Below are 57,671 nucleotides of genomic sequence, written 5' to 3' on the forward strand. Positions count from 1 at the left end.
TCTTGTTAAAATAGCAATAAGCAGTTATAGGGAATCTATAGAGTATTCATTACATCTTGTAATTAATCATAAAGAAATAATTATGACAATTAAATTACTAAAGCTAATAGTACTAATTTATCAACAATAGGTGATATAATAACTGAATTACAAAACAAAATCTTTGATGATAAAAGATATATATCCAAAGATTAATTTAATAACTTATATTCTCATGAGTTACCTTTATTTACAGGAAATACAGAAAAAATGAAAATCATTTGTTAGATATAGAAGACATAGTTTTATTATGCAAAAGATCGTTCATTCATTGAATCTATATTTAATGTTCTAAAAAAGTCTATGAATCTTAGAGCATTCAAAGCACAAATTACCTATGAACCTCCTATTCTATATCATTCTTGTGTTAATACTTACAATATAAAACTAATATTTTTAATCTCTCTATTCCTAACTTCTATCTATTTTTATCCTTACCTCACACTGAGCTCACGATTAAATTGTAGCATAATAGATGGATTTTTTGAGCTATGCAACAGCAAGAAATCTTATTAGAGTTCTAATTCTTTATATGCAATTTCAACTACCTCATATGATTTTAATCCCCTTGGTGTTGTAACTTCTACAACATCACTTACTGATTTACCAATTAAAGCTTTTGCTATAGGAGAAGCAATTGAAACTCTTTTTTTGGTTATATCAGCTTCATATTCTCCGACAATATTATATGTAACTTCTTCTTCAGTTTCGTCATCGATTAAAGTAACGGTAGCACCAAACTTTATACTATCACCAGATAACTTTGAAATATCTATAATCTCTGCTCTAGCTGTTATATCTTCAAGCTGTTGAATACGCCCTTCTATAAATGCTTGTTTCTCACGTGCAGCTTCATATTCAGCATTTTCAGATAAATCGCCATGTTCTCGTGCCGTTGCAATATCTTCACTAACTTTTTTACGCTCCACATGTTTTAAATGTTTAAGCTCTTGTTCTAACTTTTCAAAACCTTTAGTGGTGATAGGAAATTTTGCCATCATAATTATATTGTATAAATTTAGTAGTTTCAGTATACTGTTTTCAATAATGATTTAGATCTTAGACTAAATAAAAAACTCAGTGCTAAGTATATTTGTAATAATTAAATTTGTCAAATAAGCCTTTTTTAATTATTTTCTACATATCTAAAAAGAAATTTAGTAATCTTATGAAAATTAAAGATTTTAACTTTGAAAAAAAGCGTAAAATTTTTCATCTATCAGCTATAATATTCCCACTATTTTATTTGTTTATTTCAAGAACCACCATTACATTATTCCTATTCATAATAACCACTATTACTTTATATTTAGACATATCGCGTCGTAGTAATGTACATGTTAACAAATTTGTAACTAAATTTTTTGCAAAAATTATACGACTTGAAGAAAATAACAACTCTTTTGTTTTAAGTGGTATTAGCTTTATGATGCTTGGTTTTTTCTTAACTGCTCTTCTTTTTCCTAAAAATTTAGTAATTTGTTCTTGGTTAATTTTAATTATTTCCGATTGCTTAGCAGCTCTTGTCGGAGTCAAAATAGGCAATAATTTAAGTAACGGTAAATCAATAGCAGGTTCTATTACCTTTTTAACTTCTGCAATTTTTATAAGTATATTAGTATATTTCTACTTAGGGTATAGCACAAGTTATATTATAATAATAATAAGCTGCATAGCGACTACAGCAGCTGAATTTTATTCAAAAGATTTAAGAATTAACGATAATTTATCTGTACCTCTTTCTTATTGTCTTTTTACTACTATTCTTTCTTATATAATATAAAATATGCAAGTTACACTGGAATTTTATGAGTTCTTAAGAAACCGTATTAAAATATCTGATATAGTGGGACAAAAAGTAGTTTTAACTAAAAAATCTGGTAATTATGTAGGTCTATGTCCTTTTCATCAAGAGAAGACTCCTTCTTTTACAGTTAATGATAGTAAGAGATTTTTTTATTGTTTTGGCTGTAAAGCAACCGGTGATGTTATAAAATTCATTTCCAATATTAGTGGCTTATCTTATAACGATTCTGCTATAAAACTTGCAACCGATTACAGTATAGAAATACCCAAATTAAATGAAAAACAAAAGCAATTTTATGCAGAATCCGACGAAATTCTAAATATTTTAGAACTTGCTAATAAATTTTTTAGAGCACAATTAACACCTGAAATATTAAATTACCTGCATGGAAGAAATATTACTGAAAAAACAATAAAAGAATTTTCAATAGGTTTTGCGCCTAGAAATAATAAACTTGAGAAATTTTTTCATGATAAGGGTATATCTAATGCAGAGCTTAGCAAAGCGGGCTTAATTGGTAAACGGCAAAATGGTGAAATATATAATTTATTTTATAACCGCATTACCATCCCAATTAAAAATATTTACAATAAAATTGTTGGATTTGGCGGTAGAGTATTAGGTGAAGAGTTACCTAAATATTTAAATTCACCTGAAACTATAATATTTCAGAAAAGTGAGGTTCTTTATGGTGAACATAAAGCCATAAGTACTGCATATAAAAAGAATTACTCAATTTTAGTAGAAGGTTATTTCGATGTTATTGCACTACATCAGGCCGGTTTTAGTGAAACGGTTGCAAGTCTTGGCACTAGCATTACCAGAAATCATTTACATAAATTATGGCGTGCAGGAGATGAAATTATATTATGTCTTGATGGAGATAATGCTGGAATAAAAGCTAGCATAAGAACTATTAACCTAACGTTACCACTTATTAATAGCGAAAAGAAAATTTCTTTTATTAGACTACCAAGTGGTCTAGATCCTGACGATGTAGTAAATAAAAATAGTGTAGAATTTTTTGCAAAACTTATAGATCAAAGAATAAGCTTATCACAAATGATTTGGCATATAGAATATAGTGGTAAGAGTTTTAAAACTGCAGAAGAAAAAGCAAATTTAGAAAAAAATTTACAAGATTATTGTACTAAAATAGTAGACAGTAATTTAAGAACTAGCTATTACAGATTTTTTAAAGATCAAATATGGCAAAATTTAGTCACAAAGCAGACAAAAGTCATAACTAAAAGCTCAAATTTAACTCCTATACCTTCAAGCCATGGATATTCAGAGCTTGAAATATTAGAACATGCTTTTTGTACCTTATTAGTTAAGTTTCCTAAGCTTCTTCAAGAAAAAGATATTAGAGATTTCATCCTAAACTTAAATTTTAATAATAAATTGCTTGAAGAATTTCGTAATTGGTATTTAAGCGAAATTATAGATAATAACGTAGAAAAAAGTGAAATTACTGCAATTGTGGAAAAAACTAGCTTTTTTAATATTTTTTTATTATTATCAAGGGCAGATAATTTATTTTTAGATGTCTCATTTAATAAAAACAATATTCAACTAGATTTACTATGGCAGTGGCTACATAAAAAATATTATCTGATCAATTTACAACAAGAATATGCTTCCACTATAAACAACATTGATAATCACAATTATGAAAAAGTTTTACTATATAAAAAAGAAATTCTGAAGATTGTAAATGAACTTCAGGTTTTAAACGAATCTTTTATTAATTACATTACAACTTAACATGAGTTTAAGTATAGCTTCAACTAGTAAGGTATTGACTAAGTTCCAAAGCAAGTTTGCTAAAGCAGATAAATGCATAAACATGCACTAATCTTGCAAAATTTGTTGTCAACACCTTACTAATTGAAGCTATAAAAGTCTTAAGTTTATAGTTAACTTAATTTATTCTATAGGTGTTTAATGAGTAATATAGATAACGATCTAGACAAAATAGATAGTTTAATTAGAAAAGCTAAATCTAAAAAGGTGCCAGTTACTTACGATGATATAAACAAAGCTCTTCCTCTGAACAAAAATCCTTCAATAAGACAACTAGAAGAAGCTATATTAAAATTTTCCGATGCGAGAGTAGATATTTTAGAATCTAACGAAGATGATGAAATTAAGCTTGATATCGGAATTGATGAAGAATTTAAGCTATCTACTAATATTGATAATGAATACGAAGATGAGGTGGAAGAAGAAAATATAGGGACTACTGATGATCCTGTAAGATTGTACCTTAAGGATATAGGAGGGGTTGATCTTTTAACTCGTGAAAATGAAGTAGAAATAGCAAAAAGAATTGAGGAAGGACGCAAAACAATGACTGCTTCGTTATGCAGAAGTCCTATTGCTATGCGTTGTTTTATAGTCTGGTATGAAGATTTAGTTAATGAAAAAATGTTATTACGTGATCTAATAGATTTAGAAGCTAACATGTTACATGACGAAGCTCCCGAAAATGATGAAGAACATAATAGCGATAATGAAGGAGAAGAGCATGAAGAAACTAACTTGTCGATGTCTAGAGTAGAGACACAAATATTACCTAATATTATAGAGCGTATGAAAAAGATTGCTTTTGTCTGTGAAGAATTACTAATTGAAGCTAAAAAATCCTATGAGAAGTCTTTTGAGCCAAAAGTCTTACAAAAAAGTAAAAAATATAATAATAATTTAGAGTTATTAATAAATGAAGTTTCAGAAATACATTTTAATTCTAAAAGAACAGAAGAAATTTTAACTAAAATGTATGAAATAAATCGTGATTTAATCAATAAAGAAACAGCTTTTTTAAAACTTGCTGGGGAATACGGAATAACTCGTAAAAATTTCCTTGATGAATATATAGGATCAGTTATCAATGCAGCATGGAAAGAAAAAATGCTAAAAAATAAAAAAATTGCTTGGAAAGAGTTAATTATTAAAGAATCCGACTATATAGATCAAATGATTAATGAATTATCAATTATAGAAACTAATACTGGTCTTTTAGTAAATGATTTTAAAAAGCTAGTAAATACTATACAAAAAAGCGAAAGGCAAACACTTCAAGCAAAAAAAGATATGATAGAGGCAAATTTACGTTTAGTTATATCTATCGCTAAAAAATATGCTAACAGAGGATTACAGTTTTTAGATTTAATTCAAGAAGGTAATATAGGTCTTATGAAAGCGGTGGATAAATTTGAATATCGTCGTGGCTATAAATTCTCTACCTATGCTACTTGGTGGATTAGACAAGCTATAACAAGAGCTATTGCTGACCAAGCAAGAACTATACGTATCCCTGTACACATGATTGAGACAATTAATAAAATACTGCGAACCTCAAGACAAATGCTTAATGAGCTAGGATATGAACCAACTGCAGCAGAAATTGCATCTAGACTTTCAATGCCACTTGATAAAGTACGGAAAGTTATGAAAATAGCTAAAGAACCTATCAGTCTTGAGAATCCTGTAGGGGATGATGACAACAGTTATTTAGGCGATTTTATTGAAGATAAGAATGCAGTAGCACCAATTGATGCAGCAATTCAGTCAAATTTACGAGAAGTAACAACTAGAGTACTTGCGACTCTTACTCCTCGTGAAGAAAGAGTGCTTAGAATGCGATTTGGTATAGGCATGAATACCGATCATACCTTAGAAGAAGTAGGACAACAATTTAAAGTAACTAGAGAACGAATAAGACAAATTGAGTCAAAAGCTCTAAGAAAATTACAGCATCCTATTAGATCCAAAAAGCTTAGTAGTTTTAGAAGTGGAGGGAAACGTAATGATGGCAATCCATCAGATTTATTGAAGGCATAAGAATGGTTTTGCTTACATAGAACAGGTCGTATACCGTAATCATTTTGTTATTATTTTATAGCTCATAAAACACAATCAATGTCATTTCTACAAAAATGGAGATCCAGTAAAAAATAAAAAACTTAGTTTTTTATGTTCTTATGCTATAAAATTTGTAGTTTTTCACACTACATTTTATTCTGATTTCCTGCTTCACGAGAATGACATATGAACCATGAAACAATACTGGATAGGCTGTAGTATGTATGGGATCATTGCAATAAGTATCATAACTAGAAATTTATGTATCGATATAAGATCACTATTGAGTATTTAGGTACAGATATTGCAGGTTGGCAAAGGCAAGCAGAAGTAATGTCAGTACAACAAATACTAGAAGAAGCAATTTATAAATTCTCTGGTGAACATATAGTATTGTTCGGATCAGGAAGAACAGATGCTGGTGTACATGCAATAGGTCAAGTAGCACATTTTGACCTTTTAAAGTATTTAGAACCTCATAAAATTATTAAAGCAATTAATTATTTTGTACGTCCCTATGCAGTAGTAGTATGGAATTGTGAATTAGTTGACCATAATTTTCATGCACGATTTTCAGCTATTGCACGTCACTACATGTATAAAATTATTAATCGGTCTTATCCTTCAGTTATTTATCTTAACCGCGCATGGTGGATTAGTTCACCTTTAGATATTCTAGCTATGCAAAATGGTGCATCTTACTTTATAGGTAAACATGATTTTACTTCATTTAGAGCTAGCTCATGCCAATCAAAATCACCAATAAAAACTTTAACAGCACTTAGTATTATAAAAGAAGATGAAGAAATAAGATTTTACTTCTCAGCACCATCATTTTTGCATCATATGGTACGTAACATTGTCAGTAGTTTAGTACTTGTTGGAAAAAATATCTGGCAGGCAGAACAAATTAAGGATGTGCTAGAAGCCAGAGATAGAAGAGCAGCTGGCCCTACTGCTCCTGCATCCGGACTCTATTTTATAGGAGCAGAGTATCAGTCACAGCATTCTTTACAAACTTAAATTATACTACTTTTCAAAGAGAATAAGTTTATATACCTCTAATAAATGAAAGCTCAGTAGACAAAATTTAATCCAGATTAAAGAGTGACCAGTCTCACAGTTCTTGCTAGAGTGTAGTTTGATTAATTGTAGATGATCAAAAGTGAGAAACAATGTAACAAATTTTTCAAATTAAATTAGTATACTATGACATCGTTAACAATCTATATAATTTTTGATGTATGTTAGTTAGTTTACTTATGTCATTTCCACCTGCTTGGGCAATAGTTGCCTTTCCTCCCCCTCCACTACCACCTAAAAATAAAGAGAGTTCTTTTGCAATATTACCAGCATTAAGTTTATCAATTAATTGTTTACTAACTGCAATTGTAATAGATAATTTACTACTATTATTAGCAATATATACTACTATTAAATCCTCTGTTTTTTTCGTTAATTTTTCAGCAGCCTGACGTAGTACTTTACTGTCTAAATTCTCTATATATCGATAAATCAACTTATAGCCTGCTATTTCTTCAGCTTCTGCAGTAATCTGTTCTATACTTAGATCTAAACTAGCTAAATGAACTTTTTCAAGCTCTTTCTCAAGTTCTTTATTCCGCTCTATAATATTATTAACTTTAGTAATAAACTCATTTTTATTGGTATTTAAAATATTTTCTACTGATTTAAGTAAATAATCTTTTTCTCTAATTAACTTGATTACAAATTCACCACAAACTGCTTCAATTCTACGAATACCTGCAGCAATAGCACATTCACTCGTAATTTTAAAGCAACCAATATCACCTGTGCGTCTGACATGCGTACCACCACATAATTCTAAAGAGTTATAACCTATCCTAACTACTCTTACTTCAGAATCATATTTCTCACCGAATAGTGCCATAGCGCCTTGCTTGACTGCATACTCAGTAGCCATTAATGTAGTATTTACTTCATGATTATCTCTAATAATTTCATTTACTTTATCTTCGATTAAAGTAATCTCATCAAGAGTGAGAGCTTTAAAGTGACTAATATCAAACCTTAAATAGGTTGGTGCAACCAAAGAACCTTTTTGTGTAATATGTTTGCCAAGTACCTCATGTAGTACTGCGTGTAATATATGTGTCGCTGAATGATGAATTCTCAGATTTTGCCTATATTTAATATTGATAATAAAATTAGCATTTTCACCTGTACTAACTTTGCCTTTCTTCAAAATACACTTATGAACTATAATAGTATTTAAATGTTTTAAAGTATCTACTACCTCTATTTCACAATCCTTTGCTTCAATTATTCCTACATCACCCACTTGCCCTCCTGATTCGCCATAAAAAGGAGTTTGGTTACTAATTAGTAGAAATTGCGTATCTGTTTCTTTTATATCAGAAACCAAATTATTATCTTTGATTAATGCAATTATTTTGCCTTCTGCTTTATTAAATGTATATCCTAAAAACTCTGTACCACCGTGCTGAGCTTTGATATCGAACCATAACTGATCAATTTTAGACTCTCCTGAGCCAAGCCAAGATTTGCGAGCACGCTCCTTCTGTACAAACATTTGCTGCTCAAAACCTTGATGATCAACAGTAATTCCATGACTTTTTAAAATATCTTCGGTTAAATCAAGAGGAAAGCCATAAGTATCATATAATTTAAATGCTACTTCTCCTGATAAATCATTACCTTTCTCTAGATTTTCTATCTCTTCGGAAAGAAGCTTTAGGCCACGTTCTAGGGTATTTTTAAATCTAATCTCTTCTTGCTCTAAAGTGTTACTTATAAAGTTTTCTGCTCTCTTAAGTTCTGGATAAACATTACCCATTAAATCGATAAGTTTTGGTAGCAATTTATACATTAATGGCTCTTTAGCACCAAGGATATGAGCATGTCTCATACTTCTACGCATAATACGGCGAAGTACATAACCACGCCCTTCATTTGAAGGTACTACACCATCAGCTATTAAAAATGCACTAGCTCTTAAATGATCAGCAATGACCCGATACGAGAATTTAGCTTCTGCCTCTACTTGTACTTTTACGATATTTTCAGTAAAATTAATTATTTCCTGAAATAAATCTATTTCATAATTATTGTTAACGTGCTGCAACACCGCAGTTATACGTTCGAGGCCTACTCCAGTATCAATAGATTTTTGTGGTAATTCTATTTTAGTATCCTTATCAATTTGTTCATATTGCATAAATACCATATTCCAAATCTCAATAAAACGATCACCATCTTCATCTTTAGTGCCTGGCAAACCGCCATATATATGCTCACCATGATCATAAAAAATCTCAGAACAAGGACCACAAGGACCAGTATCGCCCATTGACCAAAAATTATCATTTGTTTTGATCCTGATTATATGATCATCTTTAAAGCCTGCTATTTTCCCCCAATAAGAAGCTGCTTCATCATCAGTATGATAAACCGTTACATATAGCTTGTCTTTTGGTAATTCAAATTCTTTAGTCAACAAATCCCAAGCGTAATATATTGCCTGTTCTTTAAAATAGTCACCGAAAGAAAAATTACCTAGCATTTCAAAAAATGTATGATGTCTTGCAGTATAGCCTACATTTTCAAGATCGTTATGTTTCCCACCAGCTCTAAGAGATTTTTGACTAGTTACTGCCTTATTGTAAGCTTTTTTTTCTTGTCCGGTAAAAACATTCTTAAATTGCACCATCCCGGAATTGACAAACATTAAGCTTGGATCATTGTGCGGAATTAATGAGCTAGCTGGTACATGTGTATGATTATTTGCTTTAAAGTAAGTTATAAATTTACTTCTAACTTCTTCAGTGGTAAATTTAGTCATATAAATTATGATAGCTATTTAATATATTTAGTTAATGTTATAACTTCATAGGTATTTATGTATGATTTCGATGTTATACCATGGCTTCGACTATGGCACCTCAGAAAACAACTTAGTATTTTTCTTTATTAAATCATGGTATGGTAAGTTATTTTCTTAAATCATGTAAAAATCATAAAATAAATTTAAAGTTTCCTTATACTCAAACGTTTATATGCAGTATAGTAAAAAATATAATGAATTGTGATTAAAATAAATTTATTTATGCAAAATATTTTTAATTCAATCAAATTACATTTTGTTAATTTTGCTACAAAATTAAAAATATATTCTTTCAAAAGAAAAAATATTGTAGTTTTATTAGGTAATAAATGTGTTTTTCTTAGCGTTTTTTTCGGCAATAAATTATTAGATAAATTATCTATCCCTATTGAAGAACACATTGACCTAAATCCTTATAAAGAATTTTTTAATAAATTTCCAAAAAGTGATGTTTATTTTTTACTTGATAGTACTAAATGTAAAACACGGCATGATCAAATACCTATATTACAGTCAATAGTTAAACTTGATCCTATTAAGCAATTTATCAAAAGTTATTTTAATAAAGAAGACATTATAGCACATTGTGTTTACGAGGTTGTCACTAAACCAAACGAGATTTGGTCGACTTTAATTATGTCATGTCCTTTTGAAACACCTTTAAGCGATATAATTGCATGTACTATAGATAAAAGATCAATTAATTTAAAAGGGTTCTATTTTTTAACATTAGAGCTACAAGTTATTATAAATAAAATAGTGCAGAATGTAGAAAATAACAAATATACTGATTATTTTCAAATTTGTGCATTTACATCACACGCCAGTGGTATAAAATTCATTATCAAACATAAAAATAATATAATTACAATTAGAAATTTTGATTATCCATTTGATAAAACCGTATCATATGTTCAAGGTATTATAGAACAAGAAATTAATGATTGTTTTATATTATTTAAAAATTATATCAGTAATCTTAATACAAAAGTTTGCATAATTCTCATAGTAGATGAAGAGTTAAAATCCTTATTAGAGTCAACAAATTTTGAAAATCATCCTGTAATCTTTATACCTGTTGATAATATACTAAATGAACAAGGTCTAGAAAGAAAAAGACTTATAGATACAAATATTAGTAGGTTATTTCTAGAACATAAGAGTTTCCCTGCATATAATAATCATTTAAAATCAATAAAAAAACTAGCTACTATAAAAGATATAACATTTAAATTATATAGTGCATTACTTATAATATTAATATTAGTAGTCTGTATTATCAAATATAATACAAAGCAGAATTACAAAGATATAAAGTCTATCAATGAAAAATATTACGCAACAAATCAAGAATATGATAACATCAAATATAAGTATCCTTATATTAAAAATACTACTAATCTTGCTGATTTATACGTAATAGAAAAATTACTAGAAGCACCTGTACCATTACCATTTAATTTACTTAAAAGACTAATAGTCACTTTAAATCCTGCTTTTAAATTAGAAGAAATTAAATGGGAATTAACAAATATAGATAATATTTTACTAGTTTCCAAAAGACAGTTAATAATTAAGTTATTACTTAAATATAATACTAATAATGTATCAGTAGATGAGTCTATAAAAATGTTAGATGATCATATGCAAAATGTAAAAAATAAATTATCTCATCTACACATAAATTATGTTATATACAAAGACAAAATACTTGAGTTATCGGATAAAGTAACAATTCCTTTATCGATTAATATAATTGATAATAAAACCTAGGTTCTGCTAATAAGAATTGAGCCCTTTATTTCAAAAAAATCTTATAATTTGCAGTCAAAAAGAGCTAAAATAGATTATTTTAAATTTCAAGCGCAGAATCTAATAACCCAAGGTAAAAATAATGTTTGAAAAATATATTTTGTATTTAAAGAATCTTATATTCTTTCAATTTATTGTATATTTTTTCTTTATTTCATTAACTATTTGGATAATAAAAAATTTACAGCAAGAATATAAACAATCTATTTTTGATAAACAAGTTGCTCAAGAAAATCTAACGAAAGAAGTTCTAAAGCTTTATTCCGTCACTAATTCTAATTCTAAAGAAGAAATATTAGAATCTTATAAAAAATATGTAGATTTAAATGTGCCAAGTGGGATAAGTTGCTTAAATTATCAAAAACTAATTCCTAAAATAAAAAGCTTAAGTAATAAATATAACCTAATAGAGCCTATAGATGTATCTATAAGTTCAGTGTTTTTTAAAAATAATTTTCCAACAATTGAAGAAGAAAATGAGACGATTCATGTTAATAATTATAGCATAAATATAAAATATGCATGTACTGACTTTATGACTTTTTTAAAAATATTTAATGACATTTACTCTTATATGCCTCCTAATACTCTTATATCTTTTGTACGAGTACGTAATGAAGAAATATTAACACCTAAAAATATTTATAAACTTTCAATAGATCACTCTCCTAATCTTATTTATGCTAAATTAATACTATATATCAGAAAATTATCTTCAAAATAAGTTATTAAAATGAATAATGCAATAATACTTAATAATGTAAATACTAATTTATTTAAAAAGGATATTATTAATAATTTTGTCAATAACCTTACAGAATCTACCTGCTCTACTATTGCAAATATGCTTGCTATAGATTATACAGTAAGACTTAATTCTAAACCAGAAGCTGGAAAATATATTAACAAATGCATTTCAAGACTCAAGAATTATTTGGGTTTACGAGTTATTAACAATGATAATTTTTCTGTAGCATTAAAGTTATTTGCAATAATGATTACTCCTGAGGACAGGAACAATAAAAATAATATTTTAGAACAATCACAAGATATAATAGTTGAAAATCTTATAGAAATTTATCTCGGCGATAGAAAAATAGATGATACAGAAAAAGAAAAAATTAAAAATGTATTTAAAATACTTTTAAAAGAGAAAGATTTTAATAGAATAATCAATTATGCCGAATCTAATGCAAAATTATTTAGTACATTTGTAATGTATGCAATAAAGAAATATAATAATATTAATGAAGCAACTGCGTACATAAAGACAGAATTTAATAAGATATTAGGGATATCTTTAGAATTTACAAAAAGAAATAATATATTCAAACAAGCTACTGGTAAAATTGCCGGTGCTATTTGTGCTCTTGTTGTAGGAGCAATTAGTGTTGCAACTGCAGGAGCAGCTTTCTCTATCGTAGTTGTGCCAGCATCAATTTTTGCTGTCAGATATGCACCTGAGCTTGGTGAAAAAATTGGAGAACTAATTTTAAACAATGATAATACAATAAAACTAAAACAAAGCAATATAGATAAGTTCATGAAAACATTACAAAATAATAAAGAAAGTCTTTTATCTAAAGAAAGAACAAAAAAACTTAAACAAAATACTGCACTTTCTCCTTCTCGAGTAAATGCTAAATTAACTAAAAAAGTGGTTTACAAAAAACATAGATAACTCAAGTTATCTATAATTTAGAATAAAGCTATTTTTACTTAAGAACAAGGTATTACTTTTATTATCTTTTTTTAATCAATAAAAAAAGTAGTAATATCTGGCATGATCAGTAGTACCTTAGAATGTTAGATTATACGTTATGCACAATTTACTTATATTAAGCAAGCATTTTTCTTCTAATACAAAAATGCAGGATACTCTCCCTTTGCAGTATTTGCTACAAGCTTTATAGTACGCGTACTTGATTGTATTATAATGATGATTATATTTCCGAATATGTATATATTTCTAATAAGGTTGGGCTTTGTCCTGTACTAATATGAGGAATTCTATCCTATTTTTATATGCCTATGTTCAATAAATTTTATTTTAGCTTTTATCTCACAAACAGTATTCCCTGGGATTATCAGTACTTATATGAGACCTATTTTAACATTTGTAGTAGAGATATTTCCAACTAGCGTACGATTCGATTCTACCGATATCATGCTTTCATATAATCTTACTGCTGCTATGTTTGACCAGTACCTCACTGGATAATGATGATCTAGATTATCAGTGATAATTATGTCATTGCATATTATTTAATTGCGCTTGCTTTATTATCTTCTATAATTCTTAAATTCTATAAAGCAATATATAGTGAATTAATTATGAGCGAAGTTTTTGAAGTACCTGGCAATGAGAATAAAATTTTACTACATTGTTGTTGTGCTCCTTGTGTTGGTCCTCTAATGGAAAAAATGATTAATAGCAAAATTAAGTTTACACTCTTTTTCTATAACCCTAATATTCATCCTAAGAAGGAATATGAGCTTCGTAAAAATGAAAATATACGCTTTGCAGAAAAGCATAATGTAGACTTTATCGATGCGGATTATGATCCACAAAATTGGTTTAGACGTGCTAAAGGTATGGAGTTTGAACCTGAGCGAGGCAAACGTTGCAGTATGTGCTTTGATATGCGTTTCGAGCGCACAGCTTTATATGCTCATGAGAATGGATTTAAGGTCATTACCAGCTCACTTGGGATTTCTAGATGGAAGGACATGAATCAAATCAATGAATCAGGCGTTAAAGCAGCATCTCATTACGAAGGGATAACTTACTGGACTTATAATTGGCGTAAAGATGGCGGAGCAAGCCGAATGTATGAAATTGCTAAAGAAGAGCATTTTTATAAACAAGAATTTTGTGGTTGTATACCATCATTACGTGATACCAATAATTGGCGAATAGTTAATGGTCGCCCTAAGATTGAGATTGGTAAAGAGTACTATTAGTAGGTTCTAGTAAGCAGTAAGCCACATGAGATATTTTTAGACTACATAAACAAAGCCTATAACAATGCAAGGTATAGAACATAAAGGATACAAAGATAATTTCCTTTACAAAAATAAGAAATTCACAAAATAAAAACTTAATTTTTAGTAAGTATTTATTAATTTAAATATTCTTTATTTTGATATAATTTTGATATAATTTTGATATTCAAAGAGTAAAAGGTGAAGCAAAAGAAATTAAGCTTTGAGAAATAAATATTTTATGAAAAAACTATCATTTCAACAAATTATACTTACTCTGCAAAATTATTGGCAAGATTATGGCTGTGCAATATTAGCGCCATATGATGCACATGTAGGTGCAGGTACGTTTCATCCTGCGACAGTACTTCGTTGTCTTGGTCCAAAATCATGGTTTGTTACATATGTACAACCTTCAAGAAGACCTAGTGATAGCAGGTATGGTATGCATCCTAACAGAATGCAGCATTACTACCAATTCCAAGTTATTCTAAAACCATCGCCCGATAATATTCAAGAGCTATATCTTGAAAGTTTGGAATGTTTAGGTATAGATCTAGCTACTCATGATATTCGCTTTGTTGAAGATGATTGGGAATCTCCAACCCTTGGTGCTGCAGGTCTTGGCTGGGAAGTATGGTGTAATGGCATGGAAGTATCACAATTTACTTATATGCAACAGATTGGCGGTATTGAATGTAAACCAATTTCTGGTGAAATTACTTATGGCTTAGAGCGTCTTGCTTTATATATTCAAGGAATTGATGAAGTAAAAGAGCTTGATTGGAATGGACAAGTAGGAGAAAAAGCTTTAAAATATGGAGAAGTAGATTTTGAATCCGAGCAGCAATTTTCAAAATTCAATTTAGAACTTGCAGATAGCAAGATGTTACTGAGACATTTTCGAGATAGTGAAGAGCAGTGTGAGAGATTAGTTAAAGAGAATTTACCTCTGCCAGCTTATTATTATTGTACAAAAGCTAGTCATTATTTTAATCAATTGAATGCTTTAGGAGTAATTAGCGTGACAGAACGTGCTTCATATATTCTAAGGGTGCGTCATTTAGCAAGAATTTGTTGTATGAAATGGCTGGAGATGAATCAATGAGTGAATTATTACTAGAACTGTTTAGTGAAGAAATACCTGCTCTCATGCAAAAAAATGCTGAGGAAAGCTATTTAAACATATTTATGAAAATTTTTGAGGAGAACAAAATATTTGCAAAAATACAAGTATTTGTAGGACCTCGTAGGATAACTATGCATGCTACGCACTTACCGAAAATGACTTTACTAAAAGAAACAGAAATTAAAGGTCCTGCCGTAGAAGCACCAGAAACAGCAATTAGTGGATTTTGCAAAGCTCATAATATTAATAAACTACAGCTTTCTACTAAACTGATTAATAATCAGTTATATTATTTCTTCATCAAAAAAACAACAGCAAGAGAAACAAAAAAAATTATACCAAAAATTATTATAGAGGCTATTAATAAATATAGCTGGCCTAAGTCCATGTTTTGGGGAGATTATAAAATAAAATGGATACGACCTTTGCGGAATATTTTATGTATATTTGATGGTGAAATATTACCTTTACAATTTGGACATTTAATAGCTAATAATATTACGTACGGACATCGTCTTACTAATAAGAAAAAATTAGAAGTAGAGAATTTTGAAGATTATAAAAATAAACTTCTAGAAAATAATGTTATTTTAGAGAGATTAAAAAGAGAAGAAATAATTAAAACTGGTTTATTAGAGCTTGCAAATTCTCGTAATTTAATTACAAAAGAAGATACACGCTTAGTAGAAGAAGTAGCAGGTCTTAGCGAATTTCCTATTGTACTACTTGGAAAAATACCACAAAAATTTTTAGAATTACCCAAAGAAGTGCTAATTTCATCGATGCAGACTCATCAAAAATACTTTTGTCTATTTGATAAAGAAAGTAATTTTGCTCCATATTTTCTGTTTGTTAGTAATGGTAGGTTTACAAATAGCGAATTAGTTGTACAAGGTAATGAAAGAGTATTATCAGCACGTCTTTCTGATGCCTTATATTTTTATAAGCAAGATATATCTAAAACTTTAGAATCAAATTTAGCAAAATTAGAAGCAGTAACATTTCATGCAAAGCTTGGTAATTTAAAAGAAAAAATTGAGCGTATAACTTATATATGCAAATATATAGCTCCAAATAACCAAGATTTAATTACAGCAGCAAAGCTTTGCAAAAGTGATCTTGTATCCGAAATGGTCGGAGAATTTCCTAATTTACAAGGTATTATGGGTTATTATTATGCAAAACATGAAAAGTTAGCTGAAGAAATAGCTGCTGCAATCAAAGATCATTATAAACCACAAGGTCTTAACGATAATGTACCAAGAGGAAATGCTGCACTGCTTGCACTTGCAGATAAATTAGATAGTGTGGTTGGTTTGATGCTAGCGGGTGAAGCACCTACTGGCTCAGGTGATCCATATGCATTAAGACGTCAAACTCTTGGCATAATAAGAATAATACTTGAGAATAAATTAGAGCTACAACTTACTGATTTAATTAATTTTGCTATAAATTTATATAAAAAACCTCTTTCTAAATACGTTTATAGGAAGAAATTTGAGGGAGATATAGAGCATAGAACTACAACGTATATAGATGCATGTGAAGATCTGAGCACTAAACCAACATACAAGTTACCCCTAGAAGTAGATTTTAGAAAGAAATCTAAGGACTTATCTGATAAAAATTTAATAATATCTTTCTTTGAGGAAAGAGCAAAGTTTTATTTCAAAAATCAATATGATATTCCATTAATTAACGCTGTTCTTGACTTTAATATGCAAGACGATCTGGTTTCTATAAATCTAAAACTTAACGCTTTACAAAAATTTTTAGTAGAAGATACAGGAAAGCAATTATTAATTGCTTATAAACGAGCAAGTAATATACTTGAAAATCAAAAAATTTCTAGCTTAGTTGATATTAAGCTATTTAATAGTCAACTTGAAAAAGAATTGTTTGAAGTGACTTCAAAACTTTCAAAACAAATTGCAAATAGTATAAATAATAAAGCTTATGAGGAAGCGTTACAATTATTATCATCGCTATTAACTCCAATTTCTAGCTTTTTTGATAATGTATTAGTTAATGACACCGATCAAAAAATTGCACATAATCGTTTACTATTACTTCAGAATGTTTGTATACTATTTCACAAAATAGCTAAATTTAACTGCTTATGATCAAAAAAGCAGCTGCATTTATAAAATCAGGTAAAGTAGTTATTTTTCCAACTGAAACAGTATACGGGATCGGTGCTGACGCTACTAATAATGAGGCGTGTTTAAAAATTTTTGAGTTTAAAAACCGTCCAGCTATTAATCCACTTATCGTTCATGTCGCTTCTATAGAGCAAGCAAAAAAAATAGGCATATTTAATGATTTAGCAGAAAAAATAGCAGAAAAATTTTGGCCTGGTCCATTATCTATAGTTATACCTTTAAAAGATACCGCAAATATAGCACCTGCAGTTACAGCAGGACTTAAGACTATAGCACTTCGTATGCCATCTTACCATTTAGCATTGGAATTAATTGTGCAGTCAGGTACAGCTATAGCAGCTCCAAGCGCGAATCCTTCAAATTATATTAGTCCTACTAATGCTGAACATGTTATAAAGCATTTTTCAGGTAACACAGAAATTTTTATTCTCACTCCTGAAACCTATCAATCTAAGTATGGCTTAGAGTCAACTATAATCGATGCAACAACTATAAATCCTACTATACTTAGAGAAGGTTTCATAACTTCTGAAGCTTTAGAAGAAGTACTAAATATAAAAATCCTTAAAAGATCATATGAAAATATCATAAAAGCTCCAGGAATGTTTACAAAACACTACTCTCCAAAAGTACCAATTAGATTAAATGCTACAAATTTAGACGATAAAGAAATTGGCTTAAATTTTGGTAATAGCAAGCTTGCAGGAATATTATCACTAAATTTAAGCACAAAAGGTGACTTTATAGAGGCTGCTGCAAACCTTTATGCATATCTAAGAATACTTGATGATTATGCTACCGCACATGATGTAAGCAGTATAGCAGTCGCCCCTATCCTTCCTGTAAATATTGGTGTTGCTATTAATGACAGATTAAAACGTGCTGCAAAATTATAGTTTTAATGCCTCAAACTTATAACGCTAGGTTTTGGCATCATAGCTTTTTGACATGGTATTTGTTAATTATATAATTATCATGAGTCTTAAAACTGACTTCTAAGGACATTTTCTACCTATTAGTTTTTCATTTGGGAATAAATATTTCAGTAGTTGTTCTATATCTAATAAATTTTACTGTAGACTTGATAAGCTTTTCTCAATGCATCTTGCATAATTTATTTAAATGATAGGACATATCACTATTACTCTATTATAACCTTGCAAATCTTTATAAAGATTATCAATAACATAGCCATAATCTAAAAAAATTTTACTCACTTTTTCTGCTTGATTAAATCCTATTTCTAATACAATCTTACCATTTGGTTTTAAAAATTTTTTGGCATTTTCAGCAATTATACGATAAGCATATAAACCATCTTCTTCAGCAAATAAAGCAAGAAATGGTTCATAATTTATCGTTTCAAGCGCCATATTTGACTTTTCAGTTTGTGATATATATGGTGGGTTACTAACTATAAAGTCAAATTTTTGATTTTCAAGATTCTCAAACCAATCGCTATAAATAATCTGTATCCGATCTGCTACTTCATGTTTTAAAGCATTATTTCTAGCAACTTCTATTGCTTCCCAGCTTACATCAGTTGCAATTACCTTAGTGTCTGTGTCTGATAGCTCGCATAATAAACTTATAGCAATACACCCACTACCTGTTCCCAGTTCTAATATAGAGAGAGTGCTATTACATTTCTGCACAACAATATATATTAATAACTCTGTATCTGAACGTGGGATTAACACATGCTTATTAACTATAAATTCACGTGAGTAAAATTCTTTAATACCTATAATATAGGCTATTGGCTCATGTTTTAGTCTCCTTTTTAACACTTTCTTAAAAGCTTTTAATGACTCGTGTGTTAATTGTTTATCTAAATGTGTAAGCAAATATTCTAATGGTTTATCTATAACATATTGCAATAATATTCTTGCTTCTAAATGTGGTGAACTAACACCGATTTCTTGTAATTTATAAGCTGCTTCTTTAAGGTATTGTTGTATAGAGAAAAATTGCATAATAAAGTAAAACATTAAAATTTATTGATTTTGCTACACATTATATAAGCAAAACCACTTATAAGCTTTTATATTATTCCTGCTTTTACAGGAATAATATAAAAGCCATGAAAATTATGCCATTACAAAAATTACATCAACGTGCTTTTAATTTATTATATCTTTTATATCTTTTGGCAGATCACAAAAAAATTTCATAGTCTCATTTCTGCTTGGGTGAGTGAAGCTTAAATACCAAGAATGCAATGCTTGGCGCTTAAAATCAATTAACTTTACTTTTAGTTCAGGCGGAGAATAATTTACTTTCCGGTCATTATTGCCATACATTTGATCACCAACAATAGAATGTTTTAAATGACTTAGCTGTACTCTAATTTGATGAGTTCTACCGGTAGCAAGTTTACACTCTAGCATACTAATGGTACCGCTATAAAATAACTCTATAGCTTTATAATAAGTAACAGCTTCCTTACCACCATATTTTAGGATTGTCATTTTTTGCCTATTACTTCTACTACGCCCTATATTATTCTTAATCGTTCCTTCTAATGGATTAATTACTCCCCATATTAATGCTTTGTATTTACGTACTACCTGTCTCTGTTCTATCTGCTTTGCAAGCAGCATATGTGCTTTATTATTTTTAGCAACTACCATTAAACCTGAAGTATCTTTGTCTAGACGATGCACTATGCCTGGTCTTTCTGGCGGGCCGATATCTGATAAATTTTTAGTATGATTCAGTAATGCATTAACAAGAGTATCACTGTGATAGCCTGCACCTGGATGCACTGTCATACCAGCGGCTTTATTAATTACTATTAAATCATCATCCTCATAAATTATATTAAGATTAATATTTGCTGCTTCTATTTTTAGTTTGTCAGATTCTTTAAAAGAAAATAATATAACATCATTCTCCTTGACCAAAAGATCAGGTTCAAGAATAATTACATCATTAAGTTGTACATAAGCACTCTTAATAGCTTTTTGGATTTGATTCCTTGAAACATTTTTAAGAAGCATTGATAAAGCCTTATCAAGCCTTACGCTATTTAGTTCACTTGGGACATGACATTTTAACATATTTTATTACAAGATGATGAATAATACACTTAAATGGTTAAGTGCAATTGGAGTTGAATACTATTGCTCAAAAGAACCAAAAAAATTAAAAATGACTAATCAATGCTCTGCATTACCACAACATTCACAAACTAACCCTATGCCATCAAAAACAACTGATAATTTTTTTGAAACAAGTACTCATATGCATGATAATATTATCTTAGCTAGATCTCTTGCTGATAAAGCTAATAATATAGAAGAATTGAAAGAATCTCTACTAAATTTTAACGGTTGCAAACTTAAGCAATTTGCTACCAATACTGTATTTGGTGACGGTAATCCTAAAGCACCTATTATGTTAATAGGTGAAGCTCCTGGAAATAACGAAGATTTAAAAGGTATACCTTTTTGTGGGGAAAGTGGGAATTTACTTGATAATATGCTACATTCTATTAGAATTTCACGCAAAAGTAACGCTTATATTACTAACACAGTGTTTTGGCGCCCTCCTGCTAATAGACAACCAACTTTAGAAGAGGTAGATATTTGTAGACCATTTGTCGAGAAACATATTGCATTAATTAACCCAAAACTAATTATTCTAGTTGGTAGCACTGCTGCAACTAGCTTACTTGGAAAAAATGCAGGTATTACTAAAATTAGACAAGAATATTATTTTTATACCAATAAATATTTATCTTCTCCAATTCAAACTACTGCCATCTTTCATCCTGCTTATTTGCTACGCCAACCTATGCAAAAGCGCACTTCTTGGTATGATTTATTGAAGATTAGAGAGTATATTGATAGTAAATCAATTCTTACATTAGAATTGAAATGAATTTGCTGTATAGCAATGCTTTTACAAAAAAATAATTTATTTTCTATTTTTTTAAAACTAGACTATAGTAATATTTGTTGTGTGGCTCTCTATGTCATTCTAGCTCAATATTGTCTGTATGAATGTCTACTTCATCATTACAAGTGACTATATAAGGAGCATGAAAATCTATAAAAATAAAAGATTTTAATTTTACTGAATTACTTTCGCAAATTTTCTCATAATAAAGTTAAAAACTAATCTATGTAGACAATGCTGAACTAGAATGATACAAAACACTTTTTACAAAGTTAAAAACACCATTTATTAGTATGTAAAAAATATAAAGTGCACACATATGACTAGTGAGAATAATAATGATTCAGAGTTTGCTGAATTAAAAATCAGAAATAAAATATTTAAATTACCAATACTTAAAGCAAGTATTGGTGAGGATGTAATTGATATAAGTAAAGTATCTACCGGGGCTGATTATTTCACTTATGATCCAGGCTTTATGTCTACTGCTTCTTGTAGATCTACGATAACTTACATAGATGGTAACAAAGGAATACTCAGACATCGTGGATATGATATTAAAGATTTAGCAGAAAGAAGTGATTTTCTAGAGGTAGCATATTTATTAATTTATGGAGAATTACCAAATAGCAGGCAGTATAATAATTTTACTAAAAAAATCGCTATTCATTCATTGGTTAATGAAAGATTACGCTATTTATTCCAAACCTTTTGTGGCTCAGCACATCCTATGGCAATTATGCTTGCAGCTGTAGGCTCTCTTTCAGCATTTTATCCTGATTTATTAAACTTTAAAAATACTGATTATGAACTTACTGCTATTAGGATGATTGCAAAAATACCGACTATTGCTGCAATGTCTTACAAATATTCTATAGGGCAACCTTTTATTTATCCTGATAACTCTCTAGATTTTACTGAAAATTTCCTGCGTATGATGTTTGCAACACCTTGTGAAAAATATAAAGTGAATTCGGTAATAAAAAATGCCCTTAATAAAATATTTATTCTTCATGCTGATCATGAACAAAATGCCTCTACTTCAACCGTTAGAATTGCTGGCTCATCAGGTGCTAATCCTTTTGCCTGTATTAGCACAGGTATTGCATCACTTTGGGGGCCAGCTCATGGCGGAGCTAATGAAGCAGTAATAAATATGTTGAAAGAGATTGCTACTTCTGAAAATATTCCTAAATATATAGCTAAAGCTAAGGATAAGGATGACCCATTTAGGTTAATGGGCTTTGGTCATCGTGTATATAAAAACTATGATCCACGTGCTGCTGTACTTAAAGAAACTTGTAAGGAAGTGCTAACAGAACTAGGACAACTAGAAAATAATCCATTATTACAAATTGCTATAGAACTCGAAAGCATTGCTCTAAAAGATGAATATTTTATTGAGAAGAAATTATATCCAAATATTGATTTCTATTCCGGTATTATTTATAAGGCTATGGGTATACCATCTCAAATGTTTACTGTACTATTTGCAATAGCAAGAACTGTAGGTTGGATGGCACAATGGAAAGAAATGCATGAAGACCCTAAACAAAAAATCAGTAGACCAAGACAGCTTTATACTGGTTATGTACATAGAGAATATAAAACTATTAATGAAAGATAGGATAATTAATACTATAAGTGGGTGTGAAACATGTTGCATGGCTCATATACCATCCTCGCGAAATCAGAGATCGAGAGAAAAATATTTAATATAGTAAAATAACTACTATAAAAAACTTGTTTTTTTATATTCTTTACTATATGCCCACTTTCATGAGAATGATATTGAATGTACTTTCCAAGCCATACAATATATAGCAATTATAGGAAAATTGAAAAATATATGAATTTTATTGATGAAGTTAAAATATATATAAAAGGTGGCAATGGCGGTAATGGTTGTGTTAGTTTCCATCGAGCAAAATTTATTGATAGAGGCGGACCAAACGGTGGTGATGGAGGACGTGGCGGCAGTATTATTTTTAGAAGTAACAATCACCTTAACACGCTAGTAAATTATCGATATAAACAGCATTTTACTGCTGAGAACGGTGAGAATGGTAAAAGTTTGAATAAAAGTGGTAAATCAGGAAAATCGTTAATTCTTGATGTACCAGTCGGAACTCAAATTTTTTCTGAAGACGGCGCTATATTATTGTATGACTTTACTGAGAACGAGCAACACTTTGAAATAATTAAAGGAGGAAATGGTGGACTTGGTAATAGCCATTTCAAATCATCAGTAAATCAAGCTCCAAGACGTCGTACAGAAGGAGAAATTGCTGAAGAAATGTGGGTTAATTTAAGTCTAAAACTTCTCTCTGACGCTGGACTTGTAGGCTTACCAAATGCTGGTAAATCTACTTTTTTATCTGTTGTAACCGCTGCTAAGCCTAAAATTGCTGACTATCCTTTTACTACCTTAGTTCCAAATCTTGGAGTAGTATATGTTGATGATACAGAATTTATTTTAGCTGATATTCCTGGTTTAATCAAAGGTGCACATCAAGGTCATGGGCTTGGTGATAAATTCTTGAAACATATTGAAAGATGTAATGTACTAATTCATTTGATAGACAGTAGTAGCAATGATATCATAGCAGATTATAATATAATTAGAGAAGAGCTTGAGTCTTATTCCGATTTAAAAAATAAAACTCAGATTATATGTCTTAATAAATGTGATATTCTAACTGGCCAAGAAATAAAAGAAAAAATAAATAAATTACAAAAAACTACTGGTAAAGAAATTCACCCTATTTCTACCTATATTGGAACTGGAGTAAGCAAAGTAATCAAGCTGGCTCTTAAAACTATTAAAAATCAGGAGTAAAAGCAATACTTAGTAGCATCTATAACTAAGTATAGGTAATTATCATTGCAATAAGAAGCTGGTGTTGCTGCATGAACTGAAAAACTTGTTTTCATCCAGCAATTAACCACAACTGTCCAAAGCTACATAAGAAATAGCCTTAATATTATTTAATAATTACAAATTTAATAGAACTAATATATAAAAAATTTATTTTACGCAATACTTACACTTCACAATAACATATCTATATTTAGTTAAAAATGCCTATATAATCATTAAATTAAGGTAATACGTTGCTCTTCTGCTTCTAGATACTTCTCTAGCTCTTCTTTATTATACTTCTTCTCATTAAGTTTTATTTCGTTATTAAAGATATATTGTACGGCTTTGTCTTCTAAGGCAGGACCTTTAAGTTGTTCAATTGCTCTAGGGTTATTTTTGTAAAAATCAAATAGTATATTTTCTTTCCCTGGAAAATTACGTGCTTGTTGCATAATAATTTTTCTCAAGTCATCTGGTTCTAATTGTAAATTTTTAGTTTTTGCATATTCAGCAAGCATTAAACCTATTCTAACACGGCGTAGTGCTAATTTGTTATAATATTCTTTTATCTCCTCAGGAGATTTATCATTAAATAATGAGTTATCATGCTCATTTTTATCAGCCTCAGCTTTCAAAATACTTTTTTCTTGATCTAATAAAGATCCCGGCACATCAAAATCTAACAATTTTTCTAACTTATCAAATAATTTCATTTTCAATATAGTATTAATCGCTTCTTCTGACTCATTTTCTATTTGTTTAGAAAAATGTGCACGCAATTCTTCAAGACTATTGCTTTGGAACCTTTTAGCAAATTCATCATTAATAACAATGGGTTCTGCAGTATATACTGCTTTAATTTGTACTACAAAACGAGCATTTTTATTTGCTAAATTTTTAGCATGGTAATCTTTTGGAAAAGTCACATCGATATCAACTTCACTACCTGTTTTAGAACCTATTAATTGTTCTTCAAAGCCAGGAACAAGTGTATTACTACCGATTACTACCTTAAAATCAGTTAATTTACCGTCTTCAAAAACTTCATCATTAATATACCCAACTGCATTGATAATAACCTGATCACCATCTTTTATTTTTGCTTTACTTTCTTTAGTGTAATTCTTTACTAATTTAGCAAGTTTTTCTATTTGTTCTTCAACATCATCAGAACTTACTTCTAATTTAGGACGATCTACCTCAATTTTTTTTAAATCTGGAATAGTAATTTTAGGTAATAATTCTATCTTTATAATGTATTCTAAAGCTTTATTAGGCTCATTTTGCAAATCTTCGATTTTTGGCCTACCGACTATATTTAAATTATATTCCTTAATAACATGATTTATCGAATGATTAATTCTTTTCTGTATTATATCATTCCTAACAGAATCACCATATTTTTGTTTAATAATTGAAACAGGTACTTTACCAACTCTAAAACCAGCTAATTTAACTTTTTTTGTTAAATCAAGCAATTCTTTTTGAACATCATTATCTATTTCACTTATAGAAGTCGAAACTTTTGCATGAAAATCTAGACCTTCGTTTTTTAATACGGTAATTCCCATTTCAATAATCTGTTTAAATATATTTATAAATTCAGCATATTTTAATCTGCAATCAAAATAAACCAAAGAGCTAAGGTATGCAATAGTTTTTATAAAGTACAGAGTTTAAATTTCATTAAACAATAAGATTTGAGCGTATTTCCTTGTTAAGATTTTTGGTATATGATAATTCTATACCTAGCTCAGCAAATATCTTTACTAAAGCTACAGATAAATCATTGATCATCTCATCAGTGTGAGCTGGAGTCGGGATGATTCTCAAGCGCTCCGTACCTCGTGGAACAGTTGGAAAGTTAATATGTTGAACGTAAATGTTATACTCATTAAGTAGTACATCTGAAGCCTTAGCTGCTTTAATTGGATCACCGATAATAATAGGCACTATATGACTTCGATTTTGTAAATAAGGAATATTAAAATAATCAAAAGAATTTTTGAGCTTTCTAACTACTTCTTGATGCTGCCGGCGTTCCTTATCTGACTCTTTAAGATGCCTAATGCTATAAATTGCAGCAGTAGAAATTACTGACGGTAATGAAGTAGTAAAGATAAACCCTGGCGCAGTGAGTCTTACAGCATCGACTAAATTGTGACTAGCAGTAATATAACCACCTATAGTACCGTATGCTTTTGCAAGTGTACCCTGAATAATATCGACTTGATCACTACAACCAAGAAGTTCAGCAATACCACCACCGTGTTTACCGTATAAACCTACCGTATGAACTTCATCTATAAAGGTTAGAGCATTATATTTTTTAGCTAAATTAATTATATCTTTAACAGGTGAGAAAAAACCATCCATAGAGTAAGCTGACTCAAAAACAATAATTTTTGGTCTATTAATGTCAACTAGCTGTAACAATTCTTCTAAATGCTTGGCATCTAAATGCCTATAAATATATTTCTCAGCTCTTGAACTTGTAATACCAGCAATAATCGATGCATGATTTAACTCATCGGAGAAAAAGACTATATTTTGCATGATTTTAGCAAGCGTTGCAAGCGTTGTATCATTTGCTACAAAACCAGAGGTAAATACTAAAGCCGCTTCCTTATTATGTAAACCTGCTAATTCTTTTTCTAGCTCAATAATAGCGATATTATTACCACCAATATTACGAGTTCCTCCTGACCCAACACCATATTTTAGCAAAGCATCTATAGAAGATTGTATTACTTCTGAATGTTTACTCATACCCAAATAGTCATTTATACACCACATAACTATCTGCTTATTTTCATACTCTGCAAAAGGGAAATTATCAGCTTCTCTCTTTAAAGCTTTAAATTCTCGATATCTTCCTTCGCTCTTAATTTTATCTATATGATTGCTAAATATAGTATCATAATAAAACATCAAAACTATTATTTTATTTAAAATTTATTTGCAACGTTAGTTGAGAGAGTGTGTCACGCTACGATTTGACCACAGCATTTTTAGAAACTATAATTACAAACCACCTTACAAAATAATTCGTATCATAGACAGACAGCAAATACTAAAACCGCTTTTACACCGAATTCACGTTTGTAGCCATTCTACATTAAAATTAAATAAGTTTAAAGTTATAAAATAGCTTTTTGTATAATGTCGTTTAGTCTTTTTGAAAAAGCACCAGTATCAGCTACAGGTTCACCTTCTAAAATACATACTTGATCAAATATCAATTTAACTAACTCTTCATTACTTTTATTATTTGCTTTTAAATCATTAAAAATCTTCTCTATAATTTTATTTTTAGGATTTAGCTCTAAATTTTTGGCAGAAACAGTAGCAATTTGTTTTTGCTCAATTAAAAACCTCTCCATACGAATATCCATAGCGGATTCACTAACTGCAAGGCAAGCTGGGCTTGAAGTAAGCTTTTTAGAGATCTTAACCTCTTTAACTAAATTGCCTAATATTTCTTTGAAGTAATCTGTTAGTAATTTATATTCATCATTGGATTTTTTATCATCTTTATTCTTCTCATCAAGAACTGAGCTAGCTTTTTCTATATCAATATCGCTTCTTGTAGCTGATTTAATAGCATGCCCTTTATACTCACTATTAACATTTACCCAAAAATCATCGACTGTATCAGTGAAAAGCAATACATCTATATTCTTACTTAAGAATCCTTCAATTTGTGGACTTGACAGTAATTTATCCGGATTATCACCGCTCAAATAATATATAGTATTTTGTCCATCTTTAAAATTTGCTATATATTCATCAAGACTGATCAATTTATTATGTAAAGCACTCCTAAATATACATACTTCTAATAATTTTTCGTGATCAGTTGTAGCTTCACATAATCCTTCTTTTAAAGCTCCACCAAAATTAGCCCAAAATGTATTATATTCTTCTGACGACTCTTCTTTCTTTTTCTTAAGCTCACCTAGTACTCTTTTAGTAATAGCGTTTTTGATTTTCTCAAGCACATTGTTATGCTGTAAAGATTCACGGCTAATATTTAGCGGTAAATCTTCTGAATCAACTATACCTCGTAAAAATCTTAGATACGATGGAATTAAATCAATATTCTCATCAGAAATAAAGACTCTTTTGATATAGAGCTTTACTCGTCTTTTACGATCAGGATGGAATAAGTCAAAAGTTTTGCTTGATGGAATAAAGAGTAAGTTAGTAAATTCTATTGCTCCTTCATTTTTGTTATGCATAGTTATCCAAGGATCGTCGACTGCATAAGATAAACTTTTATAAAACTCTTTATATTGTTCTTCAGTAATTTTGGATTTTGGCCTTGTCCATAATGCTGAAGCTGAGTTAAGCTGAATTTCGTTATTACCTGCTTCATCAAAGAAATATATAGGTACAGCTATGTGATCGGAATAACTTTTTACGATATGTTTTAATCTAAAATGATCAAGAAAAATATCTTCTTCCTTTTTAATATGTAGGATGATTTCAGTACCTCTAGTAAATTCTCTATCAGAATCTGAGACAGTATATTCACCAAGCCCATCTGATTCCCAAATGTAAATCTTATCTTCACTCACTTTTCTTGAAGTTACTGTAACTTTATCTGCTACCATAAAACTTGAATAGAAACCAACTCCAAATTGACCTATCAGCATATTATCTTTTTTAGAATCACCAGACAGATTTTTTAGAAAATTTGCTGTACCTGATCTTGCAATAGTGCCAAGATTCTCGATTAAATCATCTTTATTCATGCCAATACCGTTATCACGGATAATAATCTGTCCATTATTTTTATCAATTCTAACCGTAATTTTAAAACTAGAATCATCTGCTGTTAGCTCACTGTTGCTTTGAGATAAATAACGTAATTTATCGCAAGCATCTGAAGCATTGGAAATTAGCTCTCTCATAAATATTTCCTTATTACTATAAAGAGAGTGAATCATTAGGTTTAAAATCTTGCCAACTTCGGCATCAAATTTCTTTTTTTCTTGCGTCATACTATCATCCAATTTATAAATTCTTTATTCATATAAGGATTAATAATTAAATTTAAATACTCTTCTCTAATATTTTTTATTAATATTGTTTTTAAGTTATGACTATAACCCCTAATAATTCCTAAATCATTGCGTGCTAATTTCCATTCTTTTGCTAGATAATTTATGACTTCTTTGTTAGCTTTACCTTTTTCTGGAATAGATTTTATAGATAATTTGAGATATGGAATGTTATCCACAATTACAAAATTACTGACTAGATTATGTTTAGCATTCGTCTTCACTTTAATATTAAGCAAAGCTTGTTTCAAAGATGAGTTATAACTATAGAATTTGTTCATGAATAATTTCTATAACATTTACAGAAAGTTATTATTATGTGATAATAAATCTAATTTATTTAAATTGCTACCAATTAAATTGATTAAATAATGATAAATTATCTCCTTCACAAGAATTATTTTCTCTTTGATCTGTACATCTTAAAATAATTTACTTGTTCTTCTTCAAACTTAGATAAAGTAATACTATCAGATGATATTTGCTCTTTTACTAAAATAAAAGTTTTTTCATTTTTTAGTCTGTATATACTGTACTTACTAATGAATTTGGTAACGCTATACTTAGATTATTCCAAATGTTCGTATAAATGTATTTTTTCTATCATAAACTTACTAATAATTTAGTGAATGTTATTTATATCAAAAATAAAAGTTGCTGCTCTAAGCTTAACAACTCTATAGGTATCTTTATCTATTTTATTTGTTAAATTCTCTTTCATAATAACATCTTATATTTATGCTTTAAAAAATGATTAGGACCTGGTCATACAATACCGTCAATAAATTTATTAGCATTTATTACAAAAAAGAATACTTGAAAAAAGCTATTTAAATTGATATAAGGTTTATCGGTAGTTATATTTGGCGCCCTTAGCTCAGCTGGATAGAGCAACAGATTTCTAATCTGTGGGTCAGAGGTTCGAATCCTTTAGGGCGCGCCATTCTTCGATTTCCAACACTTTTATAAAGCTATAGAACGCTGGATACAGTATAATGTGAGGTTTTTGACTGGTTTACTTTATAGGAAAAAATATCAACTTTATCAATTGCTTTTTCTTCATTCGCCGATACAAGAAAATTTTATATGCATTTGCAACTATTTGGATCACATCTATCATTTTTTGGTTAAATACCTATCATCCTACTTTATACCATTATATTTTTATCAGATAATATATTATCTTTTGTGCACTCATACTCACACTAAACAAAACTGCTATAGAATAAGCTGCTCTACAGTTTTTGATTTTTATCATAGATACCTATGTAATGATTAAAAGTGAGAAGCGTTGCTGCCAATTTTTCAAATTAAACTATAATACATAGCTCTTCAATAATTTAAGATTAATAAATCTTTATCAACCCTAAAACCTTTAAAACGCTCGAGCAGTGACATACCAAGAAGTGAAATATCAAGATTGCCAAGACCTACATGCCCCTTGACGTTTTTGAATTCTGTACCGATTATAACACTATCTAAAATTATAGGAGCAGCTTTACTTTCACCATTAGCTGTTAGGTAAGTTCTAGTATATTTTAATTTGTTTAAATCAAAACCTAACTTCTTAGCATCATCACAAGTTAAAGCTACGTCACTTGCACCAGTATCAAGCATAAATTTTATCTTAACGTTATTTACAAAAGCATTGATATAAAAATGTCCATCTCCACTACGTGCTATAATAATCTCGCCAACTTTAGTAGACCAACTATATGAAGGAATTAATACCACAATTACTCTATGGTAAATATAACTCAGCTCAAACCTGAACACATAGGCAGTTATTATAATTAAAAAAATTGATGCCCAAGCTGCTAATTGTAAACAGAATTTACGCACTTCATTTTGACTAATAGTGCTGTAAATTATACTAAATAATATTAATAATGATGAAAAAAAAGCTCCTATATTCTGTGACTCTTTAAAAAACTTTGGATAATGCTGATTGATATATTTATAAAATAAAGCTGTTACAATTACGCTACTACAAATTATAAATACAAATTTTATAAGTTTTTTGGCCATTATTGAATATTTAATAAATTTGAAAAAGAACATGGTACTTCGCAGGTTTTAAGCACACTGTAGGCATACTACGTTAGGATTAAAAGCAAGAAGCAATATAACAACTTTTAATTAAACAAATATATTACATTAAATCACCGATATTTTCTAAAAATAACCTTGCTCTATGTGATGCCGGTTTATAAAAAAAATCTTGTGCAGTTTGATTCGCTAAAACTTGTCCTTGATCCATAAAAATAATACGATCAGCTATTAATTTAGCAAATTTTAAGTGATGAGTTACTACTACCATACTCATTTGATCTTTTAATAAATTTATATTTTCTACAACATCTTTAATATTTTCAGGATCTAATGCTGAAGTTGGTTCATCGAATAATAAAATTTCTGGCTTCATCATTAAGGCTCTTGCTATTGCTATGCGTTGCTTTTGTCCTCCTGATAAGCTTGCCGGATATGAGTTAAATTTTTGTGTTAACTTGAATTTCTCAAGTAACTCTTTTGCTTGAGATATTACTTGATTTTTTGACAATTTTAAAACATTTACTGGTGTATAAATCAAATTATCACCGACAGTTAAATGAGGAAAAAGATTAAAGTTTTGAAAAACCATGCCAACTTTTAGCCTGAGTTTTCTTCTATCTTTAGGTAGTAATTTTTTTCCATCAACTAATAAATTACCATTACTTGGTTCTTCTAGATTATTCAAAATCCGTAGCAAAGTAGTTTTACCACCTCCTGAAGGACCTATTATTACTGTAGTTTCTTTAGTAGCAAAATTTAAGTCAATATTCTTAATCACGTAATTCTTACCATAACGCTTACAAACTTTCTCTAGAGTAATCATAAATTAAACTGTAAATCTATAACCATCATAAAGTGGTTTTATGTTATCTGGAAGTATTTCTGTAATTTTATGATAATCTATAGTATGTCTCATATTGGTTAATAATATTTGCTTTGGCTTATATACTTCTCTCCACTCTAGAACCTTATCAAGCCCTGCATGGTTTTTATTTGATTCATAATCCATACAATCTAATATCCAAATTTTTATATTTTGTAAAAATTTTTCTGATTCAGGTGGGAAATTAACCACGTCAGCTGAATAAACAAAATCACCTATGCGTAAACCTAAGCTATCAATAAATCCATGATTTTGTCTAAAAAATTGTATTTCAATAGTCTTAATTTTAATTTTATCAAAAAAATCAACAGGTTTAATTTCTAACATCTGTCCAAGTTCAAGAGAGCTTCTATCAAATAAATAATCATATTTCTGATGTAGTTTTACTACGCTATTATAATTAGTATAAATTTCTAATGGTTTCTTCTGCATAAGAGAAAATACCCGTAAATCATCAATACCATTAACATGGTCTGAGTGATCATGCGTCAATATAGCACAATCAAGCTTACTTATTTTTTCCCTAACTAACTGATATTTAATATCATAACCAAAATCAACTAATATTTGACTATTTTCGTCACTAATGTATATTGCTGACCTAGTTCTTTTATTGTACTTTAAATTTGAAATACATACAGAACAATTGCACCCAATAACTGGTACACCTACGGATGCACCACAACCTAATATTGTTACTTTTAACATAAATATTTAAAAATTAATGTTTGATATCTTTTACAATTTTTATGGTTTAAATCAAGAAATATTTTCATTTTTGAATAAAGTTACCAATATTGGTTTAATACCTTACTTTTTAAAAATACTTTCTTTTTGTTTTAATATTGCTAATTTTGTTTTAATATATATTTTATACTGTATATATTTTTTTATTCAATTAAAGAAAATCAAAAATATCAATGAACTACAAAATAAATTCTGGGATAGTTATAATAAATTAGTAGAAATTGGTATAATATACATAGTATTCGGTTTAATTTTTACTGCTCTTAAATTTTCTATTAACTTACCGCGTCCTTATTGTAGCTTGCCTATAGATAGTTTTATAACAATAAAAAATACTGCAAATGAAAGATGTTTATCAAGCTTTCCGAGCAGCCATGCTGCTCTTGCAAGTTTAGTTAGTTATCTTATCTGGGATTATATTAAATTACCAATAAAATTATTAATGATTTGTCTTGTTATACTAGTATCATTGTCTAGAATTAGCCTTGCCATGCATTATCCAAGTGATATAATTTACGGCATTGCTATCGTGTTTATAGTTATACTCATAAGTAAACTACTTTATCAAATCTTTTCAGAGAATATAATAAAAAAGCTTGGTTATTTTATTCTTAATTCATTTACAAAAACTAGCACTTAAATGTTGTTATATCGAAAATACTTTATAAAAAATATTTTATCTCTGCTCATAGTTGTTACTTTTTCAATGACTAGCATTGTATGGATTACACAAATATTAAAGCTTTTATATTTATTTGATAAAGGTATAAAAGTTATGGATTTCTTCAGCTTAGTAATTTTAGTACTACCTACTTTAGTATTTATTCTATTACCAGTAATAACAGTTATTGCTATAATCTATATTTATAATAACCTAAAAATTGAACGGCAACTAATTATATTACAAGCTTTGGGAGTTAACAATGTACAGCTAGCATTACCAGCTTTATATGTTGCATTAATAGTTATGTTAATTGCTTATTATATATCTTCTACTATTATGCCTTTATCTCATATAAATTTAAAATCACGTTTAAGCTTTATAAAGAATAATTATATATCATCTATGATTGAAGAGAAAACGTTTAATAAAATAACAAAAGATATTACTATTTATATAGACAAAAAATCAGCAGATAATGTTATGAGTGGAGTAATAATATTTGACAACCGTACGACCGATAATCCTTCTATAGTATTTGCAAGTTCAGGTATATTTAATATATACAATAATAATCCAGTTTTTGAACTCAATAATGGTGTAAGACAAGAATATGACGTAAATGGTAATTTAACACAGCTAACTTTTGAGTCATTAATGATAAAACTACAAAATGATAGCCCTTTAATATCTCAAAGAACTAAGCATAATAAAGAAGCAAATGAGTATTATATTAAGGAATTGCTCAAACCTCCTGTAGATTTAAGTCCTGAGAAAAAAACTAAATTAATTGCTGAAGCACATCAAAGAATAATTTGGCCTTTATATAATTTTGTACTACCTTTTTTAGCACTTGCCATTTTCTTAAAATATCCTTATAGCAAAAAAATAACTTTTATTCCGATATTATATGCTTCCCTAACAGTATTAATAGTAACCTCAGTTCATTTTATATTGCAAAATTTTGCTTCAAAAAATCTAAATTTTGTTTTTGCCTGTTATGCAAATATATTTCTTGCTCTAACAATTGGATTATATTTATTTATAAGAAAAAATATATAGATTTAGTTGTCATTGTGAAGTACTAAAAGTATTGTTGCATAGCTTAGAAAACATGCTCTATACTATTTCCACTTTCGTAGGAATGTAGTAAAAATATAAAATGTGTAGAGTTTTTACATTATATCAAATACTCTTACTCTAGATTGCTACTTTCGTGATGATTAAGACTAGTCAAAACACTGTACAATATTTTACCCTTAATTCCTCCTTAAGATGATAGATTACTAAGTTGAAACTGTGCTTCTTCTTTTACAATGATGTAATTATTTAGTCATGAATATTACTCTGAGTAGAAGAGTAGTTATGGGTATCAACTAAAGAAAAAAATAATAAAGCTAAGAGCGCAAAGTACACATAAGCTTTTGCAAGACGAAATAGTAAAATTTTAAGTTCATCAAATATATCTAAACTTATTCTACTTTACTCCATGCACCTTGAAGATCTTGCTTAAAACAATCAATTGCGTTTTCTTGCTTGGTAGATTTGTGTATTTTTGATGTCAATTCTTTTAAATCTTCAGGAAAATCAGTTATTATAATTATTCTTTTAAAAGCTTCAAAGTAACATTTTACTTGCAAAATTTTTTCTATATCTACAGGTGAGATGACAATAAGCACACTAGCATCATTAGGGTTTTGTAGCTCATCTGTGATATAAATCGGCTGTTTTTCAGGTTTAGGATCAAACTTGCTTCCGTGAGGAATGAATTGCTTACATGAATAAGTCCAAAGATTTTTATTGAGCATTTCCTGCTGCTCTGTATCTGCTGTTAATACGACACTCTTAAGACCAGAATAATAACATTTTTCTATTAAAAGAAATATTGCCTTCAACAGTAATTCATCGCTTGTTTGATAAATACTAAATTGTTGCATAAAAACTTTATATTATTTTTTCATAAGAGACTTTCAAGTGGTACGGATAGAGGGACTTGAACCCCCACGCCTTGCGGCACAAGAACCTAAATCTTGCATGTCTACCAGTTTCATCACATCCGCATATGAGTATTGTTGTTTAGTCTTCGGTATTATTGCAAAAAGAAAACACAAGTTTAAGACACTAAGCAATCTACTAAAAATAATACAAAATTGCCTACTAACGATTATTCTTTGGATTGCTAAGTTAATCTACAACTACCCACAACAAAAAACAAAGTATAGCAACAACACTTTATTACTTTATTGCTGTAGTTAGCATTTCTACCAAAAAATTATAATACACATTATATAATTTTTGTAAATCGCTAATTTTAGCATGCTCATTTATTTTATGTGCTGTTTCAGATAACAAACCGAATTCTACCAATGGACAATAATTTTTGATAAATCTTGCATCCGATGTACCACCACTCGTTGAGAATTGTGGTTTTATTTTAAGTATATTTTCTACTACTCTAGCAAAATCTTTTATTTTATCACTAGGATTTTGAATAAAGCTTTCTGCAGAACTACTATATTCTAACTTATAATTCAGTTTATATTCTTTGCAGTATTGTTTAACAATTTGCTCTACTAATTGCACTAAAGTTTCTACACAATATAAATTATTAAAGCGTATATTAAAATATGCTTCTGCTTTTGCTGGAATTATATTTGCAGTATTATTACCAACATCAATAGAAGTAATTTCAAGATTTGATCTTTGGAAAAATTCTGTTCTTTTATCAAGTTTTATGTTTACTAATTCATTCAATATTTTTACTAAGCAAGGTACAGGATTATTTGCTTTATGTGGATAAGCTACATGCCCTTCTAAACCTTCTATATTTAACTTAAAGTTAATACTTCCTCTTCTACCGATCTTAATAGTGTCACCTATTCTTTGTTCACAAGTAGGCTCTCCAACAATAGCAAAGTCAATTTTATGTCCTTGATCATAAATATATTGCAGCATTTCCTTAGTACCAAGTTTTGCACTTCCCTCTTCATCACTAGTAAGTAAAAAGCTAATAGAACCTTTAATATCAGCATTATTTTTTATAAAATCTAATGTTGCAGCTAAAAAACATGCTATAGCTCCTTTCATATCAACGGTGCCTCTGCCATATATTTCATCGCCTATTATATGAGCAGAAAAAGGAAAAGCATGCCAAAGACTTTCATTAATTACCGGCACTACGTCAACATGACCTACAAAGCAAATATTTGGCTGATTGTTGCCATAAACTGCATAAAGATTAGTAACTTGTTCACTTTGAGAATCACCAAATATTCTTATTTCAGTTTTGAATTCATGCTTTTTAAGTAAACCCTCAACATATTCAATAGCACCGCTACTGTTGGGAGTCACGGACTTGAATTTAAGCAAATCTTTTAGATAATTAATGTACATAAGTACTTTTATTAGTTTATAATTAATAACTATAATCTTTCGTTTCTTTGAAAAAGATTATATTTTTTACATTCACTTATACAAATACAAGTTTACAAAAATAAAGTAAGAATAAATTAATATTTATATAATAAGTAGTATTCATTTGAGAGCGTTTGCCTATCAAATTCTATGAAAACAGCAGTAATAATTGATTTTTTACTTTCTGCATTATTTGGAATAATAGTTTTAAGAGCTTGTACTAAAATTAAAGAATAAGATATAAAATTATGGATTACAATAAACTCATTAAATAATGATTATAAGATTTAAATAAAATCTTATATTTTTGGCTAGAAAAAACAGGATATGGTACTGTATAAACAGTATTAGAAGAAAGAATTGCTTTTTCAAGCTTATTCACCATAAAAGGCATATTATAATTATAATCCACTAAAATTATTGAAGTAATATTATAAGTTAAAATAAAATCAGTGACTTTATTAATATAATCCTCTTCTGACATTATTTTACTTGGAGCAAGTATTACCTGCTGTTCTACGACGCTATGCTCTTTTAATAAATTATTTAATTGCTCAGAAGACTCTATACCAGTAATAAATAGTATAGGTGCATAGCCTGCCTTAAGTAGAGCAATACCGGTTTCAACTTTATGACCTCCTCCGGCAAATACTACTATTGCATCAGTAGTATTATTATTAAGCTTATAAGAATTTATTAAATATACATAATAGACAAAGCCAATAACCCAAATTGCTAAAATTGCAAGTAAAAATTTACGGATCATTTAAATATCTTATTAAATTCAGTTTGAATAATCTTATCAAATTCTGGTAGTTCAATAGAAATTCCTAATTGCTTTAAAGAAGTTACTAAAGAATTTTCAAGTCCACAAGGAATAATTCCAGCAAACTTACTTAAATCTGTTGAAATATTTACAGCTATACCGTGATATGTAACCCACTTCCTTACTCTAACACCTATTGCAGCAATTTTAGCAAATTCGTCACTTTTTATTTTTACCCAAATACCTACCTTACCTTCAATAATATACGCTTTAACTCCAAGATAATTCAAACTATTCATAATCCATTCTTCAAGCATTTTTATGTACAGTTTTAAATCTTTAGTACGATTTGGTAAGGCTAAATTAAGAATTGGATAAATAATACGTTGACCAGGTCCATGAAAAGTAAATTTACCACCACGACCGGTATAAATTACTGGAACATTAATGCAATTCAATAATTCTTCTTGTTTATAATCAGTACCGGCAGTATATACTTCAGAATGTTCAACTAAATAAACAATTTCCGGCTCATTAGCACTAATTACCTTGTTAACATAACATTCCATTAACCTTAGAGTAGCTGAGTAATCTGTAAGATTCGGTATAGTTATAAATTGTACCATATTATATTATCTATCATAGTATCAATTATTAATTGATACTATGATAATTCAGATCTATATTTTAATATTAATGCATCTAAAATTGCTACGGTTTCAACATCCAAATCGCCGAAAAAATTATTAGGACGAAAATGCATTTGAAATGAAATTATAACATTTTTCATTTTAGAGTCTAAAACTCCATTATCTTCAAGCTTATAGCCATATGTAATAAATTTTTGTTGAATTGCTTTTATATTTGTTACATCTACTTGTGGTAGTAGATCATTAAAAGTCTGCTCATCATACCATGCGCCTATACCATTATCATATAATAATTTCCATGGAAATAACGGCCCAGGGTCTTGTTTTCTACCAGGAGCAATATCAGAATGTCCTATAATTCTAGTTGGCTTAATATTATACCTAGCAATGATTTGCTTGCATAAACTTATAACACTATTAATCTGCTTTTGTGAATAAGGCAACCACGTTATATTACTGTTTTTTGTGCTTTGTTGATCATTACCTTTTGTATTTACTTTAAAAGCAGGGTTAACTATTTCAATACCAATTGATGTATCATTAATACGCTCATGCCCTTGCCAGTAACTTACTCCTGCATGCCACGCTCTATCATGTTCTTCTACTAATTGAAATACATGTTCAGGATTTTCATTATTTACTAAATAATGAGCACTTAATTGTTCACTGGTTAAAAAATCTATAGATTGCTTAAAATCGCACTGAGTATAATGTAATACTAGGAACTTAATACGTTTATCAAACCCTATAGCTCTATAAGATGTTTTATTGATTTTTATCATATAAATTTTAGGACGTTATACAAAGTTGGAGAATTCATTATATTAGTTACTTAATAATGCTATATAAGAAAAAACTTGTAGTGTATGGCTTTAAAAAATAGCTGAAGCGTCGTACCATGACCTAACCATGGTATTTTAAAAATTAACTTATAATATTAAAATTTATAGATCACAATATAAACTTACAGGGTGACAAGTTAATTTTCTTAACTATACTCTTTGAGTATTTACAATAACAACACAAGCAACCTTACACAAGAGGCACTTTTTGATGGTGCCGGATATCGGATTTGAACTGATGACCTACCGCTTACAAGGCGGTTGCTCTACCGCTGAGCTAATCCGGCATATAACAACTACGTAAAAGATTACAGCCAATTATTAAAATGTTACTACACAGATACCACCCCCTGATTTCATAAAAATGATATCAAGTGTTATTTTCAATGCTGAGACTACACTTAAACAGACCACCATTCATAGCATATTTCCGTAGCACATTTTAATTTTACAAGCAACTAAGCTTCCACTTCCTTTTTACTTGGTTTAGCTTTACGGTTTTTTGCTTTAACTTTCATCTCCTTTTTGACTTTCTCAGGAAGATTGACACCAGACTGCTCTATAAATTTTGCAACTCTTTCTGTTGGCTTAGCACCTGTACTAAGCCAATATTCTATACGATCTTTTTTTAAAACTACACGCTCACTACTTCCTTTAGCAAGCATTGGATTATAAGTTCCAACTTTCTCTAAAAAATTACCATCTCGTGGCGCAGTTGCATTAGCTACTACCACACGATAGAAAGGACGTTTTTTAGCGCCACCTCTAGCTAAACGAATTTTTACTGCCATATATACTCAACCTATTTTATTTTTTCTTCTTTAAAAAGAACATGTTTTCTAGCTATTTTATCATATTTACGAAAAGAAAGCTTTTCAGTTTGGGTTTTTGGATTACGTTTTTTTACCCAAAAAACGCCTGTATTAGCAGTACTTACTAGCCGCACTAACACATTTTTATTTTTCTTTGCCATTAGTTGTGACACCTTGAATCAAGATATTATTATTAAAGAGGGAGAATAAAACGAAATTAAAAAATAGTCAAGTGAAATACTTTATAGTAGCATTTTATTTTCGTCTGAATAAGCGTTCTATATCTTTGAGCTTTAACTCAATATATGTAGGTCTACCGTGATTACATTGCCCTGAAAACGGGGTATCTTCCATTTGACGCAATAAAGCGTTCATTTCATCTACTAATAATTTTTGTCCTGCTCTAATAGCATAATGACAAGCATAAGTTTTTGTCACATGATCAATTAACTCTGTTAAAGCTATATTCTCACCACAATCTGATAAATGATCAGCAAGATCTTGAATTAACTTTTGTACATTTATATCTCCAATGATATTTGGAATTTCAGTTACTATAATAGATTTTTCACCAAATCTTTCTAGAGTTAAACCAAGTTTAAATAGATTCTCTTTGTTTTCATACAAATAATCTGCCCTTTTTTCATTTGATAGCTCTACTACTTCAGGAATAAGCAAACGTTGCTTTATTAGTCCTTCTGTTTTAATATAGTTCTTTATTATTTCATACCCCAAACGTTCATGCGCAGCATGTTGATCAGTAATAATTATACTATCTTCTGTTTGTGAAATAATATAAGTAGTATGAAGCTGTGCCTTAGCTGCCCCAAGCCTATATTGTTTAGATGTATGCTGTTCATTTTGTATATACTTTTTTACTTCTTCTTGCTCTATTTTAGCATATGGTAATGTATCAATTAGTTTCTGACAAACATTACTTTGAGGAACTTTAGGTGTAATAGCTAGTGTATTAGCATTGTAATCAGACGATTTACTAGTAACACTTACATTTATATCTACTGTTGGTTGTTTATCAACTATAGGGCTCTTAAATAATTTAAGTGCATCATTGGCAATAGTAGTGGAAGTAACATGGCTTTTATTTGCTAAAGCATTTTTAATAGAATCTATTAATAGATTCCGAACATAAATTGGGTCGTGGAATCTAACTTCTGCTTTTGTTGGATGAACATTAACATCTACAAATTGTGGGTTGATTCGTAGGAATATAGCACATAGCGGATAACGGTCACGTGCTAAATAACCTTGATATGCCACTCTTAAAGCTATTTGCAATACTTTATCTTTTACTGACCTATTATTTATAAACAAAAACTGATCTTCACTTGAAGCTCTGTTATATGTCGGAATGCTAGTATATCCGTAAATAGAAAAGTCAGAAGTTTTAAAATTTATATAAGTAGCATTTTTTATAAAATTATCACCTATTACATCAATTATACGCTGTCTTAGGTTACTTTCTGTATCTTTACTTTGTCCTTTAAGCTTTAGTAAAACCTTACTCTCATGTGTTAGGTTAAAGGAAATTTCAGGATATGCTAAGGCAATTTTTTTAACTACATCAATTATTGTAGTAAGTTCAGTTTTATCAGTTCTAAGAAATTTTAAGCGAGCAGGCGTTGCAAAAAATAAATCTCGTATTTCTATTTTAGTACCATCATTATGAATAGAAAGAGTAACATGTTTTTCATTACCACCAATTAATTTAATCTGAAATGCTTTATCACTACCACGTTTCCTAGAAGTAATGAGCATTTTACTAATAGCAGCAATTGAAGGTAATGCTTCACCTCGAAAACCAAAAGTATGAATGTTTAGAAAATCATTTTCATCAAGCTTAGAGGTTGTATGACGCTCAACAGCAATTTCTAATTCCTTACTCGTCATACCGATACCATCATCAGAAATAATGATTAGGTTTTTACCTGCACGCTCTAAAATAATATCTATTTTACTACTACCTGCATCTACTGAATTTTCAACTAGCTCCTTTACCACTGAAGCAGGACGTTCTATAACCTCACCGGCAGCAATTCGGTTAATAGTACTTTCTGAAAGAAATTTTAGAGTCATTTTGTTATTAACCTAAATTTTTTGCTGCAATAAGGACAATCAACTTCCCCTATCTCTAGATCAATCTCCAAATATACTTTTGGATGATCATAAAACAGATTCTTACCATAACAAGATACATATACATCAGTACTATCAACAATTTCCATAAATCAATACTTTTTTCTTTTAAGTAAAATCTACCATAAGCCACTTTTAAATAAAAGACAAATACGAATTTAAACAGAGGTACAAATGAAAAACAAAATTAGTAGTTATTACCAAATTCTACTAGCAGTATTGGACTTGATATAGCAAAGCAATTTGTAAATCTATATAATGGCTTTACAAAAGATGTGTAGAGAACCTTTAATCATGCATTAAATAGCATATACTGTTAAAGTTTGTCATATTACTAAAGAATCTGCACCTAGAGATGTTACTCTTAAATTTTAGGCTATAAAAAAATTTGTAGAAGCTGATGAAATAGCTAATTTATGTAGTACTTAATGTAATAAAAAACATCATTAATAACAGGTGCAGGACTTTTTATAGATAGTAGCTGAACTGCATAGTAAGTAATAATTACTAAGTTTTTTAAAATTTTTTGTTAAAAATGTATTTATTTAATTATCAATAAAGTTATTTATATAAACTAAAAGCATTTTTTTAAATTAGGGATAGCTATTCTAGTAAAAATTTTCGTACTCATACTCAGAATCTAACATGACTACTCGAAAAACTAAATAACTATAAGTTCATATTTAACACTTTATAAATGATATAACTTGTTTATAATAGCTAGTAACAATTAAGTTATTTAGTGTTCAATGAATAGGTCTAATTTCATTTTTTTATCTGCTATTTCAGGTAATATACTCGAATATTATGATTTTACAGTATATTCCGTTTTTTCACCCATTATTGGACAAGTTTTTTTTCCTGGTGAATCAGAGTTTATCCGAATTCTTTTAAGCCTTGCAGTATTTGCAGTTGGTTTTTTAACAAGGCCGATAGGCGGAATATTATTCGGTTATATCGGTGATAGGTATGGTAGGCGTATTGCTTTAATACTGTCAATGCTTGGTATGACTATTCCAACTTTTATTATAGGTTTAATACCTTCATACGAAAGTATAGGAATTTATGCACCTATAACACTAGTTATAATGCGGCTTATACAAGGTTTATGTATTAGTGGAGAAGGAACAGGAGCAGCTATTTTTATCTTAGAACATCGTCAAAATCTAAGACCAGGTTTTACTGCTGGTTTAGTACATGGTTCAAATATTGCTGGCACTTTAATTGCAACATTTATCGGTATTATGATTGAATGTTATTTTTTCCAAATTGATTTCGCATGGCGTTTTGCTTTTTTACTTGGTGGTTTCATGGGTCTTGTCGGATTTTATTTACGATTACGTGTATCAGAAACACCTATTTTTAAAATGCTTGAGAAAAAGAAACAAGTTCTTAAAACACCTTTTTCCAATGTAATTAGAACTGCTTGGAGATCTATATTTTTAACTATATGTATAGGTGCTATTGCTAGTAGTGTTATGTATTTAGTAAAAACATATATAAATGTTTTTTATTACAATGTTATGCATCTTGATAATACTATCGCTTTATCATATTTAGCTTACTGCTCATTTATTGCTATGATAACGATGCCGTTTGCTGGCGGTACTGCTGATATTATCGGGAAATATAAAATGATTATGTTTGTTGGGGTTGCTATTTTGTTACTAATTTTACCGACTATGTTACTCATGGCAAAAAATAAGATATGGCAACAAATTATAGCACTTACTATTCTTGGCGTACTTGCCGGAGCAATAGCTGGTACAGCTTACATATTCGTTATATCTCTATTTACTGCAGAACAAAGATTTACTGGCGTTGCTTTTAGTTATAATTTTGCAATAGCAATATTTGGTGGTACCTCTCCGATTATTTCACGTTGGCTTGTTGAAAAGACTGCATTATTTTATGCTCCTGCTTTTTATATCATGATCATTACAGCTCTATTTTTAATGATTATGTACATGATGAAAAAAGTAATTAAACAAATTATTGAATAACATGCTCATTTAATTTGAGAAATTAGCTACGTTGCTTCTTTTTGTTTATAATAAAGTATATGAATATAGAAAATAAAAAAATAATTAGTAATTGGTTTACTGACTTACGTGATTTATTGTGTATAGAATTTGAAAAGATTGAAACAGAATATGCAAAAGAAAAAGGTATAAAACCAGCAAAATTTGTACGTTCGAATTGGCAGCGCAATGGTGGCGGTGGTGGTGTTATGTCTATTATGAAAGGAGAGGTATTTGAAAAAGTAGGTGTTAATATCTCTACTGTATTCGGTGAATTTTCCCCTGAAATTCGTCCTGAAATTCCTGGAACAGAAATAAATGGAGAATTTTTTGCAACAGGTATCTCATTAGTTGCACATCTTAAATCACCATTAATTCCTGCTGTGCATTTCAATACTCGTTACATAGAAACATCTAAAAGTTGGTTCGGTGGTGGTGGTGATTTAACACCATTTTATGCAGAAGAAAATGAAACTGCAAAATTTCATGCAGCATTTAAAGAAGCTTGTGATAAATATGATTCTAGCTATTACCCTAAATTTAAAAAACAATGTGATGAGTATTTTTATCTAAAACATAGAAAAGAACCAAGAGGAGTAGGTGGAATATTTTATGATTATTTAAATAGCGGCAATTTTAATCAAGATTTCGCTTTTACACAAGATGTAGGTAAAGCTTTATTATCAGTATATCCTGAAATCGTCAGAAATAAGTTATATTTACATTGGACAACAAAGCAGAAAGAATATCAGCTTATAAAGCGTGGTAGATATGTAGAGTTTAACTTATTGTACGATCGTGGTACTAAATTTGGTTTAATGACTGATGGAAATATTGAGGCAATATTAATGTCACTTCCACCGGAAGTAAAATGGTCTTAAGCACATTTTTATATTTTTAAATACTACTGTCTAGTGTTCATACCTCAAGAATACCTATTATATTATCCCCGCCTATGAATGACATATGAGTTATACAATTTTTAGTCAAAAGGTTTTACTATAACCATAATTACTGCAACAATCATACAAATAGTAGGAATTTCGTTAACTAGACGGAAAAATTTCTCAGAATGAACATTTTTGCCGCTTGCAAAATCTTTTCGCCATCTTGAAAGTAAACCATGAAATATGACTAAAATTAACACTGCAAACATTTTAACATGAAACCAAGTATCAAGAGCAACAAACCCATAAATATAAGCATTTATTAAACCAAATATAAATGTGCTAATCATTGCAGGATTCATAATAAATCTAAGTAATTTTAACTCCATTATTTGTAGAGTATTATCTAGTTCACTACCTATTTTAACCTTGGTATGATAAACATATATTCTAGGTAAATATAGCAATCCTGCCATCCAACATATAGTTGATATTAAGTGAACCGATTTAAACCATAAATAATAACTTGCCATTTCTTATTCTTTTATTTACATAAACATTTAACAAATTTATTTAGACATATTCTTGTACCAGAAGCACTAATTACTAAATTAGTATCAATCTTATTGATAAATCGTAGTAATATATTTGTCAAACTATTAATAAAAATTTTATTTGTTCCAAGTGTTGGTATTCTGGTATACTGAATTTTATATTTATCTGCAATTAATTTATATTCAATATCAAGTTCCACTAACGTCTCAATATGTTCAGACACAAAGGATATAGGTACAATAATCACGTTTTTTTTCAACTTTCCTGCTATTTCTATTTCATCTTCTGTATTTGGTTTTAACCATTCTATTGGTCCTACTCTACTTTGATAAGTTATCTTATAATCTAAATCTTTTATATCTAACTCTTTAACAACTAATTTTACTGTTTCTTCTATTTGGAAACTGTAAGGGTCACCTGATTTTATTATTTTTTCGGGCAGCCCATGAGCAGAAAATAATATGCGAAAATTTTTATCTTCTTTAACTAAGTTTTCTTTAATTAATAAAACATGAGATTTTATAAAATCTTCTTCTATAGGATAACAACAAACTATCTTAATCGGAATATCAGTGTCAATACTTTGCAAAAAATTTTTAACTGATGACCCTGTTGTAGTACTTGAAAAATGAGGATATAAAGGTAGCAATATTATCTCACTTGGATCATATTTTTTTATTTGATCTACTGTTTTTTCAGTAGATGGCATAGAATACCGCATATTTATAAAAATTTTAAAATTTTCTTTTATAAATTGTTTTAAATTTTTAGTTAATGCTAATTTTTGTGCTTCTGTTTCATCAAGTAGCGATGATTTACCTCCAATTAAAGAATAAATTTCCTGAGATTTTCCCTCTCTCATAATAGAAATTATTTTGGCAATAATATAACGTAGAGGATTAGGCAAATTAATAATAGCCTTATCATAGAATAAATTAAATAGGAATGGTTTTACTGATTTAAGATTATTTGGTCCTCCTAAATTAAAAAGTACTATTGCTATTTTTCTTTTCTTATTTTTTATTGCCATTACTTTTATAATTTATAAGACCTAACACATTCTACTAAAAATTTAATATTTTCTAGAGGTGTTTCAGGTAAAACACCATGTCCTAAATTAAAGATAAAATTCTTTCCCTTCATTGCTGAAAGAATTTTATGAGTTTTTTCTTTAATAATTTCTTTATTAGTAAGAAGTATGATTGGATCTAAATTACCTTGCACTATTACTTTATTACTCCATTGTTCCATTTTTTCAAGAGGAACCATCTGATCTACAGCTAAAATATCTATTTGTACTTCTTTTATAAATTTTTCGTATAATAATCCTGCTCCTTTAGGAAAAGCAATAATAGGAACTTTTGGAAAAACTTTTTTTATTTTTGATATAATCTTTTTTGTTGGTTCTATTACAAATTCAGTAAATTCTTCTTCTGCTAGCACTCCTGACCATGAATCAAAAATTTTTATGATATCTGCTCCCGCTTTTGCTTGATTTATAAGATGATAAGCTGTTTTATCAGTAATAAAGTCTAATAATTCTTTAGCAAGTATTTTTTCTTCATATATAAATTTTTTGCTTGTCTTAAAATCTTGTCTCCTTCTTCCTTCTAACATATAACTCATCACTGTCCAAGGGTTGCCAGCAAAACCTATTAAGGAGGTAGACGAAGGTAATTCTTTTTTTACTTTTTTTATTATTTCATAAACTTTTTCTAATTTGCTATCTGGGCTTTTCTGCAGATATTTAAAATCATTTTGTGATTTGAACTGTCTTAATATAGGACCTATGCTTTCACTAAATTCTATTTCCCATCCAAGAGCATGAGGTAAGACTAGTACATCAGAAAAAACAATTGCTATATCAAAATTATATCGCTTTATGGGTTGTAGTGTTACTTCTGTGGCTTTATCAATATCATAACAAAGATCTAGAAAATTTTTTACATTTTCTCTTACTTTTCTATATTCTGGCAAATATCTACCAGCCTGACGCATAAGCCAAATAGGTATTCTATTATTAAGTTCTTTTATAAAATTTGATGGATGTTTCATACTACTACTAAAGAATTAAATTATATATATTATTATTTGTTGTATATGTAAACGTAATTATGTAAATTAAATGTTTTGAACATAGTTATTAACAAAATTTACATTAAGATTTTCTTAAAAGTATTTAGTATTTTGAATTTTTATTCACATAAGTTCATAAAGAATTTATATAAGTGGATAACTAAGTGTAATATTTTTTATAGCTTAGAAAAGACTTCTTTTTCAAAGAAAAATATTACTTACTCACAATTTTATCCACAAACTATTTATTTAAAAGAAAATATACTAGATTTACTTAATTTAATAAGGATTCAAGAAAATTTTTAATAGATTTTAATAAGAAAAATAATAAGTTATTAGAAATTTTATCCACAATTGTATGTGTAAAGTATGACAAAGCTAATTATTCACTTGGTTTCAGACTCTTCTGTACAAACAGCTAAGTATGCAGCAAATTCTGCTCTTGCACAATTTACTTCTATAAAACCAAAATTATATCATTGGCCAATGATTAGAAATTTAGAATTATTGAATGAAGTATTAAATAAAATTAAATCAAAACATGGTATAGTATTATATACGATTGCTGATCAAGAACTAAGAAAGACATTAACAAAATTTTGTTATGAATTAAAAATTCCTTGTATTTCAGTTATAGGCAAAATTATTAAAGAAATGTCAGTTTTTTCAGGAGTAGAAATAGAAAAAGAACAAAATTATAATTATAAATTTGATAAAACTTATTTTGATACGCTTAATGCTATAGATTATGCAATAAGGCATGATGATGGACAAATGCTTAATGAATTACCAGAAGCAGATATAATATTAATAGGTCCTTCTAGGACTTCTAAAACTCCAACTTCTGTATTCTTAGCATACAATGGTCTAAAAGCTGCAAATATCCCTTATGTCTATAATTGTCCTTTTCCTGATTTTTTAGAAAAAGATATAGATCAGCTAGTAATAGGATTTATCATTAACCCAAATAGGTTAATTGAGATAAGGGAAGCTAGATTAAATTTACTGCAAATCAATGAAAATGGAAATTATACAGATTTTAATGTAGTACAAAAAGAATGTTTAGAGGTTAAAAAAATTTGTGAACAAAGAAATTGGCCAGTAATTGATGTATCAACTAGATCAATCGAAGAAACAGCTGCATTAATAATGCGAATATACTATAATAGAAAAAATAAATATAATAAATAAAATGTTTTCATTATTTACAAGTAGAAACCAGTAATTTATACTTTATTTTATAAGTGTAAAGAGATAAATTATGGCGAATAATGTAACAGATAGCTCTTTTGAAGAAGAAGTATTAAAATCGGATTTACCAGTAATTGTTGATTTTTGGGCAGAATGGTGCGGCCCATGTAGAATGTTGACACCGATAATAGAAGAAATAAGTAAAGAGTTAGAAAGTAGGGTAAAAGTATTAAAAATGAATATTGATGAAAATCCTAATACTCCCTCAAAATATAGTGTTCGTAGTATTCCGACAATAATGTTATTTAAAAATGGTGAGCAAAGAGATATAAAAATAGGTCTGCAGCAAAAAAACTCACTTTTAGATTGGGTTAATAAGTATATTTAACTTATGTCCTCAAAGGTATTTATAGAAATAATAAATGGTTATGTAGAAGGTATTGATACTCATAAGAGAGCACAAGGTCTAAAACATTTTTTTTTGAAAAAAGGAGTCTCTCTCTCTCCAAATATACCAATATTAAATAACATTAATTTTTCTTGTTATGAAGGAGAAAAAATAGCTTTTATAGGTTCTAACGGTTCAGGGAAAAGTTCTCTTTTAAAAGCAATAGCAGGGATATATCCATTGAAATCTGGTACAATCAAAGTTCATGGAGATATTGCTGCAATTATAGATATGGGAGTTGGTTTTGAATCAGAGCAGACTGGTCGTGAAAATATAAAAATGTTAATGCTATATAATAACATGTTAGATAAATATAGCAAAAAAGTTGAACAGGACATTATAGATTTTTCAGAGTTAGGCAGTAAAATTGATTTACCGATAAAAATTTATAGTTCAGGTATGTTATCACGCCTTGCTTTTTCTGTATCAGTATTTCAAAATCCACAGATTTTGTTACTTGATGAAGTTTTTGCAGCAGGAGATAGCTATTTTATAGAGAAATCTCTTAATTTAATGAAAAACAAATTTAAAAATACTCCTATTTCAATAATAGTAAGTCATCAAGAAGAAATTATAAAAGATAATTGTGATAGATGTATTTTTTTACATGATGGTAATATTATCAGTGACGGTACTCCATCAGAAATATTTAAAATCTACAACATACAACGGAGAAATCCATAAATGATAAAGTATTTTTTTTCCAAAAAATACTGGCAAGCAATAGCATTACTAGTTAAAGCTTCCATAATTAGACAAAATAAAGATTCTTTTTTGGGCTCTTTATGGAGCTTAATTCAACCTTTTATTCATATAATGGTAATTTCATATTTTTTCAGTTTTTTATTAAGACAACCAAGAGAATTTATGATAATGAACTTAGTCGGTGGAATTCCTTTGTGGAGCTTTATAGTAAGCAGCTTAACGATTTGTTCAAGTTCTTTGGTTACACGTGATCAAATAATAAAAAAAGTTAGAATTTCTAAAACTTTTTTTCCAGTTGCAGATAGTTTAGGGCAATTATATACTTTAATTTGCTCATTTTCAGCAATGTATTTTGCTTTTATTTTACTGTTTCCAGAAAATTTTTCTTGGCAAATAATATTTATGCCAATATTAGTTTTACCATTAATAATATGTGTGATTAGCAGTTCTATTGCAGTAGCTTTCCTAACACCGTACATCCGAGATATTCCACAAATATTAAATGTTATTCTTGGGGTTATTTATTGGAGTATTCCAATAGTTTATCCATATTCTTTAATTCCAGAATCTAAAAAAATATATTTTGAGCTTAACCCATTCTTTTTAGTTATAAGACCGGTGCAATCTCTGGTGATTTATGGAACATTACCAGGGATTATATTAATAATTAAGTCTATTATAGTGTCATTTATTACCGTTTGTATAAGTTATTTTATTTATAGACATTTTTCTAAAAAAGTTATTTATTATTTATGAAACTCGGTTTTAATCTAGATTTTAATGAATTAGATTTAACCGGACTTAAAAAATTAGATCAGATATTTTTAGACTATATTTTTAAAGCTGATAAGTCTCTGCATAAAGATCTAATATTATTTAGATCAGCTCCTTTCTCTATTTTTTCAAAAGATTACTCTGAATTTTTATTAAAAATATCTCCTTATTTAGATGATTTTTTAGCAGAATTATTTTGCATTTCAAAAGAAATAACGATATTAAGGCTTAAGCATAAAGATTTTAATATTATTTATGAATGTAAAAGAAAATTTGTCCAGCGTTACGCAATAAAAAAATATCCACAAGAAAAAATAAAAGATATTGATTTTAATAATATTTATTTAAAGCTAACTAATTTAATAAGAGAGAGTTTTACTATCGAAAATCTTGCTAAGCAAATAATCATATGGCAACAAGATGAGAAAAGTTTTGCTGAAGAGCTAGAAATAGCAGCACAATATGCAGCATATCAAGTATTTGAAAATAAAAGTGATAAAATATTATTTAGTATTCCTCAAAAACTAGATAAAGAAAATCTAATAGACAGTAAAAAAGTAATAAGATATCAAAAAAAAAATAAGAGAATGGATTTTAACTATAATGACTCTTTTTTAAATTTGGATGAAGCTTTAAACCATTCTCATTATTGTATTTACTGCCATGAACAGGACAATGATTCATGTTCCAAAGGTTTGATAAATTCTCGCTTTTATAAAAATGCAGTAAAAAATAGGAATAATATAAAAAATCATAAAACTGCTACACAGCCTATAACTGCTTACAATAACACTAATGGTTGTCCGTTAAAACAAAAAATTTCTGAGATGAATTATGTTAAGGCACAAGGTTTTAACTTAAGTGCTCTTGCTATTATTGTTATTGATAATCCGATGGTTGCAGCAACGGGTTATAGAATTTGTAATGATTGCTCAAAAGCATGTATTTATCAAAAGCAAGATCCGGTAAATATACCACTAATAGAGTCAAATATTTTAGAGGAAACACTTAAATTACCTTATGGCTTAGAAATATATCTACTGCTTACTCGCTGGAATCCTCTTAATATCTATGCTCCGTTACCAAAAGAATCTACTAATTATAATATTTTAGTCACTGGTCTTGGTCCGGCAGGTTTTAGCCTTAGCTATTATTTATTACGATCAGGTCACAATGTTATTGCTATCGATGGCTTTAAGATTACTCCACTACCATTTGATATCCATAAACCTATCAAATTTTGGCATGAATATAAGAGCTTATTATCAGAGAGAATGCCAAGAGGATTTGGAGGGGTAACAGAATATGGTATTACTGTCCGCTTCAATAAAAATAACCTTGATATATTACGTTTAATATTAGAGAGAAATAATAATTTTAGATATTATGATGGAGTAGTTTTAGGTAGTAATATAACAAAGGAGCAAGCATTTGACTTAGGCTTCGATCATATAGCTTTATGTACAGGAGCAGGTGCACCAAAAATTTTAGAAATAGAAAATTTTGAAGCTAAAGGCGTAAAAACTGCTTCTGATTTCTTAATGACTCTGCAAAGTGGAGGAGCATTTTTAAAGAATTCTAACACTAATATGGTAATTAGAATGCCAATTGCAATAATAGGAGGAGGTCTTACTTCAATAGATGTAGCAACAGAAAGCTTATATTATTATAAAATGCAAGTGGAGAGATTTTTTAAAGATTATGAACTCGCAGTTCATAAATATGGCAAAAATCGTACAGAAAAAGAGTGGACAGAAGAAGATAAAGAAATAGCTAAAGAATTTATTATACATGCAAAATTATTTGAAAAAGCTAAAGATATTAATGAATTAAGAAAAATTTTTAATGAAATTGGCGGTGTTACTATTTATTACCGCGCTAAATTACAGGATTCTCCAGCATATAGATTAAATCATGAAGAGCTAATATATGCTATAGCACTCGGCGTCAATTTTGCTGAAAATATGCAACCTTTAAGAATTAATACTGATAAATATGGTCATATAGAATCTATAGAATTTCAAGATTCAAAAGTAAAAGCTAAAACTATGATAATGGCAGTTGGTATTGAAAGTAATATTCAGCTTGATGAGGATAAATATAGTTATTTTGGTGATTGTAATCCTAAATATTCTGGTAGTGTAGTTAAAGCTCTTGCAAGTACTAAAGAAGGATATGAAAATATTAATAAAAAACTTATAAATAATAATCCCAAATTTAATGGTAGTTACAAAGATTTTTATACACAGCTTGATTACTTATTAGTTAGCAGAGTTCAAAAGGTAAATATTCTAGATAATAAAACGTTTGAATTAATAGTTCAATCACCACTTGCAGCTAAAAATTTTAAACCTGGACAATTTTTTCGTTTACAAAACTATTCTAATGATATTACTAAATTAATAGAATCTTTAGCATTAAGTGTTGCAGATATTAACGCAGAAAAAGGCTTGATTAGTTTTATAATTTATGAAGTTGGTAAATCAACTAGTCTATGTAAGATGTTCTCTGAAAGTGAACAAGTTGTTTTAATGGGACCAACAGGTACACAGACAGGAACACTAAAGAATAAAAAAATAGTTGTTATTGATTCAATGTTTGCTAGTAATAGGTTATTATTGCTAGCTAAAGCTTTTAAAAAAAATAATTGTGAAGTTATATTTTTTACTGGTTCTACTATAATAGATGATATAAAACAGTATATTAAAACTTGTAAATTAACTTCTGTTGATAGAGTAATAATTAATGCTTCACCTGAGATAGCACAAGAATTACAAAGCCTAAAAAATGAGATATTTGGTCAAAATACAGAAATTATTGTTAGTATTAATTCATCTATGCAGTGTATGATGAAAGGAATTTGTGGTCAATGTATACAAAAAATTAAAGGGGAGAAAAAATATATTTTTGCATGTAGCTGTCAGAATCAAAAAGCAGAAATAGTTGATTTTAGAAGTTTCAAAACTCGCTTGCATCAAAATTCTTTGCAAGAAAAAATGAAAAAGTTGGTTTAGTAGTATAATATTACTTAATTTAAAAGTATCTATAATTTGAGATATTAATCATCCAGTTTGTATGGTTTATATAAGAAACAATAAAATATCTTCTAAATGTGTTATACAAATAATAATTTGGCATGGTAAGTAAATTTGCTTAAACTACGATAGTAGATCTGTTTTACCTTACCATGGATTTTATTATGCTGCACGTATAATGTTTACTCTTCTCATTAAGTACTCCATCCTTCTCTAAAATCTGAGTTTTAATAAATATTGATATCTATTTTCCTTAGCTAAGTCTAAATTTTCTAGTTATTTAAGATATATATGGTGTTGTTTCAATAATTATATAGTTTTTACTACGGTATATAAAGTATAAGATGCTTTTTCAAGCTTTTTACTTAAATTTATTTCTAAGCGTATGCTAATTGTAATACTTTTTGCTATTTTTAAATAATTAAAATAACTAAACTAACACCTAATTGATAATATAACACAAAGTACAGTTAATCATAAAATTACTTCTCGAAAGAACAAAAAGCTCTGCTGCTATCTTGATTAAGAAAATCAATAATTTGTATTACTATAGAATTATTTTTATATTTTTCCGAAGCTTGTCTAATACGTTCAGCAAAAGTACCACTATATGAGAAAATTTCTTCTATAGCTTTTAAAGCATTTAAAGATTCTGCTTTATCAAAGCCTCTTCTATTCATACCTACTAGGTTTAGACCTTTAAGTACTGCACGTTTACTGCTTACAAGCCCAAATGGTATTACATCTGCTCCTACAGGTGATAAACCACCTATCATTGAATGTGCTCCAATTCTAGCATATTGATGTACTGCAGATAGCCCTCCTATTATTGCATAATCACCTACTTCTATATGTCCTGCTAAGCTTACATAGTTAGCAAATACAACATTGTGCTTGATATTACAGTCATGGCCTATATGAACACCAACCATAAACAAATTGTTATTACCTACTTTTGTAATCATACCGCCATCTTGACTTCCTGCTTGTATGGTTACATATTCTCTAATAGTATTATTAGAGCCAATTATTGTACTTGATCTTTCTTGAGCATATTTTAAAATTTGCGGTGGTTGACCGATTGAAGCAAAAGGATAAATTACTGTATTTTCACCGATTTCGGTAATACCTTCAATTATTACATGAGATTTCAGCTCTACATTATCATGGAGTACTACTTCAGGGCCTATAATGCAGTACGGACCGATTTTTATGCCTTTACCGAGTTTTGCGCTTTCGGCAATTATGCTAGTTGGATGTATATTAGAACTTGACACTGCTAATTCCTGTTTTTAGCTCGACTTCTCTAAGCATTGCTGTAAATTTACTTTCTGCGGCTATTTCTTCTTCAATTTTTACTGTACTAGAAAATTTCCATACATTGCCTCTTTGTTGATCAATAGTAGCATAGATATACATAGTATCCCCAGGTTGGACAACTTTACGAAATTTTGAATGTTCAATAGCCATTAGAAAAACTTCTTTATTTTTAGTTGAATCTAATGATTTAGCAACTAATATAGCACCAAGTTGTGCCATAGCTTCAATTATTAAAACACCAGGCATGACTGGTTTATTTGGAAAATGTCCTATAAATTGAGGTTCATTGATGGTAACATTTTTAATACCAATTATTGATTTATTAGGATTAATTTCAAGTACCCTATCTACTAATAAAAATGGATAACGATGAGGTATCATTTTCATAATTTCTGTAATATCGATAGTCATTTATTTAGGTCTCTTCCTTAAGAATTGTTTCATAATTACAGATTGCCTATGCCAATCTATAATAGGTACTGCTGGACTGCCGCCAACAATTTTACCGGCTTCTATATTTTGTGCTACGCCGCCTTGCGCTGCTACTTGTGCTCTATCACCTAAAGTTAAATGGCCAGCTACTCCTACTTGTCCTCCAAGGGTACAATATTTACCAATTATGCTGCTACCTGCTATACCTACTTGCGCTACAATAATAGAACCTTTACCTATCCTAACACTATGCCCGATTTGCACTAAATTATCTATACGGCATAAATCTTCTATAATAGTATCTTGTAATGATCCTCTATCAATTGTAGTATTAGCACCAATTTCTACACTATTACCAATTTTAACGATTCCAGTATGAAATATCTTATGATGTACCCCGTTTTCTGTTGAAAATCCGAAACCATCTTGTCCAATTTTTGCACCTGCAGATATTACTACATCATCACCTATAATTGCATAACTTATTGAAACATTTGATTGTACTATAGCGTTTCTACCAATAGTTACATTTCTGTCTATAAAAGCCCCAGTTTCTATAACACTATTATCACCTATAATAACATTATCTTCAATAACTACATTATGGCCTATATAACAATTCTTACCTATAGTTGCCGAATCTGCAATATGCGCCGATTTCATTATTTTTGCAGGGTATGATTTAACGGGGGCATAGAAAAAATCTATCAACTTACTGTAAGCAAAGTATGAATTTTCAGCACGAAGTAAAATAGTTTTATTACTTACCTCCCCTGTAAAATTTTTTGGTATAATACAAGCAGCAGCTTTAGTACTTTTTAAAAATTCAGAATATTTTATGTTGCTTAAAAAGCTTATATCATTTGAAGATGCTTCTCCTAGAGTTTTAATATTGTGAATTACTATATCTTCATAAATTCTAGGAGCTTCTATAATGTCTTGTAAAAACCCTATAATAGCTGTTAGTTTTCTTGGTCCTAGATTTTTATAAAAATTACTATCTACCATATAAAAACTTAACAAATTCAAGAATAAAATGATGGCGGCCACAGTTGGAATCGAACCAACGACACAAGGATTTTCAGTCCTTTGCTCTACCACCTGAGCTATATGGCCAATAAATCTCTTTCCAAACGTTAATTTTAGTGATAATTGGGATAATAACCTTCAAATCCTCATGTATGTCTTGTACACTGTGGATTGATGTTCAGTACCTCTTTCAAATTCCTTAGCAAGTTTGGATTAGGAGCCTAATTAAAGAAATACAACCCAGTAATTATAATAGATTAATTAGCTTTTGTCTATATCTTAATTAGTAATACTAGACAAAAATATGTAATTGTGATAATATAAGCATTTATTGTTGTAATAATCTTAATGATAAGAATAGGTAATATCGAACTTTCTTCAAATGTTATATTAGCACCAATGTCAGGTGTTACGGATCTTGCGTTTAGAAGATTAGTAAAAAGATTTGGTGCTGGGCTTGTAGTTTCTGAAATGATTGCAAGCAGAGCAATGATTGTGGAATCTAGACAGTCAATACAGAAGTGTGCTATCATGTGTGATGATGCAACAAGTGCTTGTGTGCAACTAGCGGGCTGCGAGCCGAGTGTAATAGCAGAGGCTGCTAAAATGAATGAAGATATGGGTGCAAAAATTATCGATCTTAATTTTGGTTGTCCTGCAAAAAAAGTAGTAGGTGGTTATTCAGGTTCAGCGTTAAT

The 57,671-nt window shown here is 29.1% G+C and carries 50 protein-coding genes, 4 tRNA genes and 1 pseudogene (1 of these 55 running past the window's edge); 26 read left to right on the forward strand and 29 right to left on the reverse strand.

The features are described 5' to 3' along the window. Nucleotides 1-551: 551 nt before the first annotated feature. Nucleotides 552-1,040: a transcription elongation factor GreA gene (gene greA, locus AC27F4_RS02885; protein ID WP_487061922.1), complete on the reverse strand. Its 489-nt coding sequence runs from the start codon at nucleotides 1,038-1,040 to the stop codon at nucleotides 552-554. Nucleotides 1,041-1,207: 167 nt separating this feature from the next. Between greA and AC27F4_RS02890 the strand changes: the two genes are divergently transcribed. The 4 genes from AC27F4_RS02890 to truA all read left to right on the forward strand — a co-directional run bounded on the left by AC27F4_RS02890 (nucleotide 1,208) and on the right by truA (nucleotide 6,736). Continuing rightward, nucleotides 1,208-1,822, forward strand: coding sequence for a diacylglycerol/polyprenol kinase family protein (locus AC27F4_RS02890; protein WP_487061924.1), 615 nt, complete (start codon nucleotides 1,208-1,210; stop codon nucleotides 1,820-1,822). Nucleotides 1,823-1,825: 3 nt separating this feature from the next. After that, the gene (gene dnaG, locus AC27F4_RS02895; protein WP_487061926.1) at nucleotides 1,826-3,613 is read left to right on the forward strand and encodes a DNA primase; all 1,788 of its coding nucleotides are present in this window, start codon (nucleotides 1,826-1,828) and stop codon (nucleotides 3,611-3,613) included. A gap of 180 nt (nucleotides 3,614-3,793) precedes the next feature. Further along, a complete protein-coding gene (gene rpoD / locus AC27F4_RS02900; protein ID WP_487061928.1) occupies nucleotides 3,794-5,692 on the forward strand; it encodes an RNA polymerase sigma factor RpoD in 1,899 nt (632 codons plus the stop codon). 282 nt (nucleotides 5,693-5,974) lie between these two features. After that, nucleotides 5,975-6,736: a tRNA pseudouridine(38-40) synthase TruA gene (truA, locus tag AC27F4_RS02905; protein WP_487061930.1), complete on the forward strand. Its 762-nt coding sequence runs from the start codon at nucleotides 5,975-5,977 to the stop codon at nucleotides 6,734-6,736. A 184-nt stretch (nucleotides 6,737-6,920) separates the two neighbouring features. Here the strand turns inward: truA and alaS are convergent, their stop codons facing one another. Further along, nucleotides 6,921-9,557: an alanine--tRNA ligase gene (alaS, locus tag AC27F4_RS02910; protein WP_487061932.1), complete on the reverse strand. Its 2,637-nt coding sequence runs from the start codon at nucleotides 9,555-9,557 to the stop codon at nucleotides 6,921-6,923. A gap of 243 nt (nucleotides 9,558-9,800) precedes the next feature. Here alaS and AC27F4_RS02915 point away from each other — a divergent pair, with 243 nt between their 5' ends. The 8 genes from AC27F4_RS02915 to AC27F4_RS02950 all read left to right on the forward strand — a co-directional run bounded on the left by AC27F4_RS02915 (nucleotide 9,801) and on the right by AC27F4_RS02950 (nucleotide 18,583). After that, the gene (locus tag AC27F4_RS02915) at nucleotides 9,801-11,372 is read left to right on the forward strand and encodes a hypothetical protein (protein WP_487061934.1); all 1,572 of its coding nucleotides are present in this window, start codon (nucleotides 9,801-9,803) and stop codon (nucleotides 11,370-11,372) included. A gap of 121 nt (nucleotides 11,373-11,493) precedes the next feature. Then, nucleotides 11,494-12,135 (forward strand): hypothetical protein, encoded by a 642-nt coding sequence (locus AC27F4_RS02920; RefSeq protein WP_487061936.1) that lies wholly within the window; start codon nucleotides 11,494-11,496, stop codon nucleotides 12,133-12,135. Nucleotides 12,136-12,144: 9 nt separating this feature from the next. After that, nucleotides 12,145-13,092 (forward strand): RP853 family protein, encoded by a 948-nt coding sequence (locus AC27F4_RS02925; RefSeq protein WP_487061938.1) that lies wholly within the window; start codon nucleotides 12,145-12,147, stop codon nucleotides 13,090-13,092. Nucleotides 13,093-13,509: 417 nt separating this feature from the next. Beyond that, nucleotides 13,510-13,632 carry a hypothetical protein gene (locus tag AC27F4_RS02930; protein WP_487061940.1) on the forward strand — a complete coding sequence of 41 codons (123 nt, stop codon included), beginning with the start codon at nucleotides 13,510-13,512 and terminating at the stop codon, nucleotides 13,630-13,632. A gap of 113 nt (nucleotides 13,633-13,745) precedes the next feature. Further along, a complete protein-coding gene (locus AC27F4_RS02935; RefSeq protein ID WP_487061942.1) occupies nucleotides 13,746-14,375 on the forward strand; it encodes an epoxyqueuosine reductase QueH in 630 nt (209 codons plus the stop codon). A 262-nt stretch (nucleotides 14,376-14,637) separates the two neighbouring features. Next, nucleotides 14,638-15,504, forward strand: a complete 867-nt coding sequence (locus tag AC27F4_RS02940; protein ID WP_487061944.1) for a glycine--tRNA ligase subunit alpha — start codon at nucleotides 14,638-14,640, stop codon at nucleotides 15,502-15,504. Continuing rightward, on the forward strand, nucleotides 15,501-17,648 hold the full coding sequence (glyS, locus tag AC27F4_RS02945; RefSeq protein ID WP_487061945.1) for a glycine--tRNA ligase subunit beta: 2,148 nt from the start codon (nucleotides 15,501-15,503) through the stop codon (nucleotides 17,646-17,648). The genes AC27F4_RS02940 and glyS overlap by 4 nt, the downstream gene beginning before the upstream one ends. Continuing rightward, complete coding sequence (locus tag AC27F4_RS02950; RefSeq protein ID WP_487061947.1) at nucleotides 17,645-18,583, forward strand: L-threonylcarbamoyladenylate synthase; 939 nt, start codon at nucleotides 17,645-17,647, stop codon at nucleotides 18,581-18,583. The genes glyS and AC27F4_RS02950 overlap by 4 nt, the downstream gene beginning before the upstream one ends. A gap of 108 nt (nucleotides 18,584-18,691) precedes the next feature. Here AC27F4_RS02950 and prmC read toward each other — a convergent pair. Both prmC and AC27F4_RS02960 read right to left on the reverse strand, forming a co-directional pair. Next, nucleotides 18,692-19,663 (reverse strand): annotated as a pseudogene (prmC, locus tag AC27F4_RS02955) (peptide chain release factor N(5)-glutamine methyltransferase); the annotation flags it as partial. Nucleotides 19,664-19,810: 147 nt separating this feature from the next. Next, a complete protein-coding gene (locus tag AC27F4_RS02960; protein WP_487061949.1) occupies nucleotides 19,811-20,749 on the reverse strand; it encodes an RluA family pseudouridine synthase in 939 nt (312 codons plus the stop codon). A gap of 16 nt (nucleotides 20,750-20,765) precedes the next feature. On the opposite strand from AC27F4_RS02960, the gene AC27F4_RS02965 reads away from it, so the two are divergent. The 3 genes from AC27F4_RS02965 (at nucleotide 20,766) to obgE (ending at nucleotide 24,429) form a co-directional block, all read left to right on the forward strand. Then, nucleotides 20,766-21,572: a uracil-DNA glycosylase family protein gene (locus AC27F4_RS02965; RefSeq protein WP_487061951.1), complete on the forward strand. Its 807-nt coding sequence runs from the start codon at nucleotides 20,766-20,768 to the stop codon at nucleotides 21,570-21,572. A gap of 337 nt (nucleotides 21,573-21,909) precedes the next feature. Continuing rightward, nucleotides 21,910-23,217: a citrate synthase gene (locus tag AC27F4_RS02970; protein WP_487061953.1), complete on the forward strand. Its 1,308-nt coding sequence runs from the start codon at nucleotides 21,910-21,912 to the stop codon at nucleotides 23,215-23,217. 222 nt (nucleotides 23,218-23,439) lie between these two features. Continuing rightward, nucleotides 23,440-24,429 carry a GTPase ObgE gene (gene obgE / locus AC27F4_RS02975; protein ID WP_487061955.1) on the forward strand — a complete coding sequence of 330 codons (990 nt, stop codon included), beginning with the start codon at nucleotides 23,440-23,442 and terminating at the stop codon, nucleotides 24,427-24,429. Nucleotides 24,430-24,686: 257 nt separating this feature from the next. On the opposite strand, the gene tig is transcribed toward obgE, so the two are convergent. From tig to AC27F4_RS02995, 4 genes are all read right to left on the reverse strand, one after another. Further along, complete coding sequence (tig, locus tag AC27F4_RS02980) at nucleotides 24,687-26,024, reverse strand: trigger factor (RefSeq protein WP_487061957.1); 1,338 nt, start codon at nucleotides 26,022-26,024, stop codon at nucleotides 24,687-24,689. Nucleotides 26,025-26,139: 115 nt separating this feature from the next. Continuing rightward, nucleotides 26,140-27,384, reverse strand: coding sequence for a 5-aminolevulinate synthase (gene hemA / locus AC27F4_RS02985; protein ID WP_487061959.1), 1,245 nt, complete (start codon nucleotides 27,382-27,384; stop codon nucleotides 26,140-26,142). A 209-nt stretch (nucleotides 27,385-27,593) separates the two neighbouring features. After that, on the reverse strand, nucleotides 27,594-29,459 hold the full coding sequence (gene htpG, locus AC27F4_RS02990; RefSeq protein ID WP_487061961.1) for a molecular chaperone HtpG: 1,866 nt from the start codon (nucleotides 29,457-29,459) through the stop codon (nucleotides 27,594-27,596). Next, nucleotides 29,456-29,800, reverse strand: a complete 345-nt coding sequence (locus AC27F4_RS02995) for an A1G_07140 family DUF167 domain protein (RefSeq protein ID WP_487061963.1) — start codon at nucleotides 29,798-29,800, stop codon at nucleotides 29,456-29,458. Before AC27F4_RS02995 ends, htpG begins: the two co-directional genes overlap by 4 nt. Before the next feature lie 585 nt (nucleotides 29,801-30,385). On the opposite strand from AC27F4_RS02995, the gene AC27F4_RS03000 reads away from it, so the two are divergent. Continuing rightward, nucleotides 30,386-30,462: transfer RNA gene (locus AC27F4_RS03000), tRNA-Arg, on the forward strand. 389 nt (nucleotides 30,463-30,851) lie between these two features. Here the strand turns inward: AC27F4_RS03000 and AC27F4_RS03005 are convergent. The 3 genes from AC27F4_RS03005 to AC27F4_RS03015 form a co-directional block, all read right to left on the reverse strand. Next, nucleotides 30,852-31,547 carry a TIGR02281 family clan AA aspartic protease gene (locus AC27F4_RS03005; protein ID WP_487061965.1) on the reverse strand — a complete coding sequence of 232 codons (696 nt, stop codon included), beginning with the start codon at nucleotides 31,545-31,547 and terminating at the stop codon, nucleotides 30,852-30,854. Nucleotides 31,548-31,671: 124 nt separating this feature from the next. Then, nucleotides 31,672-32,394 carry an amino acid ABC transporter ATP-binding protein gene (locus AC27F4_RS03010; RefSeq protein ID WP_487061967.1) on the reverse strand — a complete coding sequence of 241 codons (723 nt, stop codon included), beginning with the start codon at nucleotides 32,392-32,394 and terminating at the stop codon, nucleotides 31,672-31,674. Between the two features lie 3 nt (nucleotides 32,395-32,397). Further along, nucleotides 32,398-33,162: an MBL fold metallo-hydrolase gene (locus AC27F4_RS03015; RefSeq protein WP_487061969.1), complete on the reverse strand. Its 765-nt coding sequence runs from the start codon at nucleotides 33,160-33,162 to the stop codon at nucleotides 32,398-32,400. Nucleotides 33,163-33,178: 16 nt separating this feature from the next. Here AC27F4_RS03015 and AC27F4_RS03020 point away from each other — a divergent pair, with 16 nt between their 5' ends. Then, nucleotides 33,179-33,841, forward strand: coding sequence for a phosphatase PAP2 family protein (locus tag AC27F4_RS03020; protein ID WP_487061971.1), 663 nt, complete (start codon nucleotides 33,179-33,181; stop codon nucleotides 33,839-33,841). Continuing rightward, a complete protein-coding gene (locus AC27F4_RS03025; RefSeq protein WP_487061973.1) occupies nucleotides 33,842-34,924 on the forward strand; it encodes an LptF/LptG family permease in 1,083 nt (360 codons plus the stop codon). A gap of 410 nt (nucleotides 34,925-35,334) precedes the next feature. On the opposite strand, the gene AC27F4_RS03030 is transcribed toward AC27F4_RS03025, so the two are convergent. The 11 genes from AC27F4_RS03030 to AC27F4_RS03080 all read right to left on the reverse strand — a co-directional run bounded on the left by AC27F4_RS03030 (nucleotide 35,335) and on the right by AC27F4_RS03080 (nucleotide 42,589). Continuing rightward, nucleotides 35,335-35,799 carry a DNA polymerase III subunit chi gene (locus tag AC27F4_RS03030; RefSeq protein ID WP_487061976.1) on the reverse strand — a complete coding sequence of 155 codons (465 nt, stop codon included), beginning with the start codon at nucleotides 35,797-35,799 and terminating at the stop codon, nucleotides 35,335-35,337. Between the two features lie 38 nt (nucleotides 35,800-35,837). Further along, nucleotides 35,838-35,922 (reverse strand) — tRNA-Leu (locus AC27F4_RS03035). Between the two features lie 175 nt (nucleotides 35,923-36,097). Beyond that, a complete protein-coding gene (dapE, locus tag AC27F4_RS03040; protein WP_487061978.1) occupies nucleotides 36,098-37,255 on the reverse strand; it encodes a succinyl-diaminopimelate desuccinylase in 1,158 nt (385 codons plus the stop codon). Between the two features lie 274 nt (nucleotides 37,256-37,529). Next, nucleotides 37,530-38,042, reverse strand: coding sequence for a YdcF family protein (locus tag AC27F4_RS03045; RefSeq protein WP_487061980.1), 513 nt, complete (start codon nucleotides 38,040-38,042; stop codon nucleotides 37,530-37,532). After that, nucleotides 38,039-38,668, reverse strand: coding sequence for a lipoyl(octanoyl) transferase LipB (gene lipB / locus AC27F4_RS03050; RefSeq protein WP_487061982.1), 630 nt, complete (start codon nucleotides 38,666-38,668; stop codon nucleotides 38,039-38,041). The genes AC27F4_RS03045 and lipB overlap by 4 nt, the downstream gene beginning before the upstream one ends. A 38-nt stretch (nucleotides 38,669-38,706) precedes the next feature. Beyond that, nucleotides 38,707-39,474, reverse strand: a complete 768-nt coding sequence (locus AC27F4_RS03055) for an N-acetylmuramoyl-L-alanine amidase (RefSeq protein WP_487061984.1) — start codon at nucleotides 39,472-39,474, stop codon at nucleotides 38,707-38,709. A 272-nt stretch (nucleotides 39,475-39,746) separates the two neighbouring features. After that, nucleotides 39,747-39,821, reverse strand: a tRNA-Thr gene (locus tag AC27F4_RS03060). Between the two features lie 171 nt (nucleotides 39,822-39,992). Then, nucleotides 39,993-40,325 (reverse strand): 30S ribosomal protein S16, encoded by a 333-nt coding sequence (gene rpsP / locus AC27F4_RS03065; RefSeq protein ID WP_487061986.1) that lies wholly within the window; start codon nucleotides 40,323-40,325, stop codon nucleotides 39,993-39,995. An 11-nt stretch (nucleotides 40,326-40,336) separates the two neighbouring features. Beyond that, a complete protein-coding gene (gene rpmG, locus AC27F4_RS03070; RefSeq protein ID WP_487061988.1) occupies nucleotides 40,337-40,507 on the reverse strand; it encodes a 50S ribosomal protein L33 in 171 nt (56 codons plus the stop codon). Nucleotides 40,508-40,601: 94 nt separating this feature from the next. Next, nucleotides 40,602-42,440: a DNA mismatch repair endonuclease MutL gene (gene mutL, locus AC27F4_RS03075; RefSeq protein ID WP_487061990.1), complete on the reverse strand. Its 1,839-nt coding sequence runs from the start codon at nucleotides 42,438-42,440 to the stop codon at nucleotides 40,602-40,604. Then, the gene (locus AC27F4_RS03080) at nucleotides 42,437-42,589 is read right to left on the reverse strand and encodes a zinc-finger domain-containing protein (RefSeq protein WP_487061992.1); all 153 of its coding nucleotides are present in this window, start codon (nucleotides 42,587-42,589) and stop codon (nucleotides 42,437-42,439) included. Before AC27F4_RS03080 ends, mutL begins: the two co-directional genes overlap by 4 nt. A 660-nt stretch (nucleotides 42,590-43,249) precedes the next feature. Here AC27F4_RS03080 and AC27F4_RS03085 point away from each other — a divergent pair. Then, the gene (locus AC27F4_RS03085) at nucleotides 43,250-44,503 is read left to right on the forward strand and encodes an MFS transporter (protein ID WP_487061994.1); all 1,254 of its coding nucleotides are present in this window, start codon (nucleotides 43,250-43,252) and stop codon (nucleotides 44,501-44,503) included. Between the two features lie 59 nt (nucleotides 44,504-44,562). After that, nucleotides 44,563-45,402 (forward strand): oxygen-dependent coproporphyrinogen oxidase, encoded by an 840-nt coding sequence (hemF, locus tag AC27F4_RS03090; RefSeq protein WP_487061996.1) that lies wholly within the window; start codon nucleotides 44,563-44,565, stop codon nucleotides 45,400-45,402. A 101-nt stretch (nucleotides 45,403-45,503) separates the two neighbouring features. On the opposite strand, the gene hemJ is transcribed toward hemF, so the two are convergent. From hemJ to hemE, 3 genes are read right to left on the reverse strand one after another with little or no spacing between them, the layout of a single operon-like run. After that, nucleotides 45,504-45,941: a protoporphyrinogen oxidase HemJ gene (hemJ, locus tag AC27F4_RS03095; protein WP_487061998.1), complete on the reverse strand. Its 438-nt coding sequence runs from the start codon at nucleotides 45,939-45,941 to the stop codon at nucleotides 45,504-45,506. An 11-nt stretch (nucleotides 45,942-45,952) separates the two neighbouring features. Continuing rightward, nucleotides 45,953-46,993 carry a ferrochelatase gene (hemH, locus tag AC27F4_RS03100; protein ID WP_487062000.1) on the reverse strand — a complete coding sequence of 347 codons (1,041 nt, stop codon included), beginning with the start codon at nucleotides 46,991-46,993 and terminating at the stop codon, nucleotides 45,953-45,955. Between the two features lie 5 nt (nucleotides 46,994-46,998). Continuing rightward, nucleotides 46,999-48,018, reverse strand: coding sequence for a uroporphyrinogen decarboxylase (gene hemE, locus AC27F4_RS03105; protein ID WP_487062002.1), 1,020 nt, complete (start codon nucleotides 48,016-48,018; stop codon nucleotides 46,999-47,001). 390 nt (nucleotides 48,019-48,408) lie between these two features. On the opposite strand from hemE, the gene AC27F4_RS03110 reads away from it, so the two are divergent. The 5 genes from AC27F4_RS03110 (at nucleotide 48,409) to AC27F4_RS03130 (ending at nucleotide 54,171) form a co-directional block, all read left to right on the forward strand. Beyond that, a complete protein-coding gene (locus AC27F4_RS03110; protein WP_487062004.1) occupies nucleotides 48,409-49,230 on the forward strand; it encodes a pyruvate, water dikinase regulatory protein in 822 nt (273 codons plus the stop codon). A gap of 70 nt (nucleotides 49,231-49,300) precedes the next feature. Beyond that, nucleotides 49,301-49,618: a thioredoxin gene (trxA, locus tag AC27F4_RS03115; RefSeq protein ID WP_487062006.1), complete on the forward strand. Its 318-nt coding sequence runs from the start codon at nucleotides 49,301-49,303 to the stop codon at nucleotides 49,616-49,618. A gap of 3 nt (nucleotides 49,619-49,621) precedes the next feature. Beyond that, entirely contained in the window at nucleotides 49,622-50,362 is a 741-nt protein-coding gene (locus AC27F4_RS03120) for an ABC transporter ATP-binding protein (RefSeq protein ID WP_487062008.1), read from the forward strand. Next, nucleotides 50,363-51,139: an ABC transporter permease gene (locus AC27F4_RS03125; protein ID WP_487062010.1), complete on the forward strand. Its 777-nt coding sequence runs from the start codon at nucleotides 50,363-50,365 to the stop codon at nucleotides 51,137-51,139. It abuts the gene before it with no gap. Continuing rightward, nucleotides 51,136-54,171: an FAD-dependent oxidoreductase gene (locus AC27F4_RS03130; protein WP_487062012.1), complete on the forward strand. Its 3,036-nt coding sequence runs from the start codon at nucleotides 51,136-51,138 to the stop codon at nucleotides 54,169-54,171. Before AC27F4_RS03125 ends, AC27F4_RS03130 begins: the two co-directional genes overlap by 4 nt. Nucleotides 54,172-54,674: 503 nt before the next feature. Here AC27F4_RS03130 and lpxA read toward each other — a convergent pair. The 4 genes from lpxA to AC27F4_RS03150 all read right to left on the reverse strand — a co-directional run bounded on the left by lpxA (nucleotide 54,675) and on the right by AC27F4_RS03150 (nucleotide 57,060). Then, complete coding sequence (gene lpxA, locus AC27F4_RS03135) at nucleotides 54,675-55,469, reverse strand: acyl-ACP--UDP-N-acetylglucosamine O-acyltransferase (RefSeq protein ID WP_487062014.1); 795 nt, start codon at nucleotides 55,467-55,469, stop codon at nucleotides 54,675-54,677. Then, nucleotides 55,456-55,923 carry a 3-hydroxyacyl-ACP dehydratase FabZ gene (gene fabZ / locus AC27F4_RS03140; protein ID WP_487062016.1) on the reverse strand — a complete coding sequence of 156 codons (468 nt, stop codon included), beginning with the start codon at nucleotides 55,921-55,923 and terminating at the stop codon, nucleotides 55,456-55,458. Before fabZ ends, lpxA begins: the two co-directional genes overlap by 14 nt. Beyond that, a complete protein-coding gene (lpxD, locus tag AC27F4_RS03145) occupies nucleotides 55,924-56,952 on the reverse strand; it encodes a UDP-3-O-(3-hydroxymyristoyl)glucosamine N-acyltransferase (protein ID WP_487062018.1) in 1,029 nt (342 codons plus the stop codon). A 32-nt stretch (nucleotides 56,953-56,984) separates the two neighbouring features. Continuing rightward, nucleotides 56,985-57,060, reverse strand: a tRNA-Phe gene (locus AC27F4_RS03150). Nucleotides 57,061-57,321: 261 nt separating this feature from the next. On the opposite strand from AC27F4_RS03150, the gene dusB reads away from it, so the two are divergent. After that, nucleotides 57,322-57,671 carry the 5' portion of a tRNA dihydrouridine synthase DusB gene (gene dusB / locus AC27F4_RS03155; RefSeq protein WP_487062020.1) on the forward strand. 622 nt of this gene lie beyond the right edge of the window, so 350 of the gene's 972 nt are visible here — the first part of the coding sequence; it begins with the start codon at nucleotides 57,322-57,324; its stop codon lies off the right edge, out of view.

The sequence above is a fragment of the Candidatus Rickettsia mendelii genome (assembly GCF_057543435.1).

Coding starts and splice junctions, on each gene's coding strand:
- AC27F4_RS03020 (WP_487061971.1), top strand. CDS start 33,179: ATGTTTGATATCTTTTACAATTTTTATGGTTTAAATCAAGAAATATTT.
- lpxD (WP_487062018.1), bottom strand. CDS start 56,952: ATGGTAGATAGTAATTTTTATAAAAATCTAGGACCAAGAAAACTAACA.
- AC27F4_RS02920 (WP_487061936.1), top strand. CDS start 11,494: ATGTTTGAAAAATATATTTTGTATTTAAAGAATCTTATATTCTTTCAA.
- AC27F4_RS03005 (WP_487061965.1), bottom strand. CDS start 31,547: ATGGCCAAAAAACTTATAAAATTTGTATTTATAATTTGTAGTAGCGTA.
- glyS (WP_487061945.1), top strand. CDS start 15,501: ATGAGTGAATTATTACTAGAACTGTTTAGTGAAGAAATACCTGCTCTC.
- AC27F4_RS03025 (WP_487061973.1), top strand. CDS start 33,842: ATGTTGTTATATCGAAAATACTTTATAAAAAATATTTTATCTCTGCTC.
- greA (WP_487061922.1), bottom strand. CDS start 1,040: ATGATGGCAAAATTTCCTATCACCACTAAAGGTTTTGAAAAGTTAGAA.
- AC27F4_RS03030 (WP_487061976.1), bottom strand. CDS start 35,799: ATGCAACAATTTAGTATTTATCAAACAAGCGATGAATTACTGTTGAAG.
- alaS (WP_487061932.1), bottom strand. CDS start 9,557: ATGACTAAATTTACCACTGAAGAAGTTAGAAGTAAATTTATAACTTAC.
- AC27F4_RS03085 (WP_487061994.1), top strand. CDS start 43,250: ATGAATAGGTCTAATTTCATTTTTTTATCTGCTATTTCAGGTAATATA.
- hemH (WP_487062000.1), bottom strand. CDS start 46,993: ATGGCAATAAAAAATAAGAAAAGAAAAATAGCAATAGTACTTTTTAAT.
- AC27F4_RS02950 (WP_487061947.1), top strand. CDS start 17,645: ATGATCAAAAAAGCAGCTGCATTTATAAAATCAGGTAAAGTAGTTATT.
- truA (WP_487061930.1), top strand. CDS start 5,975: ATGTATCGATATAAGATCACTATTGAGTATTTAGGTACAGATATTGCA.
- AC27F4_RS03015 (WP_487061969.1), bottom strand. CDS start 33,162: ATGTTAAAAGTAACAATATTAGGTTGTGGTGCATCCGTAGGTGTACCA.
- AC27F4_RS02930 (WP_487061940.1), top strand. CDS start 13,510: ATGAGACCTATTTTAACATTTGTAGTAGAGATATTTCCAACTAGCGTA.
- AC27F4_RS03130 (WP_487062012.1), top strand. CDS start 51,136: ATGAAACTCGGTTTTAATCTAGATTTTAATGAATTAGATTTAACCGGA.
- hemE (WP_487062002.1), bottom strand. CDS start 48,018: ATGAAACATCCATCAAATTTTATAAAAGAACTTAATAATAGAATACCT.
- AC27F4_RS02965 (WP_487061951.1), top strand. CDS start 20,766: ATGAATAATACACTTAAATGGTTAAGTGCAATTGGAGTTGAATACTAT.
- lipB (WP_487061982.1), bottom strand. CDS start 38,668: ATGGTACAATTTATAACTATACCGAATCTTACAGATTACTCAGCTACT.
- AC27F4_RS02970 (WP_487061953.1), top strand. CDS start 21,910: ATGACTAGTGAGAATAATAATGATTCAGAGTTTGCTGAATTAAAAATC.
- rpmG (WP_487061988.1), bottom strand. CDS start 40,507: ATGGCAAAGAAAAATAAAAATGTGTTAGTGCGGCTAGTAAGTACTGCT.
- AC27F4_RS02995 (WP_487061963.1), bottom strand. CDS start 29,800: ATGAACAAATTCTATAGTTATAACTCATCTTTGAAACAAGCTTTGCTT.
- AC27F4_RS02890 (WP_487061924.1), top strand. CDS start 1,208: ATGAAAATTAAAGATTTTAACTTTGAAAAAAAGCGTAAAATTTTTCAT.
- AC27F4_RS03045 (WP_487061980.1), bottom strand. CDS start 38,042: ATGATCCGTAAATTTTTACTTGCAATTTTAGCAATTTGGGTTATTGGC.
- AC27F4_RS02960 (WP_487061949.1), bottom strand. CDS start 20,749: ATGTTAAAATGTCATGTCCCAAGTGAACTAAATAGCGTAAGGCTTGAT.
- htpG (WP_487061961.1), bottom strand. CDS start 29,459: ATGACGCAAGAAAAAAAGAAATTTGATGCCGAAGTTGGCAAGATTTTA.
- AC27F4_RS02925 (WP_487061938.1), top strand. CDS start 12,145: ATGAATAATGCAATAATACTTAATAATGTAAATACTAATTTATTTAAA.
- trxA (WP_487062006.1), top strand. CDS start 49,301: ATGGCGAATAATGTAACAGATAGCTCTTTTGAAGAAGAAGTATTAAAA.
- hemA (WP_487061959.1), bottom strand. CDS start 27,384: ATGTTTTATTATGATACTATATTTAGCAATCATATAGATAAAATTAAG.
- AC27F4_RS03080 (WP_487061992.1), bottom strand. CDS start 42,589: ATGGAAATTGTTGATAGTACTGATGTATATGTATCTTGTTATGGTAAG.
- mutL (WP_487061990.1), bottom strand. CDS start 42,440: ATGACTCTAAAATTTCTTTCAGAAAGTACTATTAACCGAATTGCTGCC.
- AC27F4_RS02935 (WP_487061942.1), top strand. CDS start 13,746: ATGAGCGAAGTTTTTGAAGTACCTGGCAATGAGAATAAAATTTTACTA.
- AC27F4_RS03110 (WP_487062004.1), top strand. CDS start 48,409: ATGACAAAGCTAATTATTCACTTGGTTTCAGACTCTTCTGTACAAACA.
- AC27F4_RS03055 (WP_487061984.1), bottom strand. CDS start 39,474: ATGATAAAAATCAATAAAACATCTTATAGAGCTATAGGGTTTGATAAA.
- dapE (WP_487061978.1), bottom strand. CDS start 37,255: ATGTACATTAATTATCTAAAAGATTTGCTTAAATTCAAGTCCGTGACT.
- fabZ (WP_487062016.1), bottom strand. CDS start 55,923: ATGACTATCGATATTACAGAAATTATGAAAATGATACCTCATCGTTAT.
- rpoD (WP_487061928.1), top strand. CDS start 3,794: ATGAGTAATATAGATAACGATCTAGACAAAATAGATAGTTTAATTAGA.
- AC27F4_RS03120 (WP_487062008.1), top strand. CDS start 49,622: ATGTCCTCAAAGGTATTTATAGAAATAATAAATGGTTATGTAGAAGGT.
- hemJ (WP_487061998.1), bottom strand. CDS start 45,941: ATGGCAAGTTATTATTTATGGTTTAAATCGGTTCACTTAATATCAACT.
- AC27F4_RS03125 (WP_487062010.1), top strand. CDS start 50,363: ATGATAAAGTATTTTTTTTCCAAAAAATACTGGCAAGCAATAGCATTA.
- obgE (WP_487061955.1), top strand. CDS start 23,440: ATGAATTTTATTGATGAAGTTAAAATATATATAAAAGGTGGCAATGGC.
- rpsP (WP_487061986.1), bottom strand. CDS start 40,325: ATGGCAGTAAAAATTCGTTTAGCTAGAGGTGGCGCTAAAAAACGTCCT.
- tig (WP_487061957.1), bottom strand. CDS start 26,024: ATGGGAATTACCGTATTAAAAAACGAAGGTCTAGATTTTCATGCAAAA.
- AC27F4_RS02940 (WP_487061944.1), top strand. CDS start 14,638: ATGAAAAAACTATCATTTCAACAAATTATACTTACTCTGCAAAATTAT.
- hemF (WP_487061996.1), top strand. CDS start 44,563: ATGAATATAGAAAATAAAAAAATAATTAGTAATTGGTTTACTGACTTA.
- AC27F4_RS03010 (WP_487061967.1), bottom strand. CDS start 32,394: ATGATTACTCTAGAGAAAGTTTGTAAGCGTTATGGTAAGAATTACGTG.
- dnaG (WP_487061926.1), top strand. CDS start 1,826: ATGCAAGTTACACTGGAATTTTATGAGTTCTTAAGAAACCGTATTAAA.